Genomic DNA, 57,671 nt, shown 5'->3' with positions numbered 1-57,671 from the left:
TTCAGGCCGGCGAGATCTTCATGTCGATCCTGTCCAACGAGTCGCCGGTGTTCGAGCTGGACACCCTGCCGGGGCTCGCCGGCAGCTACGACGAGGCCTGGGAGCTGTGGCAGGCGAGCAAGCCGGTGATCGAGGAGCTGTTCGCCGAGCAGGGCATGAAGCCGCTGTACGCGGTGCCCTGGCCGTCACAGGGTATCTACACCGACTTCGAGTTGAATGACCCCGCCCAGTTCGAGGGGCTCAGGGTAAGAGCGCCCAACATCAATACCCAGCGCCTGACCGAGAACCTCGGCGGCCTGCCCACCGAGACCGAAGAATCGGACATCCCTACCGCCTTCTCCACCGGTCGGGTCGACGCCATGATCACCTCGGTGTCCACCGGCGAGTCGATGGCGGCCTGGGACTATGTCTCCCACTTCTCCGACGCCAACCTGTGGATTCCGAAGAACATCATCTTCGTCAATCAGAAGGCCTTCGATCGCCTGGATGAGGCGACCCAGCAAGCGCTGATGGAAGCGGCGACCGAGGCCGAAGAGCGCGGCTGGGAGGCCAGCAAGGCCGATATGGAAGGCAGCGCCCAGGCCCTGGAGGAAAACGGCATCACCATTGGCGAGCCCAACGAGGCAGTGGCCGGAGCCCTTTCCGAGGCCGGTGACAAGCTCTTCCAGGACTGGGAGAGCCGCGCCGATGACCGGGCCAAGGCGCTGATCGAGGACTACCGCGCCAATACCGAATAGCGCTCGGGACGAGCGGTGAGGGGTGTCCTCGCCGCTCGTTCGTTGTCCCGTTCACGGCCTGTCTTTCGCAACACGCCACGTCGCGGCGCCGTGCAAGAAAGGTGCGGTCAACGACTCACGGACAACGTATCGCTCCACTGACGCCAAGGATCGCCCATGAAGTTTCGCCTGATGCCGCTTTACCGCCTTGGTGGGCTAGGTGCGGCCGCCTCCATGGTCGCCATCTGCGGCCTGATCACCATCCAGGTGCTGTTTCGCCTGCTGGATGCCCTGCTGGTGCTGTTCGGCAGCGCGCGTCTTGGCCTCGAGATCACCGGGGTGTCGGAACTGGCGTCCTTCCTGCTGGTGGGCGCGACCTTTCTCGGCATGGCCTACACCTTCAGCCACCACGCCCACATCCGCATGTCGCTGGTGATCCAGCGCCTGCCGGCGGCGGTGCGCGCCTTCACCGAGCTGTTCTGCCTGGCGGTGGCTTCGGCGCTCAATGCGCTGTTGTGCGTATCGCTGTGGCAACTGATGCACGAGAGCCTCGAGTTCGACGACGTCTCCTCGGGACTGCTCGCCGTTCCGCTGTGGATTCCCCAGCTGGCGTTGCTGGTCGGCATGGCGCTGATGAGCCTGGCCCTGGCCGAAGCGCTGATCCACACCGCCAGACAGGCGCTGACGGCGCCACGCCGCTTCGAGGCCCCGGACGAGGAACCCAGCCATGACTGACTTGAGGATTCCTGTTCGCCTGCAGCGCCTGTCTCGCCAGGAGGGCTTGCCGAGATGCTGACGATCAGTCTTGTCACCCTGCTGGCGCTGGCGGTGCTGCTCGGCAGCGGCGTGTGGATCGCCTACGCCCTGCTCGGCACCGGCTTTATCGTGCTGACGCTGTTCTTCCCGCTGGAGCCCGGCCCGATCCTGGCCTCGGACTTCTGGGGCGCCAGCTACGGCTGGGACCTGACCGCGCTGCCGATGTTCGTGTGGATGGGCGAGATCCTGTTTCGCTCGGGGCTCGCCAACAACATGTTCCAGGCGCTGTCGCCCTGGCTCGGACGTATTCCCGGACGCCTGTTGCATTCCAACATCATCGGCAGCGGGCTGTTTGCCGCGGTCTGCGGCTCCTCGGCGGCGACTTGCGCCACCGTCGGCAAGATGACCCTGCCGGAGCTTGAAAAGCGCGGCTACGACAACGACCTGGCCATCGGTACCCTGGCCAGCGCCTCGACCTTGGGGCTGTTGATTCCCCCATCGATCATGATGATCGTCTACGGCGTGGTCACCGAACAGTCGATCTCGCGGCTGTTCATCGCCGGTGTCGGGCCGGGACTGATGCTGCTCGGTCTGTTCATGACCTACGTGATCGGCTGGTCGCTGCTGGTGGGCAATCGTCGTGGCGCGGTGGGCAAGCGCGACAGCGACATGCCGCTGCGCCAGAAGCTGTCGGGAAGCCTGCAACTGCTGCCGCTGCTGGCGCTGATCGGCGGCATCCTCGGCAGCATCTACGGCGGGCTTGCCTCGCCCACCGAGGCCGCCGCCTCGGGGGTCGTGCTGTCGATGCTGATCGCTCGAGCCAACGGCCACTTCAACAGCACTATCTTCAAAGACGCCCTGTTCGCCGCGGTGCGCACCTCCTGCATGATCGCCTTCATCATCGCCGGGGCCTCGTTTCTTTCCTCGGCCATGAGCTTCACCCAGCTGCCCATGGACCTGGCCGAGAAGATCGGCGCCATGGGTCTGTCACCGGCCTGGCTGCTGGTGGTGCTGACCCTGTTCTTGCTGGTGCTGGGCTGCTTTCTCGACGGTATCTCGCTGATCCTGCTGGTCACCTCGATCATCATGCCGGTGATCGAGACCGCCGGCTTCGATCTGATCTGGTTCGGCATCTACCTGGTCATCGTGGTCGAGATGTCGCAGATCACCCCGCCGGTGGGCTTCAACCTGTTCGTGATCCAGGGCCTGACCGGGCGCGACATCATGTCGATCACCCGCGCCACGCTACCGTTCTTCCTGCTGATGATTGTGGCCATCGTGCTGATGAGCCTGTTCCCGGGCATCGCCACCTATCTGCCCCAGGCGATGAGTGGCTGATAGACTAGTTGACAAGATGCTAGGCAGACAGGGGTACGCTACATGAACAGCAAAGTTGAAAAGTACGGCCTCCAGGCCGTGGAACGCCCGCGAATCAAGGCGACCAGAAAATTGGACCTCTCGGGTCCCGAGGGGCAGCAAATCGTCAAGTCGGAGACCAAGCTGGCGTTACGCACGCACAGAAATACCTTCCGGAAACTGGCCGACATGTAATGGAGATTATCCAGTTTCCATTTGAAAGAGTCATTGAGATCAACACCTTGATTCTGGCCACCGAGCCAGGGATGCAAGGTTCTGTGGATGTTGGAAAACTTCAGGGAGCACTGGGTCGTATTGACAATGCCATCGTCTACAGCGGGCTTGATGATGTGTTCGAAATTGCTGCCAAATACACTGCAAGTATCGCTGTCGCCCACGCGCTCCCCGACGCCAACAAGAGAACCGGCCTTGCCGTGGCATTGGAGTATCTTTCACTCAACGAATACGAACTTACGGCAGATAACGACCTTCTGGCGGACGCCGTCAGAGATCTGGTTCTCGGAAGCATCACCGAAACCGACTTCGCCGATGTCCTGTACGCCCAGTACGTGAAAGGGGCTCATGACTCTCCGTCTTGAGTGCAATAGCTCTCGTTTACCTCTTCTACGAAGATTTTCCAGACAATCGCTCCACCTCGCCACGCTACCGTTCTTCCTGCTGATGATCGTGGCCATCGTGCTGATGAGCCTGTTCCCGGGCATCGCCACCTATCTGCCACAGGCGATGAGCGGCTGAGGCCTACGACTGCCCTACCCATCAGGCCTGGTGGCGCTGCCTGAGCGTCTCGATCACCTCTCCCAGACGACGCCTGGCCTCGCCGTCTGGCTGCTCGGCGACCAGATCATCCAGCACCTGGACCACGTCGGCGTCACGGCGAGCCCGCGCCGCCTTGACAGTCTTGTCGCCCGCGTCGTTTGCCAGCAAGGCGCAGATCACCCGGTCCAGGGTGCCGAACAGAAAATCGATGCTGTAGCCAGCGAGAAAGCCCAGGGCGGCGCCGCTCAGCGCCACCTGTGCGCCCTGATCGGTGGGAATCTGGGAAACGAACAACACGATGGCGCCACCGGAGAGCGTGCCCAGCACGATGCGATTGACATGTTCACCGATCCGCGCGGGATCGAAGGTGCGACTGTACAGCCGGGTCGCGGTCACCCGCAGCACAAAGGCGAAGGCCCCGAGGGCACCATAAAGAAAGGGCTCGGTGTGGCGAAGTCCCTCGTAGATAAAGTCGAGCGCGGTATTCCAGTGGGTCCAGTCGAGCCCAGAGGACGGCCGGCCCGTATCGATGGCGTACATCAGCACGTTGGAGCCGATCACCGCCATCACCACCGCCCCGGTCCACCACCAAAGGCGAATCAAGTACTTGCCGGTGCGGCTGTCGCGCATTCGACCATCGCTGTCCGGGCGCGTCGCCGCCAGGGTACGTGGCGAGATACCTGGGTAGAGCCGAGACAGCCGCCGGTAGCAATCCACCACGCCGGCCAGTTCTTCGGTGGTCAACAGCTCCTTGCGATCGGTCTTTTCCTTGGCCACGAAGTAGGCGGTCAGGTCGATCTCCGGCGGGTAACCTTCGAACTCCTGGGCGTAGTCCAGCAGCGCCGTGGTGTCGTCGAGCAACTTGCGGATACGCTCTCCGCAGCCGTCTTCACTGCCGTTGCCGTTAACATTGTCACTATCGCTGCCGCCGTCGGCATCATCGTCCCTGCGATCGCGACGAGGCCCCTCCTGCTCTGAACTGCTCATCGACAGTGTCCTCCCTCGCTTGCCTGGGTGCGCTCGTCCACCACACAGATCAGGCCGTTGATGGTGTAGCTCTCGCCATCGGTATGAACGACGATGTGGCGATTCTCGACGTAGGCCCCCAGGTAGCTTCCACCTTCGCCCTGGCGCGTCTGGAACAGCAGCGGTGCCGGGCTGAGCTTGGCCAGGCGATCCAGCGGAGCCTGACGCGGCAGGCGATAGCGCAGGTTCACTCCGCCATCGCCGACGCTGAGCACAGCTACCTCGGGTCTCAGCGTCTGCACAAAGGTGTCGCTGGTGCTGGTGTCGGAACCGTGGTGATTCAGCTTGAGCACGTCGACGTTGCCCACCTGGGCGGCGACGAAGGCTTCCATGGGTACGCTGCGAGCGCCGCCACCGGTGAGGTCGCCGCCGGTGAAGTAGCGAAAGCGCCCGTGCTCGATGATCAGTGCCACGCTGCGGGCGTTTTCACGCCGTGGATGAAGTGACTGCTCACCGACCTCGCAGAAACCGATATCCCCGGCCAGGTGCCGGCCGCCGGCTGCGGCCACTTGGATACGGGTGTCGGCGCCCAGTCGCAGCTGGGGATGATCGGGACGACAGTCGGGGATAAGCTCGATCAGCCGCGCCCCCACGGCCCGGGCCGCCGCCAGGTACTCGCCGTACTGGGTGTCGCGGCCGGTGGGAGACAGCACCTCGGGCTTGATACCGGGTCGCTCCAGCACCGTCTCGACGGTGACGCCCGCCTCGATGAGTTCATCGAAGCCACCGATATGGTCGGCGTCATAGTGGCTGGCGAGAAAATAGTCGAGTCGATCGATCCCCAGTGCGATCAGGGCCGGCGCCACCACCCTGCGGCCATCACCGCGATTTCCCGCATCGATCAACAGACTCTGACCACTGCCGGTATCCACTACCAGGGTGGCGTCACCCATGCCCACGTCGAGGTGCAGGATGCGCAGGTCGGCGAGGGCCGGCGTCGTTGCCAGGCAACCCAGCAGCAGAGCGGCCCGGACCAGGGCACTCGGACGCCAAGCCGCCAGTAAACAAGCCGCCTGTAAACAAGACGCCGACACTCGCACGGCCCGCATCGCCAAGGCAGGTGCAGCTAAGCCCGGTACAACAAAGCCCGGTACAACAAAGCCCGACAGCAGACGATGGAACACCCGGCGACGGACCCCACCCCCGAGCAGTACGCGGCTCATCCTTCACGCCTCATGCAGCATAGGAAGTTACTACTTACTTACCCTAGACTGCACAGACGGCGCTGGCGAGCCGTATCCTCCACGCCGGAACCGGTTTCGGGGCCTGTTCCGGGGCCGGCACCGAGCCCGCGGCCAAGTCCCGCGCATCGCGACAGGTCAGTGCGCCAGGTCAGGGCGACGTGGCTGCCACCGTCGCCGCCTCGCCGGTCTGCACCTGCCACTGGGCGGCGTAGCGCCCGCCCCGGGCGATCAACTCGGCGTGGTCTCCACGCTCGACCACCTGCCCCCGCTCCATCACCACAATCTGGTCGGCGTGGACGATGGTCGAGAGCCGGTGGGCGATCATGATCACGGTACGCTCACCGCCGATACGCGATAGCGAGCGCTGGATCGCCGCCTCGGTCTCGTTGTCCACCGCACTGGTGGCCTCATCCAGCACCAGCACCGGGGGATCCTTGAGCAGCGCCCGGGCCAGCGACAGACGCTGACGCTGCCCGCCGGACAGGCGCACGCCGCGCTCACCGACACGGGTATCGAGGCCGTCCGGCAGACGCTCGATGAACTCCCAGGCTTCGGCGGTACGTGCCGCGGCGATGACCTCCTCGTCACTGGCCTCGGGACGAGCATAGGCGATGTTGTCACGCACGCTGCCCTCGAACAGGTAGACGTCCTGGCTGACCAGGCCGATGGCGTCGCGCAGCGCTCCCTGGCGAAGCTCCGCCACCGGGACGGCGTCGAGCTCGACCCGCCCCTGGTCGGGGTCGTGAAAGCGCAACAGCAGCTTGATCAGGGTCGACTTGCCGGAGCCGGTGGGCCCGACCAGCGCCAGGGTAGTGCCGGCGGGTACCGCCAGCTCCACAGCATCGATGCCGGCGCCGCTGCCCGGGTAGTGAAAGCTCACTTCTGAAAAGCGCACCTCGCCACGCACCGGCGTCTCGAGCTCACGGCGTCCATCGTCGCGCACCCGGATCGGGGTAGCGATCAGATCGAGGATGCGCCGGGTGCTGGCCATGGCACGCTCGAACAGGTCGATGACCTGGGCCAGTCCGGTCAGCGGCCATAGCAGCCGCTGGGTCAGGAACACCAGCACGCCGTAGGCGCCGACGTTGAGCTCACCGGACAGCGCCTGCATGCCGCCGACGATGAAGGTGGCCAGAAACCCGGTGAGGATCGCCATGCGGATCACCGGAATAAAGGCCGAACTGATACGAATGGCACGGCTGTTGGCGTCCACGTAGGCCTCGCTGTCGGCCTTCAGCCGAGCCGCCTCGCGGGCCTCTGCGGTAAAGCTCTTGATGGTGGCCATGCCCTGAATATTGTTGGACAGCCGGCTGGACAGCACCCCGACCTTCTCACGCACGTCGGCATAGAGGGGACCGGCCTTGCGCTGAAACACGAAGGCACCCCACAGGATCAGCGGCACCGGGGTAAAGGCCAAAAGCGCGATCAGCGGCGACAGCACGAAGAACACCGCCCCTACCGCCACCACGGTGACGGCGACCTGGATCAGTGAGTTGGCACCGCCGTCGAGGAAGCGCTCGAGCTGGTTGACGTCGTCGTTCATGGTGGCGACAAGCTCACCGGACGAGCGCGACTCGAAGAACCCCATGTCCAGGCGCTGCACGTGCTCGTAGGCGTCCTGACGCAGGTCGGCCTGCAGGCGCTGGGCAAGGTTGCGCCACAGGATCTGATAGAGGTACTCGAACAGCGACTCGCCGGCCCAGATAAAGAAGGTCAGCACCCCCAGCACGATGATCTGGGAGCTGGCCGAGACGAAGCCGAGCCCCGCCACGAAGCTCTGCTCCTGGTTGACCACCACGTCGATGGCCACCCCGATCAGGATCTCGGGGGCGATATCAAACAGCTTGTTGATCATCGAACACAGGGTGGCGGCGACGATCCGTCGACGATAACCGCGGGCGTAGCGCAACAGGCGCCCTAGTGCCTGCAGGCTGGATGAGCGGGACACGGCGTGAACTCCTTGTTGTCGCACCACAAGGGCGACGACCAATCCAGACGGCGCCCTGACCGGGGCACCAACGAAAAGCGCCGCGGCCCTGGGGGCCGCGGCGCGGGTCTTGCGCTAGCTCGGATGACGTCGAGACATCGACGTCAGGCCGGCTTCGCTCAGGCAGTGGCGGCCTGGTAGCGACGCTCGACTTCGTCCCAGTCCACCACGTTGAAGAAGGCGGCGATGTAGTCGGGACGCTTGTTCTGGTACTTCAGGTAGTAGGCGTGCTCCCACACGTCCAGACCCAGCACCGGAGTGTTGCCGTGCATCAACGGGCTGTCCTGGTTCAGGGTGTTTTCCACCACCAGGGCACCGTCCGGAGTGACGGAGAGCCAGGCCCAGCCAGAGCCGAAGCGGCCCAGCGCGGCCTTGGTGAAGGCATCCTTGAAGGCGTCAAAGCCGCCCAGTTCCTTCTCGATGGCCTCACCGACCTTGCCCTTGGGGTCGCCACCACCGTTCGGGGACATCACGGTCCAGAACAGCGAGTGGTTGGAGTGGCCGCCGCCGTTGTTGATGACCGGCTGGCGCTTGTCTTCCGGCAGACGCTCCAGGTTGGAGATCAGCTCGTCGACCGGCAGGTCCTCAAGACCGGTGCCTTCCAGGGCGCCGTTGAGGTTGGTGACGTAGGTGTTGTGGTGACGAGAATGGTGGATCTCCATGGTCAGCGCATCAATGGAGGGTTCCAGTGCGTCGTAGGCGTAGGGCAGTTCCGGCAGAGTATGTGCCATGGTGATACCTCCTTCCTTGTCGAAATTGGGCTGGGTTCAGGGGGGATAATCGTATCCCACTCACCAGCTTACGTCATCGTGGGCCTCATACTATAGGCAAGACGCGTTCTTCTCGCTAGCGTGCTCCACGCCAAACGCATTGCCCGCCTGGCGGTGTCGGCATCCCTGCCGTCGTTGAAGAGGCCCGATGTCGTGGACCACAGGGTGTCATCCTTTACGCCCCTTCTACAAGGGTTGATCAATAGTCTTTCAGCGCAACGCCTCCCTGACGTGCATCATTGACAATAACAAACAAATTGATAACCATTCCTATCCATTATCTTTCCTGCCCGGTCGCCCGGACCAGCCTGCCCGGACCAGCCAGCCCAAGCCACCCTGCCCCAGTCACCCAGCGGAGCCGTCTTCATGTTCGATCTTCAGTCCGCTTCCTTCGCGATCCCGGGCAAGACCCTGCTGTCGCCGACCAGCCTGAGCTTCGATGCCGGCCGGGTCCACGGACTGATCGGCCACAACGGCTCCGGCAAGTCGACCCTGCTCAAGCTGATGGCTCAGCAACAGCCGGCCAGCGAGGGGCGCATCCTGTTCAACGGCCAGCCGCTCGAGGCCTGGGGGCGCCGCGCCTTCGCCCGCGAAGTGGCCTATCTGCCGCAACACCTGCCCAGTGCCGAAAGCCTGACCTGTCGCGAGCTGATCGCCTTTGGTCGTTACCCCTGGAAGGGGCTGCTGGGTCGCTCGCGGCGCGACGATCACGAACACGTGGCGCGAGCCATGGCGCTGACCCACACCGAGGGCTTTGCCGATCGCCTGGTGGACACCCTGTCCGGCGGCGAACGTACCCGGGTGTGGCTGGCCATGTTGCTGGCCCAGGGCAGCCGCCTGCTGCTGCTCGACGAGCCGCTGGCGGCGCTGGATATCGCCCATCAGGTGGAAGTGATGACCCTGGTACGCAAGCTGTCGCGGGAGCTCGACCTGGGCGTGGTCATCGTGTTGCACGACATCAACATGGCCTCACGCTTCTGTGATCGCCTGGTCGCCCTGCACAGCGGTCGCGTCATCGCCGAAGGCGACCCGCAGACGCTGATGACCGGCGACCTGCTCGAGGACATCTACGGCGTGCCGATGCAGGTGATGCCCCATCCCTCCGGCGAACACGCGGTGGCGCTGGTGCAATGAGGTTGTCCTTGAATGTCCGCCGTGCTCTGACTGTCCGCCGTTCTATGGTGTCCCTGGCTTCCCTGCGCTTGCGTTCCGGCCTTTTTCGCTCGGGTGGCTACCATAGCTTGGTGTGGCTGGCGCTGTCGGCCTGGCTGCTGGCGTCTCCGGCCAGTGCCGCGCCGCGTATCGCCAGCCTGGACTGGACCCTGGCCGAGACGCTGATCGCACTTGACGCGCCACCGGTGGCGCTGGCCCAGGTCGACGACTACGAAAGCTGGGTGGGGCTCGAGGCGCCGCCAGGTGCCACCGACATCGGCCTGCGTACCCAGCCGAACCTGGAACTGCTGTCCGAACTCGACCCCGACGCCATCGTGATCTCGCCGATGTTCGCCAACCTGGCGCCGCGGCTTTCATCGATCGCCGAGGTCAAGCAGCTCGCCATGTACAGCGGCGAGGGCACCTTCTGGTCGCAGTCTCTGGCGCTGACCCGACAGCTCGGCGAACTGGTGGATCGCGAAAACGCCGCCGAGGCATTGATCGAGGAGACCGAGGCCTACATCGCGGACATCGCCGCTCGGCTGCCCGAGGACACCCGCCCGCTATTGCTGCTCCAGTTCATGGATGAGCGCCACGTGCGCCTGTTCGGTGAGCACAGCCTCTACCAGGCGGTGCTTAGGCGCATGGGCCTGACCAACGCCTGGCGAGGCGCCACCAATGCCTGGGGCTTCAGCCTGATCGGCATCGAACAGCTGGCCAATTATCCCGAGGCCCGCATCGTGGTGGTCGAACCCTATATCGCCGGGGTGCGCGAGGCGCTGGCCGACAGTGGCCTGTGGCGCCATCTGGGCAGCGTCCAGCGTGACGACGTCGTCACCCTGCCACCGGTGTGGAGCTTCGGCGCCCTGCCCTCGGCCAGGCGCTTTGCCACCCTGCTGGGCGACGCCCTCTCCAGCAACATGCCAGATACTCGCGCTCCCGATACTAGCCCCCCCGACACCAGCGCTCCCGGCACCAGCGCTTCCGATACCCACACTCTCGGCACCAGCGCTCGCGACACCAGCGAACGGGCCACCACACCGGATCAGGCACAAGGAAATACCGATGCTCGCCGCTGAATCCCGCGCCCGCCGTACCTCCGCGCTGGGCATCACCGGCCTGGTGCTGGCGCTGGCCTGCATGCTGGCCGCCTTCTACTCCCTGGCCGAGCTGGGCGGCCCACAGGCGGCGCTTGCTGCCCTGACCGATTCGGGGGCGCTCGGCGCCAATGAACCGCCAGACCCGGAGTCGCTGGTGCTGCACTACAGCTGGTGGCCGCGCCTGGTGATGTCGCTGAGCGCCGGCGGCGCCCTGGGGCTGGCCGGGGTGCTGATGCAGCAGGTGCTGCGCAACCCACTGGCCGCCCCCACCACCCTGGGGGTGGCCAGCGGCGCCAATCTGGCGCTGATGGTCGCCACCCTGATGGCGCCTGGCCTGCTGGTGCTGGGCCGCGAGTGGGTGGCGCTGGCCGGCGGTGGCCTGGCCATGGGACTGGTGTTCGCCCTCGGCTGGCGTCGTGGCCTGTCACCCGGCGTCGTGGTACTCGGCGGCCTGGTGGTCAATCTCTACTTCGGCGCCCTGGCGGTGGTGCTGTTGCTGTTCAACCAGGAGGCGCTCAAGGGCGTGCTGGTGTGGGGCGCCGGCTCGCTGGCCCAGAACGGCTGGGACGGCGTGCTCTACCTGTTGCCGCGTCTGGTGATCGCCGGCGCCCTGGCCATCTGGCTGCTGCGCCCGCTGGCGCTGCTGGAACTGGACGACGCCAGCGCACGCAGCCTCGGCGTCTCGCTCAAGTGGCTGCGCCTGGGCGGGCTGGGTCTCGCGGTCTTCATCACCGGCTGTGTGGTGGCAGTGGTCGGCATCATCGGCTTTATCGGCCTGGCGGCGCCCAATATCGCGCGCATGGCCGGCGCCCGGCGTCTGCCGGCGCGGCTGGGTTGGTCGATCGCGTTCGGCGCGCTGCTGCTGGCGATCACCGACCTGGTGCTCCAGGGCGGCGTCGACGCCCTGCCTACCCTGCTGCCCACCGGGGCGACCACCGCCGCCCTGGGTGCACCGCTGCTGCTGTGGCTGATCCCGCGCCTGCGCCTGACCGCCCGGCGTCCACCGCCCAACTCGAACCCGCAGGCCCTGCGTGCCGAGGCACCCGGGCGCCTGCTGCTGGTGCTCGCCGTGCTGCTGGCCCTGGCGGCCCTGGTCGGCATTCTGATCGGCCAGTCCAGCAGCGGCTGGTCGTCGAGCCTCGACGGCGACGTTCTCGACTGGCGCTGGCCGCGCATCTTCGCCGCCGCCGGCAGCGGCGCCCTGCTGGCCATCGCCGGCACCCTGATCCAGCGGGTCACCGCCAATCCCATGGCGAGCCCGGAACTGCTGGGCATCAGCGGTGGTGCGGCGATTGCGCTGATTCTCACCATCTTCCTGGTGCCAGCGCCGAGCAACCTGACGCTGGTGGGCGCCGGCACCGTCGGCGCGCTGGTCGTGCTCGGCGTGCTGGTGGCGCTCAATCGCGCCAGCGGCTTCCAGCCAGAGCGCCTGCTGCTCAGCGGCGTGGCGATCACTGCACTGTTCGACGCGGTGCGCTCGATCGTGCTGGCCGGCGGCGACCCTCGCGGTCAGCAGGTCATCGCCTGGCTGTCAGGGTCGACCTACTACGTCGACCCGGTCTCGGCGCTGGTGGTGCTGGGTATCGGGGCGCTGGCCGCCGTCGCCGCCCAGGCGCTGACTCGCTGGCTGGATATCCTGCCGCTGGGCGCTGCCACCGCCAAGGCGCTGGGGATCCACGTCGAGCGTGCCCGTCTGGGCCTGCTGGCGACGGTGGCGATACTGACCGCAGTGGCCACCCTGATCGTCGGTCCGTTGTCCTTCGTGGGCCTGCTGGCGCCTCATATGGCGCGTCTGATGGGGCTGTCCCGGGCTCGCGCGCACCTGGCCGGGGCGGCGCTGATCGGGGCGCTGCTGATGGTGCTGGCCGACTGGGTCGGCCGCCAGCTGCTGTTTCCCCAGGAGGTCCCGGCAGGCCTGGTCGCCTCGCTGATCGGCGGCAGCTACTTCATGTGGGGGCTGCGAAAGTTGTAAGCTAAAGGTGTCTTCGGTGACAAAACCGCTCCGCCAACGAGGGAATCCCGATGCACGACAGCCTGCCCCTGCTCCGTCCTTCCCTCGCCCGTCTGGCCCTCGGCGGTAGCTGCTACTGGTGCCTGGAGGCGGTCTATCAGTCGCTGCGCGGGGTCGAATCGGTCCACCAGGGCTGGGTCGCCGCCGACGGCGAGCACTCCGACTTTCATGAAGCCGTGGTGGTGGACTATGACCCCTCGCGACTGCCCCTCGATGTGCTGATCGAGATCCACCTTTACACCCACCGGGCCACCGCAGACCACCAGCGCCGCGACCGCTATCGCTCTGCGGTCTATGTGCTGACCGAGTCTCAGGCAGCTTCTGCTCGAGACACCCTGGCCCAGTTGCAGGATGACTTCGACGCGCCCCTGCTCACCCGAGTCTTGCCGCTGGTGGACTTTCGCGCCTCGAAGGAGGACTACCAGGACTACTTCTACAGCGACCCCTCGCGGCCCTTCTGCGAACGCTGGATCACCCCCAAGCTAAAACTGTTGCTCGAGCGCTTTAGCGACGTCGCCGACGACGAGCGCCTGGCCCGGGCCGGGGTGACGGCGGAGGGCAGCCAGAGCTAGAGAGATAAGAAGATAGATAGAGAGAGATATGGCTATAGAAAGACAGGAATAGCGATAGCACTCGCCCCCTTCTTGGCCCGCTGTTCTTCCACAGGCAACCTTCATACCAAGACGCCCGGCCGGGGAAACCGGTCGGGCGTCTCGATTCAGAGAGTTGGTCAGCGGGGCTGGAAGCCCGCCACTGGATCAGAAGCGGTACTTGATGCTGCCGACCACGCTGCGCTCCTCGCCGTAGTAGCACCAGTAGTCGCAGCCGGAGACATACTCCTCATCGGTCAGGTTGTTGACGTTGACCTGGGCGGTCCACTGGGGCGTGATGTCATAGCTGACCTTGGCGTCCCACAGGGTGTAGGAGTCCACCACAGTATCAGAGTTCTGCGGCGTATCGACTGTCTCGCCCACATAACGCACACCGCCCCCCAGGTTCAGACCGTGCAAGGCGCCGGGGACCGCGTAGTCCAACCACAACGAGGCCTGATTACGCGGGATCAGGCCAGCGCGCAGGTTGCGCTCCTCACGACTGATATCGACGCGTACGTCGGTATAGGTGTAGGCGGCGGTGACCTTGAGGTCGTCGGTGACATAGCCCACCCCCTCAATCTCGAAACCCTGGGACTCGCGCTCTCCCCCCTGTCGTTGACTGGAATCACCGCTGGTATAGAGGGTATCGCTTTCCTCGAGGTCGAACACCGCAGCAGTGATATAGCCATCCAGCCAGTCCGGGGCATACTTGACGCCGACTTCCCACTGCTCGCCCTCGCTGGGACGATAGGCGCGACCGTCCGGATCGGTGCCGATCTGCGGTGAAAAGGACTCGCTGTAGCTCAAGTAGGGCGAGATGCCGTAGTTGCCCAGGTACATCACGCCACCGGAGAAGGTGGTCTCGTCCTCGCTGCCGCCACCGTTGTCCTCGCCATCGATGCGGTTGGTCACGTCCACGCTGTCATGGCGCAGGCCGGCCAGGAAGATCCAGCGGTCATCTAGACGAAGCTGGTTCTGGGCGTAGAAGCCGAGCTGTTCCTTGCCTTCCTCGTGATCGGTTCCGTCTCTGGAACTCGGGGTAAAGTTGCCGTACTCCGGATCGAAGATGTCGAACGGCGAACCGAAGGCGAAGTCGTCGTAGTTGTCGTAGTCGATATCCAGATCCTGGTAGTCGACGCCGACCAGCAGGGTGTTCTCGGTGCGATCGCTGTACCAGCGGCCGATGGCGCGGGTATCCACCGTGACCGCGTCGAAGTCACCGTCGCGATAGGTCAGGCCGCGCTGGGCATTGCGGTCGTCCAGCAGGTAGGACACATAGACGTCACGCTCGAGCAGATCCAGATGGCTGTAGCGGAAGTTCTGCTCGATGTCCCAGGTATCGTTGAGACGGTGGGACAGTTCGTAGCCCAGCGCCCACTGCTCGTGTTCCTGGCGCTCGTAGTCCGGCTCTCCCAGGTTGTCCTCGGGGTCGAGCTTGCCGAAGGGGGTGTTGTCCACGGTGCCGTAGGGCAGCTTGAAGCCGTTGGTAGGCGTGCCGTGGTCCTTCAGGTAGCTGGCCAGAAAGGTGACGCTGGTATCCTGCGACAGATCGAGCTCCAGGCTCGGCGCCAGATAGACCCGCTGATTGTCGGTGTCCTCGATCTGGCCATCATTCTCGCGGAACAGTCCGACCATGCGATAGCGCACATCATCGCGCCCTGCCACAGGCCCCGAGACGTCGACGCCCACCTGCTCGTGGTCGTCGCTGCTGTATTGCAATTCGATCAGCCCCTGAGGCTCGTCGGTGGGACGCTTGCTGATGGCGTTAATGACACCCCCGGGAGGCGCCTCGCCATAGAGGATCGAGGCCGGCCCCTTGAGCAGTTCGACGCTCTCGAGGCCGAAGGTCTCGGTGCTCCACCAGAAGTAGCCGCCCTCACGAAACTGACGCAGGCCATCCTGGTACAGTGAGTCCTCGCCATTGAAGCCGCGAATATAGAACCACTCGGCCTTGTTGTCCTGGCCGAACGGCTGGGATACCACACCGCTGCGGTAGCGCAGCACCTCGTCGTACTTGTTGACCTGGCGGTTATCGAGTTCCTCGCGGGAGACCTGGGAGGTAGCCCGAGGCGTCTCGAGCACCGGGGTCTCGACCTTCAGCGCCGAGGTGCTCACCACCATGGTGTCGCTCGTCACCTCGGTGACCGCCTCCTCCTGGGCAAACGCCATCCCCGCCCCGGCAAGTGGGGCCAGCCCCAGCGCGAGGCGCACGGCGATGGCAAGCGGGCGACGGGAGACAGGGCTGCCCGGCAGGAAGTCGGTGAACAGTGGGCTGGCGGATGGACGGGGACTGGCGGGTTGCATGCGGTAGGCCTCGGAGCGCATCGAAGACGACAACGAACGACGTTGAACGTTCGTGAAACATCTTCGGCATGCTAATTGTTTTCATTTTTACACGCAATCAAGACCAGCTTTCATTTACAGAAATCCCGCCAAAGGCCGATGTCGATCAAGGGCTGCGAAACCACCTCGCGCCATCAGCGACACCAGAGCGACCCATTAACCACAGGCACACGAAAGCCCGAACAAGCCGTGCTCGGGTGCGAGGGAGCCAGGCAGGGGGGATGGATGAACCGCTGGATGGTGGCGAGAGCGCTCTACCGGCTGAGCGAATCGCCCTACAGCGGATCGAGCCGGGCCACGGCATCACGACTGGCGGCCTCGCGGCTGGACCCGGTGAGTTCGACAAGCTGCCCTGCGCGCATCTCGAACAACCGGTCGGCGTGCTGAAAGTAGTGGTCGTCGTGGCTGATGGCGAACACCGTCTTGCCCATGTCCTTGAGTCGCGGCAGCAGCTCACGATAGAACACCCGTCGGAACTGCGGGTCCTGGTCGGCGGCCCATTCGTCGAGCAGCAGGATATCTCGCTCCTCGGCCACCGCCATCAACAGTGCCAGCCGCTTGCGCTGCCCCTGGGACAGCTCCGGGTTGGTGACCCGCTGGCCGTCGAAGTGAAGCTTCTCGCGCATCGCCAGGTACTCGAGCCAGTCCTCGACCAGCGCGGGGTCGGCCTTGTCACCGCCGGGGCCTATCAGGGTGTCGAACTGGTGGAAGTCGGTGTAGACCGCGGAAAAGCGCTGGCGATAGGCGCCCATCTCAGCGGCCCCCACCTCCTGGTCGTCGATCAAGAGACGCCCCTGGTGGGGCCGGTAGAGACCGGTCAGCAGCTTCGCCAGGGTCGACTTGCCGCTGCCGTTGCCGCCGATCAGAAATACCAGTTCACCACGCCGCAGGGTCAGGTCCAGCGGCCCCACGGCGAAGCCCGGGCCTTTCGACGCTCGCCCTGCCCCGTCTTCTTCGTCGGAGGCTTTAGCGGGCTCGGGGTAGCGAAAGGCCACGCCTTCAAGGTGCAGTCGCTGCCAGCGCTCGCCCTCTGCCTCCTGCACGCCGAAGTCGCCCTTGGCCTCGGCCAGATCGAGTCCACGCAGTTTGTCGAAGGCCACCTGGGCGCTTAGCAGCGTCGGCAGTGCGCCCACCGCCGAGATCAGCGGGGTGCGCAGGAACAACAAGGTCAACGAGAAGGTCGCCGCCACCTCGGTGCTGGCCCAGCCAAGCCCATTGGCCAGATAGAAGACCACCCCGATGGCGCCGAGCATCATGATATTGGAGACATTGACCGCGCTCAGGTGATAGGTGTCGGCGCGGATGACATGGTGACGATAGCGGCGGGCATCATGGTCGTAGGTGTCCTCGAACAGGGCTCGCGCCCGGGCACGATTGAGCGCCAGTTCCTTGCGTCCATCGATGACCGCCTGATAGTCGCGATAGAGCGAATCTTCGGTCGCACGAACCTGGGCCAGATGGCGGTAGACCCGCCCTACCAGCCAGGCCCCTCCTGCCATGGTCAGCGTGACCCACAGCGCGGTGACCAACAGCAGCCCGGGGGACAGCCAGCCGAGATACAACGCCGAGCCCAGCGTCAGCACAATGCCCTGAACCAGCTCGGGCAGACGTACGAAAGCGATGGTGATATTGCGGATATCGCTGGACAGACTGGCCAGTAATTCGGCGCTGCCCAGGCGTTCGAGGCGCTCGATATCGGTGTCGAGGATCTGCTTGACCAGACGACCTCTCAGGCCATAGACAAAGTGATGACCCAGGGTGGTCAAGGCCAGCTGAGAGGCCAGAGTCACGGCCAGCAATGCCACGATCACCCCGAGAAACTGCGGCAGCACGCCGAGCGCATCTCCGGACACCTCGATCAAGCGGCGGTTGATAAAGGCGATGGCGCCGATACCCAGTCCGGCACTGGCTAGGCTCAGCAGCATGACGCCGATAAAGGGCCAGCGATAATGACGAAAGACGACGCTCAACAATTCCACGAAACAGGACCTCGAGGGGCGGGCCGGACGGCGCTTTCGCACCGCTTATACGGTGTCGATCGTCGCCCTGGCCATGATAATGCGGGCAAGGGGCCGGTATTGTCCCAGAGGCAACACACCATGGAAAGCCGCATGCGCACCTGACTTTTCAAACAGGGATCATCCCTGAAATAGCGCCAGGTCGGCTCTCTCGAGCACGTTTGAAACAAGCTCTATGGTGGCGTCATCGACGGGCAACAGCGCCTTGCATGTTTCTTTCACAAGACTGGCTTGAAATCTTGTACATAACCTCCACAATGATTCGTGCAACATCGCAAGTCGCAGCACAGGAACCCGCTGCGACCGATGACATCGCTGGAACCATCCGCGAGAAGGAGAAATGGAATGATCCGCAAGAATCTGCTGACTACCGCTATCGCAAGCACCGTCTTCGCCGGCACCATGGCCGTGGGCACCAACGCCTTCGCCGAGCAGAACACCGCTCAGAATAATGGCGCCGGTAACCAGCAGCAGGCTCAGGGCCTCTACTCCGCCGATGAGCTGATGGACGCCGACGTTTTCGCCAAGGGTTCGAGCGAGGATGAAGTGGGCGAAGTCGAGGACATCCTTCTCGACAACGACATGAAGGTCCGCGCCATCGTCGTCGAAGCGGGCGACCTGCTTGACCTCGGCGGCAACGAGTATGTGGTCGAAACCGGCAACTTCACCGTGCAGACTGCCAACGGCGACAGCCTCGACAACATCGAGTACAGCGTTCATCTGGACATGACTCAGGACGAGGTGTCCCAGCTGCCCGAATACACCGACACCTGGTGGAACCAGACCAAGTCCAGCGTTCAGCAGGCCTGGATGGACACCAAGGAAGGCGCCCAGAGCGCCTGGCAGACCACCAAGTCTGCTACCGCCAACGCTCTGACCAGCGCCGGCAACGCCATCGAAGGCGCGGGCGACAATGCCCAGGACGCCGCTCAGGACGCTACCAACTAAGAGCGATCCGAAGCTGACGGGCAGCACCCGTCAGTCAGCGAACACACCCGGCCTTCGCGCCGGGTGTGTTGCGTCTGGCTCCCCGAATTCGCTTCCCTAAAGGCCTGCATACCCGTTCGGCCCCGCCAACCAGGACCTGGCGCCGACTAAGCCCTTCTGACCAAGACCTGCCGACCAAGACCTGCCGACCAAGACCTGGCGACTAGGCCTCGCGCCAACTAGGCCCTTCTGACCAAGACCTGCCGACCAAGACCTGCCGACGATTAAGCTCTCCGACTAAGCCCGGCCAGCAATGGCTTGCCGGTCAGCGGGTCTTCCACCAGCGAGCAGTCCACGTCGTAGAGTTGCCTGACCAGTGCCGGCGTCACCACCTTTTCCGGCTCGCCCTCTGCCACCAGGCGCCCATCGCGCATGGCGACCAGGTGATCGGCGTAGCGGCAGGCGCTGGAAAGATCGTGGACCACCATGATCACCGTACGCCCTCGTTCCACCAGCCGATGCAGCAGTTCGAAGACCTCCAGCTGGTGGCCCAGATCCAGCGCCGAGGTGGGCTCGTCGAGCAGAATGATCGGTGTCTGCTGGGCGATGGTCATGGCGATCCAGGCGCGCTGGCGCTGACCGCCGGACAGGGTATCGAGGGCGCGTTCGGCCAGATCCTCAAGCCCCGCCGCGGCGGTGGCGCGCGCCACCACCGCCTGGTCCTCCTCGCTCCACTGGCGATACCAGGCCTGGTGGGGCTGGCGCCCGAAGCGAATCAGGTCGCTGACGCTCAGCCCCTCCGGGGCCGACGCTTCCTGGGGCAACAGAGCGATGCAGCGGGCCAGCTTGCGCGCCGCAAACCGCTTGAGGTCCTGGCCTTCGAGCCAGACGCGCCCGCTACTTGGTGCATGCAGGCGGGACAGCCCGGCCAGCAGCGTCGACTTGCCGCAGCCGTTGGGGCCGACGATGGCGGTGAGCTTGCCCCGCGGGATCGTCAGGTCGAGACCATCGATGACCTTGTGACGGCCGTGGCAGAGCACCAGATCCTCGACCACATAGGGATGCGGCACTGCGGTGTCCCGCAGCTGGCCCGAATCCGGGTGCGAAGCCACCTCAGCCCGGGGAATCCCATCGGATCGTGAAGACAGCGTCAGTGACATCAAGGTCCCCTTGCACAAGCGCCCCCGGCCGCCATTGGCCCGGGAGCGGGTCAATATGAATTCAGCGGCGAATCAGTATCCACAGAAGCCAGGGGCCACCGACCACGGCGGTGACGATGCCCACCGGCAGCTCCAGCGGCGCCAGCATCAATCGTCCTGCCAGGTCGGCCAGTACCATCACCGCCGCCCCGGCCAGGGCAGCACCGATCAACGGCACCTGACGGTTGCCGCACAGATGGCGCGCGATTTCCGGACCCAAAAGCCCCACCATGCCGACCGGCCCCGCCACCGATACCGCCAGCGCCGTCAACGCCACCGATACCACCAGTACCTGCAGCCTGCGACGCCTGAGCGGCGTCCCCAGACCGAGTGCCACGGCGTCGCTGAAACGCATCAGGCTAAGCGAGCGCGACAGCCACAGCGCCACCGGGGTGAGCAGCGCAAGACCGATGGCGAGAACGACGACGGCTCCGGCCGGCCGTGAGTTCAGGGAGCCCACGGTCCAGGGGTAGGCGGCGTTGGCCGCATCGATGGCGGCACGCGACAGTATCAGCTGGGTCACCGCGGCGAAGATCGCCCCGACGCCGATGCCGGCGACGATAAAGCGATAGCCCTTGGCACCGCCCTTCGCACCGCCCCCGGCGGCCAGACCGAAGGTCAGGGCCGCTGCGGTGGCCGCCCCGGTCAACGCCATGGCAGAAGGCGCCAGGCTCAAGCCCATCCCCACCACCGAGGCCACCGCAAAGGCGGTGGCGCCGTTGTCGATGCCGATGATGCCGGGCGTGGCCAGACGGTTGCGCGCCAGCGTCTGCATCAGGCACCCCGACAGCCCAAAGGCGGCACCGCTGGCAAGCGCCGCCAACAGCCGTGGCAGGCGTAGCTGTTCCACCACGAAGGTATCGAGCATCGCGCCCTGTCCATTGAAGACCGCCCAGATTTTACCCGGCGACAGCGGTTTCTCGCCGAAGCACAGATAGGCCAGGCTCGCCCCGACCAGCAAGACAGCGAGCAACAGGGCGCCAAAAAGCTGGCGTCGATCGACCAGCAGGCTGAACCGCCCACTGCGCAGCAGCCACATGCCGTCGGGGGTGGCGCTGGCATCGCGGCGGTCGTGACAGTCGCGATATTCATCCGGCGAGCGGGTGGCGGCGGCAGACAAGGAACGATCATCCAGCATGGTCACAGGCTCGGCAGACGGCGGGCGCGAACGACGCTGATCAGCACCGGCGCCCCGCATAGCGCGGTCAGCACCCCCAGCGGCATCTCCGAGGGCGCCACCAGGCGGCGCGAGATCACGTCGGCGGTCAGCACCAGCAGAGGCCCCAGCGGCAGGCACAGCCACAGGGTGCGACGCAGCTCCGGGCCGGCAATGGCACGGGCGATAAAGGGCACCACCAGGCCGACGAAGGCGATCGGCCCGGCGATAGCGGTAGCCCCGCCCACCAGCAGGGCGACGATCAGGATGGCCAATAGCCGCAGTCGCCCCGGATGGTGACCGAGACCGGCGCTGGCGCGCTCGCCCAGCGCCAGGCTGGCCAGCGGCCGCACCACCATCACCAGCACCAGCGCCGCCAGCGCCATGCTGGGCAGTACCGCCAGCAAGTCGTCGAGCCGCCGTCCCGACAGGCTACCCACCACCCAGAAACGAATCTCGTCGGCGGCGCGCCGGTCGGTGATCAGAATCAACGAGGTCATCGCGCCAAGCAGCCCCGAAAAGGCCGCCCCCGCCAGCACCAGGCGCACCGGATCGGCGCCGAGCCCACGGATGCGGCTGACCCCGAGCACGCACAGACAGCCGAACAAGGCCCCCAACTGGGCCACGCCGATGCGCAGCTCCAGCAGGCTGCCACCCAGCAGCAACATCAGCGCGACGGCAAAGGCGGCGCCGGCGCTGACGCCGAGCAGGCCCGGCTCGGCCAGGGGATTGCGAGTGATTGACTGCAGCAGGGTACCGGAGACGCCCAGCGCCACCCCGACCACCAGGCCGACCAGGGTCCGCGGCAGCCTCAGGTCCCACACCACGAAGCGTGCCTCCTCGTTGCCCAGGCCCAGCAGCGCCTGAAACGACAGCATCGGACCGATCTCCCCGGCACCCACGACAAGGCTCGCCATGATGGCGAGCCCAAGCAGAACGACAAGGCCGAACAGGATTCCTGCGGGTAAGCTGCGCTCTGCACTCACGGTGTCACGACGCCCTCCAGGGCCTGCTCGATGTCATCGAGCACCGCCTGGGCGGCGATGGGACCACTGGCACTGGTCCACAACTGGCCGTCCACCGCCACCACGCGGTCGTTGCCGACCACCGACAGGCGTTTGAAGGCGTCGCTCTGCATCGCCTGGTCCAGTGCCTCGGCCCCGTTGGCGTCCAGGGTCGCGACGAACAACCAGTCACCGTCGACCCGCGACAGCGCCTCCAGGCTCAGCGGGTCGCTGTGAGGCCGTCCCGCCGGCACCAGCTGATCGTCCTGGACGTCGAGGCCGACGGCGGCGAGCAAGCCGGTGGTGAAAAGCTCGGTGGACATCACCAGCGGCCCCTGGGGCATCCAGCGAATCAGGAAGGCGTTGTCCTGGGACGTCTCTGCCTCGAAGGTAGCGGCGAGCTCGGCGGCGCGCGCTTCGACCGTCTCGATGGCGCGATCGATCTCGCCTTCGTGGCCCAGCGCCCTGCCGAACAGCCGCGCCTCGTCCTTCCAGGCCTCGGGGGCGAAGCCCTCGGTCGCCGGTACCACGGTGGGGGCAAGCTGCGACAGCAGCGCGTAGGTATCCTCGGACAGTCGCGAGGAAGCCAGGATCAGGTCCGGCTCGAGCCCGACAACCGCCTCTACATTGACCTCGCCGGCGGTGCCCACGATCTGGATGTCGGGCACCTCATCCTTCAGGTAGTCGGCCACGTCCTCGGCGGCGCGGGTCGCCACCGCGCCAAGCGGCGTCACCCCGGCGGTCAGGGAGGTGTCCAGTGCCCCTTCGTAGAGCGTGACAACCCGCTCGGGCTGGCCCTGGATCTCGACCTCACCGAAGGCGGTGTCGAGGACGCGAGGTTCCTCCTGGGCGCTGGCCACCCCCAGGGTGACCAGGCTGAGTCCGAGTGCCAGGCCAATCCCCGGGCCTACTTTCTGGCCCAGCGCGACGGCGCCTCGGGCCAGGGGTGACATTCCACGCATGCTCATCTTCCTTGTCGGTTCCCCCGCAATGGGGCGGGGCATCACTATTGACGCTTATAGTAATCAATCTCGTTTGAGAATACCTGCCCTTCTCGTCCAAGCTCGCGCAACGATGCGTTCGATCATGGCGGACAGGCATTCTCTTTCTTTCCCTTGGCCCCTCAGGGATCAGAAATCGACGTTCAGCCCCAGCCACAGCCGGCGGCCATCCTCGACGTAGCCATACTCGTCGTAGTCGATGTCTTCATCGAACAGGTTGTAGATGCCGACGTTGACGCGGGCGGCGTCGGTCAACTGATAGCCGAGGCCGGTGTCGACGAAGGTGTAGTCCGGCGCGACGATTTCACTCTGGGACGGGCCGGTGGTGGGCTGACTCTCGTCGCCACGGTAGGTGACCCGGGTCCACTGGGACAGGCGATCGTTGATCTCCCAGTCGAGACTGGCCGAGAACTCGTGCTCCGGCAGCTGAGTCAGAGGCTCGCCCTCGTACTCGCCACTCTTCTGCTCGGAGTCGGTGTAGGTGTAGCTCGCCGACAGCTCGAGCGAGTCGCCAAGCGGCGTCGACAGCGACAGCTCCACCCCCTGGGTGACCGCTTCGTCGACGTTGACCCGATAGGTGGGGTTGCTGCCGAACTGGTTGGGGCCGTCGGTACAGACGTCGGCCGGGCACTCGATCCGCGTGATCTTGTCGTCGAAGTCGTTGTGGAACAGCGTGGCGCTGGCCGACAACCCGCCAGCCCCGTTATAGAGAAGGCCCAGCTCCTTGTTGAGCGAGGTCTCCGGCTCGAGATCCGGGTTGCCGTAAACGTCACCGCCGCGGCTGACCTGGCCCCAGCCCGGGGTGATTTCCCTGAGGTCCGGCGAGCGATAGCCGGTGGACACGCCACCCTTGAGGGTCCAGTCCTGGGTCATGTGCCACACGCTGTAAAGCCGTGGGCTGATCTCGGAGCCGTAGTTCTCGTCATGATCCATGCGCACGCCACCGGTCAGCGACCAGTCGTCGAGCAGCATCCATTCGTCCTCGGCGAACAGCGCCCATTGGCTGTTGCGGACATTGGTGAGATCCGAGATCTGGTTCGAGGTACGATCGTCCAGCTCCTCTTCCTCGAAGCTTGCGCCGACGGTGACGATATGGGCACCGAGCGGCACCACCAGGCTCGACTTGGCGTTGGTGTTGGTGATCTCCATCTCGCGGGTCTCGTTCTCGGACACCTCGCGCTGGACATAGGTCTCGCTGGTGCCGAAGGAGAAACGCCCGGTATGGGTCAGGGCGACGTACTCCTGGGTGTAGTCGTCGAAGCTGTCCTCACAGCCGCCACGACAACCGTCCGGATCGACGCTGTTGCCCACCAGCGCCTCGCGCTGCTGCTCGGTGCGACTGGCCTCCAGCGCCAGGTCGTGGTTGACGCTGGGTGTCAGCGACAACCTCGCGGTCAGGCTCTGGACCTGCTTGTCCTCGTAGCCATAGAGGATATTGTCTTCATCGCGCTGGGTCGCACGGCCGTAGAGGGTCAGCCCGGCCAGCCCCTCGACCAGCGGACCAGAGGTATAGAAGTTGGCCTGACGGCTGTCGCCGGACGCGCTGTCTTCCTGCAGCATGGTGTCGAGCTGCAGGTTGCCGTGCCACTCATCGGCCACCTTGCGGGTGATGACGTTGATCACCCCACCGATGGCATCGGAGCCGTAAAGAGTGGCCATGGGGCCACGCACCACCTCGATGCGCTCGATGGCCTGCAGTGGCGGCAGCCAGTCCTGCTCGAAGCCGGCGCTGCCGTTGGGGCGGGTCTCACGAGTACTGACACGGCGCCCGTCGATCAGCAGCAGGGTGTACTCCGCGGGCATGCCGCGCATGCTGATGTCGTAACCGTTGTCACCACCGCCGCCGCCGGTCACGATCACCCCGGGCACGTCACGTAGGGCGTCGGTGACGTCCTGGTAGTAGCGCTTTTCCAGATCCTCCCGGGTCACCACGCTGATCGAGGCCGGCGCATCGGCCACGCTCTGATCGAAGCCTGAGGCGGTGACCACCACGTCATCAAGCGCCATGTCTTCGGCGCCGAGCGCCGGCACTGCGCCACACAGGGCGATCCCCGACAGCCCCGCCGCCAGGCGGCGAATGTGAAGCGATAGAGGGTGCAGCGACAGAGGGTGAAGCGACAGGCAACCAGCAGACAGGCTGCGAGATGACAGAGGTTGAGCTGACAAGCGCTGAGGCAACATCTTCTTCATGACTCCGAAAAGGGGTGGCAAGCCACCCGGTGGCACGCGCAATGGCTGGCGTTTCAGGACCGCCGCCCTGGGTCGAGACGACCTGCGCATAACAATGAATGTGAATATTTATCATTTAGATTCTTCCATCAAAGTTGCACAATTGCTCGTGAACGTGACGTTGCAACTCTCGCAACCCCCTCCCGAAGCTGGCTTGCCTGCCTTGCCTGCCTTGCCTGCCTGATTCGCCCGCCCCTACTCGCCTTGCCCGCCTGCCCTCCCGGCTTGCGTCGCTCCACGCGCAGGACGTGCACGGCTGGCATGCGGTAGAGGCCATCAGCACAAGGGAGAATGATTTTCATCCGCACGATCCCGTGGCATACTGCGGTTCGTGTTGCCCCTCTTCCCGCTTGCGTGATGCCATGCCAGATCTCGACGAACTGCTTGCCTTCAACCGCGTCATGGAGACCGGAAGCCTGACCCAGAGCGCCATCCAGCTGGGTCTGGCGAAGTCGACCTTGAGCCGGCGAATCAGCCAGCTCGAGTCGCGGCTGGGCCAACCGCTGCTCAAGCGTCAGGCCAACCAGCTCCTGCCCACCGAGGCCGGACAGCGCTACTACGTGATCAGTCGGGAAATCCTGGAACTGGCCGAACAGGGTCAGCGCACCCTGGACAGCCTGCGCGAGGACGTCAGCGGCGAGCTTCATGTCGAAGCCCATCGCACCCTGACGCGAAGCTGGCTGGGCGGCGTGATGGAGACCTTTCTGGAACGTCATCCGGCGATACGCCTGACGCTGAGTACCGGCGAAACGGCGCCACGGGATCCCGACTTCCAGGGCATCTGCGTATGGCTTGGCGAGACCGACGAGGGCAACCTGCGCCAGGAGCGCCTCGGCGCGCTGGAGCGCGGCATCTACGCTCATCCGGACTATCTGGCGAAGCACGGTACCCCGGAGGCACCCGACGCCCTTGGCCATCACGCCTGGATCGACCTGATGGGCGACAGTCAGGGCGGCATCACCCTATCCCACCGTCACGGCGGCACGGTGCACTTCCAGCCACCGGCGTCACGCTTTCGCGTCGACCAGTCGATGCTGCATATCGACGCCATCGCCCGGGGTCGCGGGCTCGGCATCCTGCCGGTGTGGACCACCGAAGCCCGCGAACGCCATCACCCCGGCGAACTGGTGCGCTGCCTGGAAGACTGGTCGCTGGCACCGCTGCCGGTGACCCTGCTTTACGGTTTCGGCCATCAGCCGCGCAAGGTCAGCGCCCTGCTCGACCATCTGCGCGACGCCGTGCCGGACGCCTGGCGAGCCCTGGAGACCACCGCCCTGCCCCGCCGTCAGGTGGGGTGAGCCCCTCCCGCCTTGCTTGCATGTTTGCTACGCTTGGTCTCGGTTACACGATTCACAACCGCACGGTTGAATCCCGGGGAGGCCCAGCATGGCGCTCAAGGAAGTCGCGCTTGGCGGTATCTATTTCAGCCCACTGCTGGTCTACGCCCTGATCGGACTGCTGCTCGCCGCAGTACTACGCTTCGCCCTGCACCGCCTGTGCGGCACCTCTCGGCTGTGGTACGAGGCGTGGCTGGACACCTCTCTTTTCGTTCTGTGCACCGCCGGGGTCGCCTGGTGGGGTGCGCTTGCCAGCGGAGGCGCCTGAATGCGCAAGACCCTGCGCGTGCTGATCACCCTGGCGGTGGTCGCCGCCGCCGTGGCGACCGGACTGTGGCTGTGGCGCTACTATCTGTACAGCCCCTGGACCCGTGACGCCCGAGTCGGCGCCGACATCATCACCGTGGCCCCCGACGTGTCGGGCCGGGTGATCGCCTTTGCGGTCGACGACAACGACCACGTGGAAAAAGGCCAGGTGCTGTTTCGTATCGACGATGCTCGCTACCAGGCCGCCCTGGCCAAGGCCTCTGCCATCGTCGCCCAGCGTGAGGCCGAGCTTGCACTGAAGGAACACGAGGCGTCGCGGCGAGAGCAACTCAGCCGCCAGGCGATCAGCGCCGAGAATCGCGAAAGCGCCAATCGTGACCGCGATGTCGCCGCCGCCGCCCTCGACCAGGCCCGCAGTGACCTGACCAGCGCCCGCCTGGACCTGGAGCGCACCGAGGTCACCGCCCCGGCCTCGGGGCACCTGATCAACCTCCAGCTCACTCAGGGCAACTACGTCAATCGGGGCACCTCGGTCATGGCGCTGGTGGTGGAGGATTCCTACTACGTCACCGCCTACTTCGAGGAGACCAAGCGCCCTGCCCTGGCCGTGGGCGATCCGGCCAAGGTCATTCTGATGAGCGGCAACCTCGAGCTGGATGGCCACGTCGACAGCATTGGACGAGCCATCGCCAATGACAACGCCACCCCCAACGACCAGCTGCTGCCCCAGGTCGAGCCCACCTTCAGCTGGGTGCGCCTGGCCCAGCGCATTCCGGTACGCATCACCCTCGACGAGGTGCCGACGAACCTCGACCTGAGCGCCGGCATGACCGCCACGGTGCGGGTCCGGCCCGAGTCTCGCTAATGCCTTTTTCGGTATGGTGGCAGGCCTACCTGACGCCGCCGGCCAGTGCGGTCAAGTTCGCCATCAAGGCCACCCTGGCCATGGCCCTGGCGCTGTACATTGCTCTCTGGTGCGACCTCGATCGTCCCTACTGGGCGCTGATTTCCGCCGCCTTTCTGCAGATTCGCCCGATGAGCGGCATGGTGCTGGAGAAAGGCATCAGCCAGATCACCGGCACCGTCGTCGGCTGCCTCGCCGGCATCGCCATCATGTCGTTGTTCGTGCAGTCGCCGACACCGGCACTGATCTGTCTGACCGCCTGGATCATCCTGTGCGCCTACGCCGCCTCGGTGACCCGCAACAACGCTTCCTTCGGCTGCATCATGGCGGCCGTCACCGCCATGCTGATCGTGGTCATCACCGCCAGCGCCCCCACGGGTCTGTTCGCGGTGGCCGTGGCGCGCCTGTCGGAGCTGGCGCTGGGGGCCATCTGCGCCACCCTGGTCAGCGCCTTGCTGTGGCCGATTCAGGTCCGTGATCATCTCGCCGGCCTGGCCGATCAGGTGGTCAATCAGGCCTTCTTGCACGGCGCCCTGCGCCTGGACAACAGCGCCGATATCGCTGCCCTGCAAGCCACCCTGACCGCCAGTCTGCAACCCCTGACCCAGCTGGAAACCGATAGCCAGGCGGCACGCTACGAAGGCCCGGAAGGCATCGGCCGGCTACGCGCCAGCCATGTGCTGACGGTGCGCACCGCCCGCCTGCTGGCGATCCTCCACGCGCTCCAGCAACTGCTGCGCTCCCACGGCGGCGAGCTGCCAACGCCCACCAAACGCCTGATCGAGGACATGGCCAATGACCTGCGCCACAGCGCCGAGGGCAGCGGCGTGGCCCAGGCCCGCCAGCGGCTGCAGGCGCTCAGGCATCGGGCCCTTCAGTGCATGGCCGCCGACTCGGACGAGGGCATAGCTCCTGCCCCAGACCAGGCCCCAGACCAGGCCTCGGACCAGACCCCAGACCAGGCCCCAGACCAGGCCGCAGGCCAAACCACAGCCCGGTGCGGGCGCAGCGCCAGTGGGCCCATCACCAGCGACCCCGCTACGACACGCACTACCGAGTCACCAGAGGCGCTGCTGCAACGGCGCATCCATCTCGGCCTGCGCGAGGCCCTCGGCCACGCCCTGGTCATCCTCGATGCGCGGGAGGCGATCCACACCCCCGGCAAACGCCGCCTCAAGGCGCCGGCGCTGGCCTTTCACCGGGATCATCTGGAAGCTGCCCTCAACGGACTGCGAGCCGGACTGGTGTTCGCCCTGCTGGCCATCGTCTGGCGCTACACCGCCTGGGACAATGGTCAGATCGCGATGCTGGTCGGCACCCTGTTCTCGGCCTTCTTCGCGACCCGCGACAATCCGGCAGCGGTCGCCGCCACCTTCCTCAAGGGCATGCTGGCGGCGGTACCCAGCGCCTTGCTGTTCGGCCATGTACTGCTGGCCCAGGCCAACGACTTCGTCACCCTCGCGCTGGTGTTCATGCCGCCCTTGTTCCTGGGTCTGCTGGGCGCCGCCAACCCCCGCTTGATGGGCTATTGCCTGGCCTTCACCATCGGCAACATCCTGCTGACCATGCCCGGCAATGGCATGGACTTTTCCATCGACGACTTCCTCGGCCGCGCTATCGCCCTGCTGCTCGGGCTCTCCACAGTGGTGATGGCCTTTCGCCTGGCGCCAGGACTCCCCACCACCATTCGCAAGCACCGGCTGGTCAGCGCCACGGTGAACGACCTCCACGGGCTTCACCGGCGTAGCTTCCATGAAGCCGAGTCACGCTTCGGTGGTACCATGGCGGACCGCCTACTCAGGCTCGCCCAGCACGACGACAGCCTCCCGGAAGAACGCCGCTATCTATTTTCGCTGGGCCTGGTGGGGCTGGACCTCGGCTACGCCAGCCTCAATCTGCGGCGGCGCCTGGGCGGGCGCAGTGACGCGCTAGACCTCGCCCTTGACGACCTTGCCGCCGCCCTCGCCGACGACTACGGCGCCAGCGCCAGAGGCCACGCACCAGATAGAGCTCGTGAATACGGCAACCGGCTGCTGCAGACGCTTGAACAGCAGACGAATGACAGCGCCGAGTACCGGCTGATGGCGGGTCTGATCGAGCGCTTGACGATGTCGCTGGAGCGCCAGGCCGCTCGCTCTCGACAGGCCCGGCAAGCCGCGCCTGCCGTCGGCGTCGCTGGCCTGCAGCGTACTCCAGACCGACAGGGTGCCAAGGCCCCGGGTGTCGACCGATAAGGAGATAGATCCTCGCATGTTTGCCCAACTCTTCGCCGTGATGGCGCCGGTGATCACCGGCGCCGGTCTCGGATTCTTCTGGATCCGCCGCGGTTTCGACTATCCGGTGGCCTTCGTCACCAAACTGGTGTTCAACATCGGTACGCCTGCGTTGGTGATCGCCTCGCTGGCGGGTGCCGAGATCGACGCCTCGAGCTTCGGTCGCACCATGCTGGCGGCCGCCCTGGTGCTGTGCGCCATGGCCGCGCTGGCCTTCGTGCTGGCGCTGGTACTGCGCAAGGACTGGCGGGTGCTGCTGGCTCCCACCATGTACCCCAACACCGGCAACATGGGGCTACCGGTGATCCTCTACGCCTTCGGCGAGGCTGGCTTCGCCTTCGGCATCACGGTGATGGTGACGGTGTCACTGTTCCAGTTCACCTTGGGCACCATGCTGGCCAGTCGTGGCAATCCGCTGAAGTCGCTGGTCAAGACGCCCACGGTCTACGCCATCCTGATCTCCATCGCGCTGTTGTTCACCGACACCGAACTGCCGCTGTGGCTGCAGAACAGCGTCGATCTGATTTCAGGCTTCACCGTGCCGCTGATGCTGATCACCCTGGGGGTGTCGCTGGCCAGCATCCAGGTCAGAAGCCTGCGCTCGGGTGTCTGGTTCAGCCTTTTGCGCATCCCCCTGGCGGCGGGCGTGGCCTGGGGCATAGGCATCTGGCTTGACCTGCCCCCCATGGCACTGGCGATCCTGGTGCTGCAGATGAGCATGCCGGTAGCGGTGTTCAACTATCTGTTTGCCCAGAAGTCCCAGCGCGAGCCCGCCTATGTGGCGAGCCTGGTGTTCTGTTCCACACTGCTATCCTTGATCTATCTACCGGTGCTGCTGGCGCTGCTGCTGTAACACTTGTTGACCTTGGCAGGAAAAGCGTCTTCGCCGACCTGTCACGCCATCGCCGCTCGGCGTGCCCGGGACTGGGAAGCGGTCCGCCACCGGAAACCCATACTTGCCGTGCGGAGTCTCCATGTTGCGAAGCCTTTCCCTCGCCCTGCTGACGTTGTCATTGCCTGCAGGCGCCCAGGCGGCGTCGTTGCCCGAGCAGGTGCCGGGACTTCATCACCCGGTCGCGCTCGAGCTGATCACCGATGAGCTGGACACCCCCTGGTCGCTGGCCTTTCTGCCCGATGGGCGCATGCTGGTCGCCGAGCAGCCCGGGACCCTGGCGCTGGTGGATGACGGTGATGTCCAGAGACTCGACGGTCTGCCGCAGGTCTCACACCGCGGCCAGGGTGGGCTCTTTGACCTGGCGCTGCATCCGCAATTCGGCGACGGCAGCCACGACTGGCTCTACTTCAGCTGGGCGCAGCCCGGCAAGGACGGCGACTCGGACGACGCCACGGCGGTATCACGGGTCAGATTCGAGGACGACGCCCTGGGCGCGATAACGCCAATTTTTGTGCAGAATCGCTTTTCCACGCCAGGCCGCCATTATGGTGGCCGCCTGCTGTTCGACGACCAGGGCCTGCTGTGGCTGACCATCGGCGATCGCGGCGTCAGCAAGAGCCGCGCCCAAGACCCGGCAGACCACGCCGGCAGCCTGCTCAGGCTGACCGCAGACGGCGATCCCGCGCCGGACAATCCGGGCTTCGACGATGACGCGGCCCCCGAGGTCTACTCGATCGGCCACCGCAACCCTCAGGGCCTTGCCCAGGCTGCCGACGGCACCCTGTGGTCGACCGAGCACGGCCCGCGCACCGGCGACGAACTCAATCGTATTCTGCCCGGCGAGAACTACGGCTGGCCCGAGGTGACCCGCGGACGCGACTACGCCACCAACCTGCCGCTGGGCGTCGACAGTGCCCCGGGCATGCGCGATCCGGTGCATGTGTTCGAAGGACGCTTTGCGCCGTCCGGGCTCGCCGTGGTCAGCGGTGAAGAATTTCCCGCCTGGCAGGGCGATCTGCTGGCGGGCGGGCTTCGCGGCGAGCGACTGCTGCGCCTGCGCCTCGAGGGCGACAGCATCATCGAGCGCGAGGTGGTACTGGATGGCGAGGTCGGCCGCATCCGCGACGTGCGGCTCGGCCCCGACGGCGCCATCTACCTGCTGACCGACAGCGATCCCGGTCGTCTGATCCGGCTGACGCGGGTACGCTGAGCGGCGCCGATACTGACCGCGACAGGGACCGCGACAGGAAAATAACTCCCCTTGCCCATGCCGTTCCGGCATGGGCTTCTCCCCCACTTCTACCCAATACCGCACCCACCGGGGCTTTCTCGATTCAGTGAACGTGCGCCCATGCTGAATTTGAATGATCTTTCAAAGACCTTTAGGGTATTGCACCTTTCTGCGCCTCAACGGTGAAAGCTGGCATGCTGTTCAGCCGTGGGGATGCGGCAAGGAGTGCCGCCCCTGACGCAGCCGCGCCAGCGCTGGACGATGAACGCCGACGCCAGGATGCACGTGACGTCGACCTTCATCGTTCGACCGGCTGGACGTGTTTACGCAACCCAACAAGGCACCCCTACCCATGAGCGAGAACCGATCCGTCAAGATCAAGGTTCGCGGGCTGAGCAAGGTCTTCGGCGACCAGCCGAAGAAGGCACTCAAGCTACGCGATGAAGGGCTCAAGCGTCCTGAAATCCTGGACAAGACCGGCCAGACCCTGGGCCTGTCGAACATCGACTTCGACGTCCATGAAGGCGAACTGCTGGTGATCATGGGCCTCTCAGGCTCGGGCAAGTCGACCCTGATCCGCTGCCTCAACCGGCTGATCGAGCCCACCGAAGGCGAGATCATCATCGACGGCGAGGACATTCCGCAGCTCTCCGACAAGGCACTGCTGGAGTGCCGCCGCCGTCACTTCTCGATGGTCTTCCAGAACTTTGCCCTGTTCCCCCACCGTACCGTGCAGCAGAACGCGGAATTCGGGCTGGAGATTCGCGGCATCGACGCCGACACCCGCGCCAAGACCGCCCGTGACGCCCTGACCCAGGTCGGGCTTAACGGGTGGGAAGACGCCTACCCCAATCAGCTGTCCGGCGGCATGCAGCAGCGTGTTGGCCTGGCCCGGGCGCTGGCCAATGACTCCACCGTGCTGCTGATGGACGAGGCCTTCTCGGCGCTCGACCCGCTGATCCGCAAGGATATGCAGCAGGAGTTGCTGGAACTCCAGCACCGCATGAAGAAGACCACGGTGTTCATCACCCACGACCTGGACGAAGCGCTGAACATCGGTGACCGCATCGTCCTGCTCAAGGACGGTGAGGTGGTGCAGATCGGCACGCCGGAGGAGATCCTGACCAAGCCGGCCGACGACTATGTCGAGCGCTTCATCGAGGGCGTCGACATGTCCCGGGTGCTGACCGCCGAGAGCGCCATGCGCCCGGTGCGCGCGACCGCCCGCGAGGACGACGGCCCGCGTACCGCACTGCGCAAGATGAAAGAAAACGCCATGGACTCGATCTACGTCACCAGCCGCGATCGCAAGCTCAAGGGACTGGTCGAGGCCGACGCCGCCAACAGCGCCATCCAGAGCGGACAGGATCGACTGGATAGCGTGATGACCCAGGACTTCCGCACCGTGGGACCCGACGAGCCGCTGCACAATCTGTTCGCGCTATTCAACGAAAAGAGCTTCCCCATCGCCGTCATCGACGACGAGCGACGCCTGCTGGGCGTGGTGGTCAAGGGCGCGGTACTGGATGAACTGGCACAGGCAGGAGACCACTAATGGCGATCGAGATTCCTCGCATTCCCCTCGGTGACTGGATCGAGACCGGCCTGAGCTGGCTGACCACCGAATACTCTGCCGTCACCCGCGGCATCTCGCGGATTACCCAGACCGGTATCGACGGCCTCAATGACGCCCTGATGTGGCTGCCCGACTGGGCCCTGCTGCTGATCATCGCCGGCCTGTGCTGGAAGATGGCAAGCCCCAGGCTCGCCATCGGCGCGGTCTTGGGCCTTGGCCTGATCTGGAACCTCGATCTGTGGGACCCGATGATCGAGACCCTGACCCTGGTCGTCATCGCCACCCTGGTGGCGGTGGTCATCGCCTTGCCGGTGGGTATCGCCGCGGCGCTGTCCGATCGACTCTACCGCCTGATCATGCCGGTGCTGGACTTCATGCAGACCATGCCGGCCTTCGTCTACCTGATCCCGGCGATCCCGTTCTTCGGTATCGGCTCGGTGTCGGCGATCTTTGCCACCGTGATCTTCTCCATGCCGCCGGCCATTCGCTTCACCACCCTGGGCATCCGTCAGGTACCGGTGGAGCTGATCGAGGCCGCCGACGCCTACGGCGCCACCCGCGGCCAGAAGCTAGTCAAGGTGCAGCTGCCGCTGTCGCTGCCCACGGTAATGGCCGGCATCAACCAGACCATCATGCTGGCCCTGTCGATGGTGGTGATCGCCGCTATGATCGGCGCCGATGGCCTGGGCAGCGAGGTCTGGCGAGCCATCCAGCGACTGCGTCCGGGCGATGGCTTCGAGGCCGGCATCGCGGTGGTCATCCTGGCGATGCTGCTGGATCGCCTGACCCAGTCCCTGCGCAAGGAGCGCAAGCAGTAAACGCTCGACGCGGGCTCCCTCGGCCGGGGGAGCCTGCGGGGCGGCATTTGCAAGACACTGTCGCCTGCTTCACGCTAATACCTCTTATCGCAAGGAGAGTCGCACCATGTCACCCAAGGCAACTCGTTCTCTCGGTCTGGCCCTGGCCATCAGCGCCGCCGCCACCAGTGTTCACGCCCAGGACAAGGGTTCCGTGCACCTGGCCTACGTCGAGTGGTCGTCCACCGTGGCGTCCACCAACGTGGTTCGTGCTGTGCTCGAACAGGCCGGCTACGAGGTCGAGACCTCCGCACTGTCTGCCGCGGCCATGTGGCAGTCCGTCGCCAGCGGCGACGCCGACGCTCTGCTCGCCGGCTGGCTGCCGACCACCCACGAGGACTACTACGCGCGCCTCCAGGACCAGCTGGTCGATGCCGGCGTCAACCTCGACGGCACCAAGCTGGGCCTTGCGGTTCCGGCAGATTCCGAGGTCAACTCGATTGATGAGCTCAATGAACACGCCGACCAGTTCAATGGCGAGATCATCGGTATCGATCCCGGCGCCGGCCTGATGCGTCTGACCGAGGAAGTGGTCGACGCCTACGAGCTCGACCTGGACCTGCGCACCGGCAGCGGCGCCACCATGACCGCCGCACTGGGCAGCGCCATCGACCGTGGCGAGCCGATCGTGGTCACCACCTGGACCCCGCACTGGATGTTCGCCCGCTGGGACCTCAAGTACCTCGAGGACCCCCAGGGCGTCTACGGTGGTGCCGAACAGATCCACACCATCGTCCGTCAGGGCCTCGAAGAGGACATGCCGGAGGCCTACGCCATCCTCGAGAACTTCGAGTGGACCACGGAAATGATGGGTGAAGTCATGCTGATGAATCAGGAAGACGACACCGATCCCTACGAAAACGCCCAGAAGTGGGTCGAGGATAACCAGGACGTGGTCAAGGAGTGGCTCGGCGAGGCCTGAGTCCGATAGATGCCACGCCACCGTCATGATGCTGTGGCAATGGTCAGGGGTGCCCCGGGGCGCCCCTGCTGTCGTTGCGGCCAGCACCTGCGTCGCCCACGCGGTGCAAGCGGTCGCCGGCAGAACCTTGGGTCTCGGACGATCGTGGCAAGCTGACCCAGGCGTGCCCGGGCGGCCTTCGAACAGATGCCGTTGACGGCACAACTGGCAAGCTGGCTCAGGCAGGCCACACTTCAGGCAGGCTGGACCATACGGTATCGATGACAGGCGAGCCAGCCGCGACCCCGCTCCGAGTCGATGGCGTGACGCCACAGTTACCATTTTTAAACGCAAGGGAGATCGCACGTGGAAAAAGACCCCAACCACAAGCCTTCATCTGCCGATACCGGTAGTGAAGGAGTACCGGCCCCGGAGGGGCCAGCCAACCTGATCGATACGGACTACGTTATCGGTCAGGACAATATCGTCACCAAGTCCTTCGGCGTGGACGTGGACCTGCACGGCAAGGTGTTCACCGTCTCGTCGCTGCTGATCCTGGTCTTCGTGATCCTGACCCTGGCCTTTCAGGGCGGCGCCGAGCCGTTCTTCAATGGCATCCGTGGCTGGCTGACCAGCAACCTGTCCTGGGTCTTTCTGCTCGGCGGCAACGTATTCGTGCTGCTGGCACTGGTACTGATCTTCACCCCGCTGGGCAAGGTCCGCATCGGTGGTGCCGAGGCCACGCCCGACTACAGCTACATGGGCTGGTTCGCCATGCTGTTCGCCGCCGGCATGGGCATCGGTCTGATGTTCTATGGCGTGTCCGAGCCGATGACCCACTTCTCCACCGCGCTCGGGGGCACTTCGGTCGGCGAAAACGGCATACGTACCGACTGGGCTCCGCTGGGCGCCGCCGCCGGTGACGAACAGGCCGCGGTCGATCTCGGCATGGCGGCAACCATCTTCCACTGGGGTCTGCACCCCTGGGCGGCCTACGCCATCGTCGGCCTGTCACTGGCCATCTTCGCCTTCAACAAGGGTCTGCCGCTGACCATGCGCTCGGTGTTCTACCCGATCCTGGGCGAGCGCGTATGGGGCTGGCCGGGCCACCTGATCGACATCCTGGCGGTCTTTGCCACCCTGTTCGGTCTGGCCACCTCGCTGGGGCTTGGTGCCTCTCAGGCTGCCGCCGGCCTGAACGAGCTGTTCGGTACGCCGAATACCGACACCACCATGGTGCTGCTGATCGCCGGCATTACCGCTGTCGCCCTGTGTTCCATCATGCTTGGCGTCGAGAAGGGTGTGCAGCGCCTGTCCCAGGTGAACATGGTGCTGGCCTTCCTGCTGCTGGCGTTCGTGATCCTGGTGGGCCCGACTCTGGCCATCGCCACCGGCTTCTTCACCAACCTGGGTCACTACCTGGCCGAGCTGCCGGCGCTGTCCAACCCCTTCGGTCGCGAGGACGCCAACTTCGTCCAGGGCTGGACCGCCTTCTACTGGGCCTGGTGGATCTCCTGGTCTCCGTTCGTCGGCATGTTCATCGCCCGGGTCAGCCGTGGCCGCACCGTGCGTGAGTTCCTCACCGCCGTGCTGCTGGTCCCGACCCTGGTATCGGTGCTGTGGATGACCTCCTTCGGCGGTACCGCCATCGAGCAGTACATCACCGACGGCTTCCAGGGCGTCCAGGACGCCGCACTCGAGCTCAAGCTGTTCGCCATGCTCGGCGAGCTGCCGCTGGCCTCGATCACTTCCTTCATCGGCATCGTGCTGGTCATCGTGTTCTTCGTGACCTCTTCGGACTCCGGTTCGCTGGTCATCGACTCGATCACCGCCGGCGGCAAGGTCGACGCACCCAAGCCGCAGCGCGTGTTCTGGGCCATCATCGAAGGCGCCATCGCCATCGCCCTGCTGCTGGGCGGCGGTCTTACCGCCCTGCAGGCGGCGGCGGTCTCGACCGGGCTGCCGTTCACCCTGGTGCTGCTGGTGGCCTGCTACGCCATCATCAAGGGCCTGATGAGCGAGCCCAAGGCGGTCTAGGCCAGCCTTACGCAGACAGCAAGCGCATGAAAAAAGCGGCAGCCCTCGGGCTGCCGCTTTTCTTTTGGAGAGATGGCTGACGCCTCGACGGGCAGCTCAACTCCCATATTCAGCTCCACAACATGCCGATGGGCGTCTCCGGGCCGTAGTTGCCGGCTACTTGCGCCTGCAGCAACTCCGCCGTGGCGATGGCGTCGGTCAGGGCGTGGTGGCCATGATAATGCGGTAGCCCGTAGCGCAGCCGACTGTCGTGCAGGCGGATCGACCTGGGTGGTCGGCCCATCCAGCGACGAAAGCGCGCCATGGTCGACTGACGGTGGATGCGCGCCTCCAGCGACATGGTGTCGATCACCGGGAAGCTCAGTGACTCCTTCCAGGCCGCTCGTACCGCGGCGTCCAGAAAGGACCTCTCGATATGGCGAAAGTGCACCACCAGCAGGTGGCCGGCCATGGCGCGGAAGACATCGGCGAGCACCTCCTCGATCCGCGGAGCCCCCTGGATATCGGCGTGGGTGATGTGATGAAAGGTCACCGACTCGGCGTTCAGGGTGCGATGGGGACGCACCACCCAGTAGCGCCGCTCGGCGAGCCGAATACGCGACAGCGAAAAGGGCACCAGGCCAATCGAGACGATCTCGTCACGCCTGGGATCGAGCCCGGTGGTCTCCAGGTCCAGTGCCATCAGCGGCGCCTCCTGAATCGGCAGGATCGGCGACAGGTCGGCCCCGGCGAAGAAGTCCACCAGCGCCTGCTGGCGGCTCTTCTGACGTCGGGCGACCAGGTAGTCGTGCCAATCCGGCGCCGAGCGAGTCTTGGGGCGAAGCAACGGCATGGCGGCTACCTGCTGGTAAGGGGATAACGGAACTTGAGGAACTTCTGGGCGTTGCTGAGCGCCTGGAAGGCATCCTTGAGATTGTGTCGCTCCTCGCTGGAGACGTTTTCCGGCTCGATATTGTTGTCGGGCTCGTGCTCGTGCTCCAGATCGATGACCTGGTGACGAATCCGCGACATGGACAGAAACTCGAGCGCGTAGCGCAGCTTGTCACTGACCCCGGGCGCCAGCAACTGGGTGCGATCGATATCGTCCAGGCGGTCAAAGCTGTTCTGGGCGCGGGAACCGCAGGCCAGGGCATGGATACGGATCAGGTCCACCATCGGCGCCGTGCCGCGACGCTTCAGATTGATCGAGTTGTTGTGCTTGCCGTCCTTCTCCATCACGAAGGTGCGGAAGATGCCCAGCGGCGGCGTCCGATTCAGCGCATTACGCGCCATGGCGGAAAGAAAGCGCTTGTGCTTCGACGCCTTGGTGGCGACCAGGTCCTGCAACTCCTCCACCAGCGGATTGTCACCGTGGACCGTGTCCAGATCGAAGAAGATCGAGCTGTGCAGCAGCCCTTCCGGTGACGGCCGCTCGATCCATTCGGTGAAGTAGCCCTTCCACACCGACAGCGGCTGGCGCCACTTCGGATTGGTGGCCATCACGTCCCCCTTGCAGTAGGTATAACCACAGGCGGCCAGGCCATCGCTGACCCGCTTGGCCATGGTCGCGAAGTACTCGTCGTGCAACGCTGGATCGAAGTCATCGGACAGTACCAGAGCATTGTCCTGGTCGGTGACGATGCTCTGCTCGTTGCGCGCCATCGAGCCCAGCGCCATGAAGCAGTACGGCACCGGTGGCGGCCCGAGCTCCTCTTCCGCCATCTCCAGAAGCCGTCGGGTGAAGCTGCGCCCGATGGTCGACAGCGCCTTGCCCACCATCTGCGAGTCGGCACCGTCGTGAACCATGCGCACAAAGGCGGCCTGGACGTCCGGCGCCAGCTTGGCCAGACACTCCACCGACGGTTGATGGAAGATGTTGCTGACCAGATAAAGGCTGCTCTGGGTCTCGTAGCGAATGATGTCGGAGAGGTGCACGATGCCCACCGGAGAACGACGGTGCATCACCGGCAGGTGGTGGATATTGTTGCGCAGCATGCACAGCATCGCCTCCTGCACCGACTCGTCGGACTGCACCGCGATCAGGCGGCGGCCGGCGACCTCGCCCACCGGAGTATCCGGCGACAGTCCCTCGGCCACGACCTTGGTGCGAAAGTCGCTGTCGGTCAGGATCCCGGTGACCTGCCAGTAGCCACCTTCACTATCCTTGAAGGTGTAGCGCGGGTTGTTCTCGGGCTTGTCCAGCACCAGCACCGCCGAGGCCTGGGACTCGCTGATCTGGCGCGCCGCCTCCTGCACAGTGGCCCGCGCCTCGACCATGACGGGATAGCGAGTCAGCAGCTTGCGGATCCGCGTCACCATCATGTCGTTGTTCTTGCGCTGACTTTCCACCGCCGTCTCGAGCCGTGGGCGATCCACCTCGACGAACTCGGCGAACTGCTCGTCGGCTTCGCACAGCTGATGAAACATCGCCTCGGGGATGAAGTAGATCAGGCTGTCTTCCAGCGCCTTGGCCGGGAAGCGCACACGACTGTGGCGCAGCAGGCTGAAGTGGCCAAAGATGTCGCCCTCCCCCAGCAGGTTGTAGAGCTCTCCGTTGCGCCGGGTGACCTCCACCGCGCCGCTGCGGATGTAGCAGAACTCCTGATGCACGGCATCAAGCTCGAGAATGGTCGAGCCGGCCTTGAAGTAGCTGACCTGCACCTGTCCGGCGACCTCGTCCAGCAACTCCTCCGACAGCCCGTCAAAGGGCGCAAAGCGCCCCATATGCTGGCTGATTTCCAACAGTTCCGCTTCCATGGTGTCCTCCGCGCGGTCGCCGTGGCTGGCAGCAGGACGCTCCCTGGTCCCCCACCCTCTGACTATCGGAAGCATGGAGCCGAGGCCAGCGGCTGTAAAGCATTAGCAGTATCTTGATCGGCCTCTCGCCAAACGCCGCAGAAGCCATCGAGCGTGGCCCGGAGAGCCAGGCATTGCTGACACTGCGACCTGATGACCGATCCATCCTTCGTTGATCACGACTTCACACCCGACCGGCCGCTCGAATCCTCGCCCTGTGCAAACATCTTCAGCACTGCAAACAACAACGCCCGCCGACCTCGAGGGCGGCGGGCGTCGATCTAGGCGGCCAGTCTCTTTGACTGGCGAGTGTGGCGGTCAGCTCACGACTGCGCCATCTCCTGTACGCGCTTCATCATGTCCGGGTTCTGCTGGATAGCCTGACCGATAGCGTTGAAGGTCTCGACCTCGAGCCCGCTCTGCTGGACGGCTTCGACCATCTTCTGGTTGGCCTCGGTGCGCACATCCTGCTGGGCCTGCTGGCCTTCGGCTTCCTGCAACTGCTGGGTGTAGTCCTGGGAAATCGCGGCGATCTCCTTGGAAGCGTCGGCGAATTTCTCGAGCTGGGCATCAGAGAAATTCTGCGCCTGAGCGGCAGCCTCGACGTCAGCGTTGCCTGACGCCTGCGCGTTTGCTTCCTGGGCATGGGCGGTGGCGCTCATCAGACCAGCAGAAAGCAGGGCGGCGGTGATCAGGGCGGTGAATCGTTGCATGAAGTCCTCCAGGAGGTGGTTGAGAATTCGTCAATCGCTCGCACAGTGTGACGACGCAGTTGCATGAGGGTTCCCCACAATCGTGTTACGAAATGCAAGCCATTTTCGCCTCCGCGTCGCCGGTCGGCGACAACCGCCAGAGGCCACGGCAGGCCATGGGGATAAGCGTCATGATACGCCACGCAATTCTTCGGCGAAGCACCGAAAAAGGCGTGTTGCCTGCCACTGCTGAACATCTTGCAAAAACGCCTCCGGCCGAGTCGGCCGGAGGCGTTGTCATGACACCGCCCGACTAGCCGTAGGCCAGGTTGGGCAGCCAGGTGACCAGTGCCGGGAACATGATCACCAGCAGCAGGCCCAGCGCTTGCAGCGCAAGGAAGGGAAAGGACGAGCGGAAGATCTGGCCCATGGTGATATGCGGCGGACACACCCCCTTGATGTAGAACAGCGCATAGCCGAACGGCGGGCTGAGGAAGGACATCTGCATATTGACCAGGTAGATCACCCCGAACCACAGCGAGACGTCGGCGGGGTCCACCCCGGGCAGGCCAAATACCCCGGTGAAGTCCAGCCCCTTGATCAGCGGTACGAAGATCGGCACCGCCAGGAGCAGGATACCGACCCAGTCCAGGAACATCCCCAGCGCCACCAGCAGCACCATCATCAGCGCCAGCACCGCGTAGGGGCCAAGCCCTGCCCCGGCGATCAGCTCCTGCACGAAGGTCTGGCCGCCCTGCAGGATGTAGAAGCCGACGAAGATGCTGGCACCGAAGATGATCCACATGACCATGGCGGTCGCCACCAGGGTGGTCATGCAGGCGGCGTGCAGGTTGGGCCAGGTCAGCCGCTTGTGCATCGCCGCCACCACCAGCGCACCGAAGGTGCCGATACCCGCCGCCTCCACCGGGGTCGCCACCCCGGTGAAGATGATGCCGAGCACCAGCAACACCAGGGCGATAGGCGCCAGCATATTGCGCAGCAGGCGCAGCTTCTCGGCGGTGGAGACCCGGTCTTCCTCCGGCATCGGCGGCGCCACCTTGACGTTCAGGGTGCCCCTTAGCCAGCAGTAGAAGGCGTACATGCCGGCCAGCAACAGGCCGGGAATCAGCGAGCCCAGGTAGAGCTCGCCCACCGACTGCTGGGCGATGACGCCGTAGATGATGGCCAGGATGGACGGCGGGATGAGGATACCCAGGGTGCCCCCGGCCATGATCGATCCCAGCGCGATCTCAGGCTGGTAGTTGCGCTTGAGCATGGCCGGCAGCGCGATCAGGCCCATGGTCACCACCGCCGCGCCGATCACCCCGACCATGGCGGCCAGCAGCGTCGAAGCGATGATGGTGGCGATCGCCAGGCCCGCCTTGAGACCGCCCATCCACTTGTAGACCACATCGAACAGCTCTTCGATGATGCCGGCCTTCTCCAGTACCGAGGCCATGAAGATGAACAGTGGAATGGCCGAGAGCTGGTAGTTGGTCATCATCGGGAAGATGCGCGAAGGCATCAGGTTCAGCATGTGCTGATCGCCCACCAGGTAGAGGAACACCACCCCCAGACCGCCGGTAACGAAGGCCAGCGGTAGCCCCGCTACCAGCACCACCATCAGGGTGCCGAACATCAACAGGGTCAGCGCTCCGATACCTACCGTGGACAGCGAGTTCTCAAGGCTGAGCGCCAGGCTCTCGTAGTCGGTCAGGGCGATATTGACGATTTCGTGGATGGTGTAGGCGCCGAGGATCACCGCCAGCACCACCAGAATGCTGGCAAACACCGTCGAGCCTTCATGGTGCTCGCGGTGGTGACGATAGGCCTGGAGGTCCTTGATCAACTGCGCGATCCCCTGCAACAGCAGCAGCAAGGCACCGAAGAACAGCATGAACTTGACCGGGAAGTACTGCACTGCCCATTCGGTGAAGGACACCTCGTTGGCGTAGCTGTCACCGAACCACCAGACGTCGCTGACCGACTGCGAGAAGAAACGCCAGCCGGTGGTCAACAGCGCCAGGGTGAAGATGAAGAAGAAGATCGAGGTGACCAGGTCCAGCGCGGCCTTGTTGAGCGGCGCCGCCCGCTGGTAGAGGATATCGACGCGCACATGCCCGCCCTCGCGCAGCGCGAAGGCACCCGCCAGCAGGTACTGCATACCGAACATCAGGGTCATCGACTCGTGAGCCCAGTTGGTCGGCGAGTTGAAGGCGTAGCGCAGCACCACCTCGTAGGTGAACACGAAGGGCGCGATCAGCGACCAGTAGGCCACGTAGCGCCCGGCAAAGCCGGAAATGCGGTCGATGCCGCGGGTCACCACATTGCCAGGCGCTGCGTAGGCCTGTTCGCTCGTCGCGACGGGGGTCTCGGCAGTATCGCCACCGCTCACCTCGCCACCCCGGCGGAAGCTTCGATCCACCAGCAGCATCACGATCAGCGGCAGTCCTGCCAGCACCGCCCAGTAGAGCCAGTGCGGCAGAACGAAATCAATCTGTAGATTCATTGACGCTCCTCCGCTGGTCGCCTGGCGTTTCGCCAGGCGACCACGGAATATTCATCGACGTCGACCGGGTCGCCCCGGTCGACACGTGCAGGCCTAGGCGTTGAGCTCGAAGTCCTTGATGTCCTCTTCGGTGATCAGTGCCACCGACGGATCGAGCATGGTGTTGAGGTGGGCACGGAACAGCTTGGCCGCGTCCGGATCCTTGTTGGCCCATTCGAACCACAGCGGGATCGCGGCGTCGCGGAAGCGGTCGGCGTCGTCCTCGGACAGGTGGATGATCTCGACGCCCTTCTCGCGGTACTTGGGCCAGGCCTCGGCGTTGGCCTTCTGGATGGCGGCGTAGTGCTCGCGGGAGTAGGCCGCGACCAGGTCATGCATCAGGTCCTTGGTCTGGTCGGACATGCGCTCGTAGACCCGGCGATTGACCGCGATATCCATCAGGTCGACCGCCTGGTGCAGACAGGGAGTCGAGGGCGGGCCCATGATGATGTAGTCGGTCACCTGCCAGAAGCCCAGCTCGAAGTTGACCGCCGCACCGGTGTAGTCGGCGGCGTCGATGGTGCCCTTCTCCAGCGCCGGATAGACCTCGGAGCCCGGCAGCAGCGTGGTGCGCGCACCGATCTTGGCGAAGGTCTCGGCGACGATGCCGCCGGGCATGCGGATCTTCACCCCTTCGAAGTCATCGAAGCTTCTCAGCGGTACCTTGGAGTGGATCAGGTTGAGGTCGTGGTGGACGTAGCCCAGAAGCTCCTGACCCTGCTTGCGGTAGAGGTCCTTGGCGATGCCGAAACCGCCGTAGGCACCGAACATCATGTCCCACTGGTGGGGTACCGACAGGCCCATGGGATAGGCGGTGAGAAAGACCCCGGCGGGCATCTTGCCCGGCCAGTAGACGGTGAACCAGTTCTGGCCGTCGAGCACGCCGTTGCGCACCGCGTCGGCTACCTCGAAGGCACCGGCCACGGCTCCGGCCGGGAACGGCTCGATGGTGACCTCGCCGCTGGTGGCCTCGGCGACGCCGGCGGCCCACTCCTCGAAGATGCGGTAGCCGGTGGTGCCGGGCTGCCAGGATGACTGCATGCGGATGCGGATGCCCTGCTGAGCCTGGACGTTGCCGACCCAGGGTGCCGCCACCGCGGCGGCGGAACCAACCGCAGCAGCCTTCAGAAAGCGGCGGCGGTCCGGGGTCGCGATGCGTTCGGACAGGGAGGCCGTTGGCGAGGCCGTATCAAGGTCTTGCTGGGGCTTGTCTAGCCGGGACATGGCATAACTCCTGGTGGATCGGTGCGGTCTCGATCTGCCGCACCCGGTGTGTTGTTGTTGTCGATCCATGGCATCGTCATGAGCGCTCGAGGCACTTTCGCAGCAAGCGAGGCCCGCCTGTTGCAAACGATTTGCGCCGCTGCGCTCTTGAGCCGGGCGTTGCCCGTGCGCGTCCTTGCGAGGACCTCCTCGGGGCATGAACGGGACATCGCTTCGATGCAAGCGAGGCGTCCCCCTCCCGGGGCGTCATCGAAAAGAAAGCTAGCGAAAAGGCCCCAGGCGGCCAACGGCCCCATTCAACGCAACCTGTCTGCATTATTGGTCTGACCAGCGGCCATTTCGCCTATAAACTGCGCAAAAACAAGCATCGGCGTGGTCAGACCAATCTCACTTTCCCTCCACGACCTACGACCAAAGCACGAGAGCAACGCTTGGCAATCCCCTCCTTGAGGGAGGCGGGATAGGGCATCATGATTGGGCGCTCGCCCTGCCGATGACATGAACCACAAGGAAGTCCCCGCGATGCCACCCTCAGAGATCACCGCCCAGCCCCCGCTTGCCGCATCGTGTGTCGGGTGGCCGCTTACCGCACCTTTTGTCGGGTGCCCGCTTACCGCACCTTGTGCGAGGTGCCCGTGAGCCGCCCCGCCCTGCCGTCCTGGCTGTTGCCGGCCATGCCGCTGGTGTTCGTGGTGCTGTGGAGCACCGGCTTCATCGGTGCCAAATTCGGCCTGCCCTACGCCGAGCCCTTCACCTTCCTGAGCATTCGCTTCGCCGCCACCCTGGCGCTGCTGGTCCCCATCGTCTGGCTGACCCGCTCGGCCTGGCCCTCGAGTCCCCGTCTGTGGGGGCATGTGGCGGTGTCCGGCTGTCTGGTTCACGGCGGCTATCTGGGCGGCGTGTTCTACGCCATCAGCCTGGGCATGCCGGCGGGACTGGCGTCCCTGCTGGTGGGGTTGCAACCCTTGCTGACCGCTGCGCTGGCGGGCCCCCTGCTGGGCGAGCGGCTGTCTGCGCTGCAGTGGATGGGACTGGCCCTGGGGCTGGCCGGGGTCAGCCTGGTGCTGGGAGGCAAGATGGACCTGTCGGCGCTGTCCTTCGAAGGGTTTGGCTGGCCGGCGCTGGCCTGCACCCTGGTGGCGCTGGTGGGGATTTCGCTAGGGACGCTGTACCAGAAGCGCTATTGCAGCGGCATGCCGCTGCTCGGCGGCACCGTGGTGCAGTACCTCGGGGCGCTGGCCTTGCTTGGCGCCGGCAGCCTGCTGCTGGAAACCCGCGAGGTGGAGTGGTCGCTGACCTTTGTGCTGACGCTGGGCTGGCTGGTGCTGGTGCTGTCCATCGCCGCCATCATGCTGCTGATGATGCTGATCAAGCGTGGCGAGGCGTCCCGCGTCGCCAGCCTGTTCTACCTGGTGCCGCCGGTCACCGCGGTGGAGGCCTGGTGGCTGTTCGATGAAGGGCTGCCGCCGATATCCCTGATCGGCATGGCGCTGGCCATTGCCGGCGTCGCCCTGACCGTGCGGGCCAAGAAGCCCCGGGCGTCCTGAACGGCCGCTTAAGGCGCTACACTTTCACCTTGCGAAAGCGGGCATTGATGACGCAGTAGGTACCGTAGTTCATCAGTCCACCGGCCACGGCGGCGAGCAGCCAGGGGCCGAAGGGCTGGGCGGCCAGGGTATCCAGGGTGCCGCCAAGCCCTTCGGCCTTGGCGGGATCGACCTGCCAGGCGGCCACCAGCAGAAAACTGCCGATCAGCGCGAACACCAGCCCCCTAGCGGCCAGACCCCAGCGGCTGAGGCCCGAGGCCAGATCACGCTGGCGTTGGCTCATGTCCTGCTGACGCCAGCGATTGAGATAGCTGCGCGCCAGCGCGCGCCACGACTGACGTAGCCCCACGCCGATAAAGATCGCCCCCAGGATCGCCACCAACCAGACGCCGCCGGGGTGCGACATCAGCATGGCGGTGCGCTCCTCTGCGCCGCCGGTGGTCTCCTGGGGATCGTCGAGCAGCTCGACACCATACCAGCCGAGACTTGCGTAGATACCACCGCTGATGACCAGCGCCAGGCGGGTACCCAGGGCCTTCCAGCTACGCCCGCGGTGCTCGACATCGAACAGCCCCTGCAAGCCCCGCCAGGCGGCGTAGGCATAGAGCCCCAGCACCAGGGCCCCCAGCATCAGGGTGCCGAAGGGCTGGCGAGCTAGGTGCGCCAGCGCCTCCTTGGTGCCGACGTTGTCGCCGCCAAGGCCCGCAGCGCCGAGTGCCGCCAGCACGCCGATCAGCAGGTACACCAGCCCCTTGGCGGTATAGCCCAGGCGGGCGATGATGACGATCAGTCGGCGCCGGTGGCGCAGCAGGCACTGCAGCGAGGGCATGGGGGCTCCTGTCGGGATTAGGGTCCCCCATCCTCCCCAAAAATGCCTGATTCGGCAAAGCCTATCGTGCCGAATCCTCAGCCGACAGACGCGTCAGGGCGAACCCGGCGATGGCCGTGTCCTGGACACCGGTACCGGTCAGGTCGCATACCGTGATGGTGGCGTCCGACAGCCGCAGACGCTCGCCGCGGGCAATGACCGCACCCAGTTCGTGGACCTTGAAGGGCACCTCGCGACCGGCAAGGGCCTTGAGCTCGCCGTTGGACTCGCTCTGGGGCCGGGTATCGCAGACGAAGGCGTCCGCGCGGGTCAGCACGCTCTCGGCCAGTTCACGCTTGTCGGGACTGTCGGAGCCCATGGCGGTGACGTGGACGCCCTCCGGCAGGTCCGCCGCCTCGAGGATCGGCGTCTGCGACGGCGTCGTGGTGACGATGATGTCGGCCGCTCGGCAGGCCTCGCGCACGCTGTCGTGGACGGTGACCTCGAGACCCGCAGCGCGCATGCGGGTAGCGTATTCCTCGGCGGCCTCCGACCTTCGCGCCCAGACGTCGATGGCGGTGATGTCGCGCACCAGCCGCAGCGCCTCGACCTGCTTGACCGCCTGCTCGCCGGCCCCCAGCACCGCGACCCGGCGGCTGTTCTCCCGCGACAGGTGCTTGGCGGCGATGGCGCCGGCCAGGGCGGTACGTACCATGGTCAGGTAGCCCTCGTCGAACAGCACCGCATCGACGAGCCCGGTGCGCGCGGAGAACACCATCATCAGCCCGTTGAGGCTTGGCAGCCCCAGCTTGGGGTTGTCGAAGAAGCCGGGGCTGACCTTGATGGCGAAGCGCTCGTTGCCACGAATATGGGCGGTCTTGACGTCGACCTCGCCGTTGGCCTCCTCGATGGCCATGGACAGGATCGGCGGTTGCACCACCTCGCCACGCCCCAGGGCGGCGAAACCGGCTTCCACCGCCGCCAGCGCGTCCTGGTCGATGGCGACCGCCTGGCTGATCTGCTCACGCTTGTAGAGTTGCATCCTTGGCTCCTGATCGGGTTGTTGCTGGGCTTGTCTGTCGGTTGGTGGCCTTGACGGTCTATCGCTGGCCTTGACTGGCGCAATCCGCCGCCAGGCGGCGCGCCTGATCGAGGGTATCCAGTGACACCCCGTTGCCGGAAAGCACCAGCACGACCCGCTCCCCCTTGACCTCGAGGTGGCCCTCGGCCAGTGCCGCCAGTCCCACGGCGGCGGCGCCTTCGACCAGCAATTTCTCGCTTTCGAGCATGTCCACCATGGCCTGGGCGATGGCGCCTTCCGACACCTGACAGTGGTCGTCCATCACCGCTTCGACCAGCGCCAGGGTGCAGCGGTTGTCGAGGCCGATGCCGCCGCCCAGCGAGTCGCCCAGGCTCTCGACCTCTTCCACCGCCACCGGCTTGCCGGCCTTGAGGCTCTCGCACATGGCCGCCCCCGCCGACAGACTGACCCCGCTGATTCTGGCCTGGGGTCGAACGCCCTTCAGCGCGGCGCCGATGCCGCCGAGCAGACCACCGCCGGACAGCCCGACGATGACCCGATCGACCCGCGGCAGGTCCTCGAGGATCTCGATGCCGATGGTGCCCTGCCCCGCCGCGATCAGCGGATCATCGAAGGGGGGAATCAGCGTCATGCCCTCTTCCTGCACCAGCCTTGCCACCTCCTCGAAGGCCTCGTCCTGGCTGGCGCCGACGCGACGCACCTCGGCACCGAGCGCCTCGATGGCAGCGACCTTGTTGGCCGGCACCAGCCGCGACAGGCAGATCACCGCCGGCACCCCCAGGCTGGAGGCGGCGTAGGCCACGGCGCGGCCATGATTGCCGGTGGACGCGGTGGTGACGCCCTGGGCCAGGGCCTCGCGTCCATGGCGCTCGATCAGTGCGGCGATCATGTTGGTGGCACCGCGCAGCTTGAAGGCGCCGGTGGGCTGCAGCGTCTCGAGCTTGAGATAGACCTCGGCGTCGAAGCGTTCGGACAGGGCCCGCGACAGCACCAGTGGCGTGCGCGTTACCTGACCGGCGATGCGTCCCCGGGCCTTGAATATCTCGTCCAGGGTCACGCCGTGACTCGGGCAAGGGGGTGAATCCACCTTCATGACCTTCTCCTTGAACTCATATCGTGAAGACCGGTTGCCAATGCCGGGAGGGCAGGCCCTGTCGGCGGTTCGGCGCTCGCCTACCTGTTCCGCGCTCGCCTATCTGTTCCGCGCTCGCCTACCTGAATGAAAACCGACAGGGGCCGCCTCCTTCAAGGAAGCGGCCCCTTTTGCACCTGCCAAGGTGCGGGCGTCAGGCCAGACACCGGCCTGGGCTTGGACCAACCATCGGACCAGGCATCAGGCCAATCATCGGACCAGGCATCAGGCCGTCTGCAGTACGCCTTCCTTGACCAGCTCGTCGGTGACCTTGTTCACCGCACGCTCGGCGCGGGCAACGATCTCGTCGACCTCGTCACGGGTGGTGACCAGCGGCGGCGCGAAGCCGAGGATGTCCCCCTGGGGCATCGCCCGGGCGATCAGGTTCTGCTCCAGCGCAGCGGCGGCGATGCGTGCACCGACCTTGTGGCTGGGATCGAAGGGACGGCGAGTCTCCGGGTCCACGGCGAATTCCAGCGCCGCCAGCATGCCGACGCCGCGGGTCTCGCCGACGATCGGGTGATCGCCGAAGGCGGCCTGCATGCGGCTCTGCAGATAGGCGCCGGTATCACGGGCGTTGCCGGTCAGGTCCTCGCGCTCGATGATCGCCAGGTTGGCAAGGGCAGCGGCGCAGCCCAGGGCGTGACCGGAGTAGGTCCAGCCGTGGCCGATCGGGCCAAGCTCGCTGGTGCCCTGCTCCAGCACCTGCCACACGCGATCGCCGACGATCACTCCGGACAGCGGCTGGTAGGCGCTGGTCAGGCCCTTGGCGATGGTGATCAGGTCGGGCTTGATGCCGTAGGCATGGCTGCCGAAGTCGGCGCCGATACGGCCGAAACCACACACCACCTCGTCGGCGATCAGCAGGATGTCGTACTTGTTCAGTACCGCCTGGATCGCCTCCCAGTAGCCTTCCGGCGGCGGCACGATACCACCGGTGCCGAGCACCGGCTCACCGATGAAGGCCGCCACGGTGTCCGGGCCCTCGGCCAGGATCATCTCTTCGAGCTTGGCCGCACAGTGGGCGGAGAACTCGCGCTCGCTCATGTTTTCCTGCTCGGCGCTGCGCTGGTAGTAGTGCGGTGCTTCGGTGTGCAGGATGCCGGCCATGGGCAGGTCGAACTGGTCGTGGAAGGCCTTGAGCCCGGTCAGCGAGCCGGTGGCGAGACCGGAACCGTGATAGCCGCGCTGACGCGAGATGACCTTCTTCTTCTGCGGACGGCCAAGCACGTTGTTGTAGTAGCGCACCAGCTTGAGCTGGGTCTCGTTGGCATCGCTGCCGCCGAGGCCGTAGTAGACCTTGGACATGCCGGGGCCGGCGAGCTTGAGGATCTGCTCGGACAGGGCGATCTGCGGCTCGTTGGAGTGACCCACGTAGGTGTGGTAGTAGGACATCTCCAGCGCCTGCTGGTAGATGGCCTCGGCCACCTCGGTACGGCCGTAGCCGATGTTGACGCAGTACAGCCCGGCAAAACCGTCGATGAACTCGCGACCGTCCTTGTCGACGATGTTGATGCCCTTGCCGCCGGTGATCACGCGACCCGGTGCGTCGCCATGGGCGAAGTCACGCAGGTGGGTGGAGGCGTGGAAGGTTACCTTGCGGTCGCGGTCGATCAGGTCCTGATGGGTGCTCATCTCGTTTCCTTTTTTTCCTTGGACCGCCCTCGCCGGGAGGGCGGCGTCATCTGTTCATCGAAAGGTGGCCGGCCCGCTGTCAGGCCGGCGATCACTGCCGCTCAGGGCATCAGCTGCCGGAGACGGAGCCCAGGGCGCCGAGGCAGTAGTACTTGGTTTCCAGATACTCGTCGATGCCGGTCGCGCCGCCTTCGCGGCCAAGGCCGGACTGCTTGACGCCGCCGAAGGGCACCGGCGGGCCGGTCATCTTCACCGAGTTGACCGATACCATGCCGAACTCCAGCGCCCGCAACAGCTTCCAGATGCGGCGGATATCGTGGGTGTAGACGTAGGCGGCAAGACCATACTCGGTGTCGTTGGCCAGGGCGATCACCTCGTCGTCATCGCGATAGGCGGTGACACCGGCCACCGGCGCGAAGCACTCCTGACGCCACACCTGCATGTCCTGGGTCACCCCGGTCAGCAGCACCGGCATGAAGAAGTTCTCGCCCGGCGCCTGGGACTGGTCCCCGGCCACCAGGGTGGCACCCTTCGACAGGGCGTCATCCACCGTGGCGCGGGCATTTTCCACCGCCCGGCGGTGAATCAGCGGGCCGAGATCGACTTCACTTTCCATGCCGTTGCCCACGGTCAGCGCGGCCATGCGCTCGGTGAAATGCTCGATAAAGGCGTCGTGGATCGACTCGTGGACCAGGATGCGGTTGGCCGCCAGGCAGTCCTGACCGGCGGTCTGGAACTTGGCCGCCACCGCGGCCAGGGCCGCTTCCTTGGGGTCCATGTCGGGGCCGATGATAAAGGGCGCATTGCCGCCAAGCTCCATGGACACACGCTTGACCGTGGGCGCCGACTGTTCGAGCAGCAGGCGGCCGACCCGGGTCGAGCCGGTGAAGGATACCGCCTTGACGCGATCCTCGGCACACAAAAGCGAGGACACCTGGGCGGCGTCGCCCAGCACCACATTGAAGATGCCCGCCGGAATACCGGCACGCTCGGCCAGCTCCGCCAGCGCCAGCGCCGAGAACGGGGTCTCGTTGGCCGGCTTGACGATCACCGGACAGCCAGCGGCCATGGCGGCGGCGGCCTTGCGGGTGATCATCGCCAGCGGGAAGTTCCACGGCGTGATCAGAAGCGCAATGCCCACCGGCTCCTTGATGGTGCCCAGCGCCGCATTGGGGATGTGGCTGGGGATGGTCTCGCCGTAGGTACGCTTGCCTTCCTCGGCGAACCAGCGCACGAAGCTGGCGCCGTACTCGACCTCGCCACGGGCGTCGGGCATCGGCTTGCCCTGCTCCAGCGTCATGATGGTGGCCAGATCCTCGCGATGGGCCTGCAGCAGGTCGTACCAGGCCAGCAGCCGCTCGCAACGCTCGTCGGCGCGCAGCGCCCGCCACTGGGCAAAGGCCTCGTCGGCGACGTCGACACTGGCGCGGATCTGCTCGGGCTCGAGCAGCGGGATATGGCCGATCACCTCGCCATTGGCGGGGTTGATCACCGCTTCCTCGCGGCCTTCGTCACCGTGGGTCCACTTGCCGCCGATGTAGGCGTACTGACGGAACAGGCGCGGATCGCTGAGTTTCATGACACTACCTCCCCAAGTGTGTCCCGCCGCAAGGTCAGGGGGTGCGGAACACGAAAACGACGTCATGGCCAGCGCCATGTACTGCCGTCATGGTAAGGGAGAAGCCAGGGTCGGACTTTTTGAAGCGCCCGTCTGTCGATGGCGTTTTTTTTGTCCAGAACCGTGAAAACGCGGTTTTTTCTGCAACGCCTGTTTTAGCAAAAACCTGCAAGCCGACAAGAACTTCCGGGCCTGTGCCGATGGCGCTCAGAGCGCCCCGTTGGCCAGCTCGTCGATATCGACTCCCTCGCGAGGAGCCTTGACCGTCTTGGTGACGATATAGGTGAAGTAACGCTCGATGCCGACATCCGAGGTCAGCCAGTCGTCGATCAAGCGCTGGTAGGCGTCGATGGTCTCGGACTCGACCTTGATCAGATAGTCGACTCCGCCGCCCACCGCCACGCACTCGGTGACCGCGTCGGTGGCATGCACCAGCGACTCGAAACGCTGGAAGCTTTCGGCATTGTGGGCCTTGAGTTCGATCTGAACCCACACCGGGGTACGCCGGACCAGGGCGCTTGCGTTGATCCGGGCGCAGTAGCCTTCGATGATGCCGGCCTTCTCGAGGCGGCGGACGCGCTCCCAGCAGGGGCTCACCGACAGGTTGATGGCCTCGGCCAGGCGGGACTTGGTGATGCGGCCGTCGCGGGACAGGATGGAGAGGATCTTGAGGTCGTAGCGGTCGAGTTTCATGGCCGGGCTTGTGTGGTTGAACGGGACCGCCCCGCGAGAGGCTCTCGGCGGGGCGCTGATGACGAGAAACGGCGGGCGGGCTCGGGCAAGACGGTATCCCGAGCCCTGGCCCGTTCAGTCGCCCAGGGTCTCGACCACCTCGGCGATGACGGCGATGGTGTCGCCCATGTTCACCTGGGCGGGGAAGCGTCGAGCCGCCAGGATACCATCACGCTCGGCACGGTACTCGATCGGCTCGGCGCCGCTGCGGGTCATGTCGTAGACCCGGGCGATCACGTCGCCCTTGGCAATACTGTCGCCGAGGGCGTGGGTCAACTCCAGAAGCCCGGTGTGCTCGCTTTGCACATAGCAGCTGGCATCCGGCATATCGAGATAGACCTGGGTCTCGGGCATGGCCACCTCGCCGTCCTTGAGCCCGAAATGGATCAGCACATTGTCGATGCCGCGCTCGGTGATGGCCAGGCTCTCCGGCGTGGAGGTGCCGCCGCCCCCGAGTTCGGTGGCGATGAAGATCTTGCCCTGGTTCTCCACCACGGTATCGAACAGCGCCGCGGCGTCCAGCTCGAACATCATCATCGCATAGGGCGCGCCGAAGGCCTTGGCCCCTTCCAGCGCCTGACGCTGCTGTTCGGGGTTGTCGAGCACGTGGGAGGCACCGAAGGGAATGATGTCCAGGGTGCGGCCGCCGGAGTGCAGGTCCAGCACCACGTCGGCCATGGGCACCATCTCCCGGGTGAAGTAGTCGGCGATCTTCTCGGTCACGCTGCCGTCCGGGTCACCGGGGAAGCTGCGGTTCAGGTTGCCACCGTCCATCGGCGAGGTGCGACGGCCGACCTGGGCCGCCGGGGTGTTCATCATCGGTACGATGATCACCCGTCCCTTGACGTCTTCGGCCTTGAGCGAGGTCGAGAGCTTTTGCAGCGCGGTGATGCCCTCGTACTCGTCGCCGTGATTGCCACCGGTCAGCAGGGCGGTGGGGCCTTCGCCGTTGGCGATCACGGTCACCGGGATCATCACCGCGCCCCAGGCGGACTCGTCGTTGGAAATGGGCAGTTTCAGAAAGCCGTGCTGCACACCCTGGGCGTCGAAGTCGACGGTGGCGGAGATGGGGCTCTTGCGCTTGCTCATGGTGACTCCAGAAACAGGGACAACGGTCAGATTGGATTGTAGTGGTGATGGGCGACGTCGGTCGCCGAGGGCCGATCACAGAAGGCTAGGGCTTGTCTGAAAAGTGCCTGCGCTCGGTAATACGGCGTTAAAAATCGGATCAAAATGCTCATTTACACCCCGTAAACTGCGCTTTCTCACCGATTTTTGCCTTGTCTAACCTTCGCTCGTCGACTTTTCGGACAGCGCCTAATCAACAGGGCCGATCACACCGGGCCGATCACAGAGGGCTAGTCAACAGAGCCTGATCGACAAGCCCTGCTCAGCCGCCCCCGGCCTACTTGACGAACAGCTGTCGCGGAAACTCCGCCAGCGGCTCGGCGCCATTTTCGGTGATCAGGATGCTCTCGGTGATCTCGAGCCCCCAGTCGTCCATCCACATCCCGGGCATGAAGTGGAAGGTCATGCCCGGTTGCAGGATGGTCTCGTCAGACGGACGCAGACTCATGGTGCGCTCGCCCCAGTCCGGCGGGTAGCTGATGCCGATGGGATAACCACAGCGCGCACCGCCTCGGTCGAAGCCGTACTTGTCCATGGCCGCGCCGAGCGCCAGGGCGATGTCCGCGGTCCGGTTGCCCGGCTTGGCCACGGCCAGGCCTTTCTCGATGCCTTCGAGCAGTGCCGACTCGCCACGCACGAAGTCCCGCGGCGGCTTGCCGAGAAACACCGTGCGCGACAACGGGCAGTGGTAGCGCTTGTAGCAGCCGGCGATCTCGAAGAAGGTGCCCTCGCCTTCGCGAAACGGCGTGTCGTCCCAGGTCAGGTGGGGGGCAGCCGCGTCGCTGCCGGTGGGCAGCAGCGGCACGATGGCGGGATAGTCGCCACCGTAGACGCGCCCTTCGCTGTCGGTCCAGCCCTCGATGCCGACCCGATAGATCTCGGAGACCAGCTTGGACTTGGCAAGGCCCGGTTCGATCATCTCGAGGATGCGCGAGTGCATGCCCTCGACGATACGCGCGGCGATGCGCATGTACTCGATTTCACGCGGTGACTTGATCGCCCGACACCAGTTGACCAGCGCGTTGGCATCCTGGAAGCGCGCGTGGGGCATCTCCTTGATCAGGCTCTGGTAGGCCTTGGCGGAGAAGTAGTAGTTGTCCATCTCCATGCCCACGACCCCTTCGCACCAGCCGCGATCCGGCATGATCGACTGTGCCAGATACTCCATCGGATGCATCTCGGGATTCTGGACATAGTAGTCGGGGTAGTAGGTGATATTGTCAGGGTCCATCCAGCAGGTACGCAGGGCACCATTGCTGTCCTGACGTCGTCCGTACCACACGGGCTCGCCTTCGAGCCCCACCAGTACGCACTGATGGACATAGAATGACCAGCCGTCATAGCCAGTCAGCCAGGCCATATTGGAGGGATCGCTGACAATCAGCACATCGATGCCTCGCATGGCCATCTCGGCACGCACCTTTTGCAGGCGCTGAGCGTATTCCTCACGAGTGAACGGCAGGGATACCTGAATCATGAAACCACTCGCCACACAGTGTCATCACCGAAAAACCGGACTCATTGGAGTCCGGCGCGCCCTTGAAGCGACATTGCATCCCCTGTAGCGTGCTGACAGGTCACAATTGTCATGAGAAGCTCTTAACAGCGTCATGACAATGACTGATCAATGCCGTCTTGCTGATACTAGCACTACGAATAAGCTACCGGTCAAAGGCTTTATTGGATCATGACAATTGACCTGCTGCCATATCTGGATGATAGCCAACCCAAGTATCTTGCGATTGCGCGGGCACTTTCTCGCGCGATCCGTTCCGGTGAGCTTACGCCAGGCACCCGACTGCCGCCCCATCGACAGTTGGCGGAGCACATAGGCGTCAGCGTCCAGACGGTGTCACGAGCCTATTCACAGGCAGAAAAGATGGGCCTGGTGCAGGCCAGGGTCGGCAGCGGCACCTGGATCAACGCTCTCGATGACAACCGCGAATCCGCCTACCTGAGGGCCGGCGAGCCGCGAACCGAACAGGCGGTGATCGACCTGTCGATCGCCCATCCGGTCTGTCCCCCAAGCCATGACCAGCACTTTCGCGATGCCCTGAGAACGCTGGCCGACAGCGCACATCCCGACGTCTTCACGGCCTGCCGGCCGATCGCCGGCCTGCCCCATCAGCGCGAACGCGCCAGCTGGTGGCTGAACGAGCGCCTGGGCATGCCCGGTGAAGCGGACGACCGCATCCTGACCAACGGTGGCGCCCACGGCATCATGCTGGCGATTTCCAGCGTGGTACAGCACGGCGACCTGGTCCTGACCGAGGCACTGACCGACCATGGCCTGATCGCCCTGTCTCGTACCCTGGGCTTCCAGCTGCGTGGCGTCACCATCGATAGCCAGGGCATCGTACCCGACGCCCTCGACGCCGCCTGTCATCGCTTCAAACCGCGCGCCGTGTGCCTGACCTCGTGCCAGCTCAATCCCACCGGGGCCACCCTGGACGAGACGCGCCGCGACGAGATCGCCGCCATTCTGGAGCGCCACGGGGTGTGGCTGATCGAGGATGACGTCCACACCCTGCTCGAGCCCGAGCCGCTGATGCCGATCAGCGCGCGCATCCCTTCCCATGCGTTCCATGTCACCAGTCTGACCAAGGCCACCCTGCCCGGGCTTCGCGCCGGCTATCTGACGGTGCCTCGCAGTCAGCTGCACCACACCCTGCCCCGCCTGCGGGCGACCTCCTGGATGGCCACACCGCTGTGCTTCGAGGTCGCCAATCTATGGCTGGAGGACGGCACCATCGAGCGCATGGCTCAGCAGCAACGCGAACTGCTGGCAGAGCGCCAGCAGCTCGCCGCACGCATACTGCACAGCCATGGCAGGGCCTCCCGCCCCACCAGCCTGCACGTCTGGCTGTCGCTGCCGGGTAGCTGGCGGGCCGAGGAACTCCAGCAGCTGGCCGAACAGGAAGGGGTGGCCATCACCACCGCGACCCCCTTCATGGTCGAACAGAGTCCGGCGCCACGCCGAGTGCGCCTGAGCCTCGGCGCGGAGCCCGAGATCGAACGTCTCGAGGACGGCCTCAAGCGCCTTGCCAGCCTGCTGGATGACGCTCCGCCGCCCATGATGCAGATTGTCTACTGAACCCCATTCATTCGACCGGAGCGGAATTGTCATGAAGGTGATCGTACACACCGACCAGGCCGGCCAGTGGCAGCAGGCGCTAAGCGAGCGGCTGCCCCAGGCCACCATCTGGA

At 65.2% G+C, this 57,671-nt stretch carries 48 protein-coding genes (2 of these 48 running past the window's edge); 24 read left to right on the top strand and 24 right to left on the bottom strand.

Annotated features, from left to right (window positions below; translation table 11 throughout):
* The 6 genes from C6W88_RS11315 to C6W88_RS21505 all read left to right on the top strand — a co-directional run.
* Nucleotides 1-737 carry the 3' portion of a TRAP transporter substrate-binding protein gene (locus C6W88_RS11315; protein WP_108132498.1) on the top strand. The gene continues 256 nt to the left of window position 1, outside the view, so only the last 737 of its 993 coding nucleotides appear in the window; its start codon lies off the left edge, out of view; the stop codon is at nucleotides 735-737.
* Between the two features lie 156 nt (nucleotides 738-893).
* Nucleotides 894-1,451 carry a TRAP transporter small permease gene (locus C6W88_RS11310; RefSeq protein ID WP_108132497.1) on the top strand — a complete coding sequence of 186 codons (558 nt, stop codon included), beginning with the start codon at nucleotides 894-896 and terminating at the stop codon, nucleotides 1,449-1,451.
* A 54-nt stretch (nucleotides 1,452-1,505) separates the two neighbouring features.
* Nucleotides 1,506-2,810: a TRAP transporter large permease gene (locus C6W88_RS11305; RefSeq protein WP_045992316.1), complete on the top strand. Its 1,305-nt coding sequence runs from the start codon at nucleotides 1,506-1,508 to the stop codon at nucleotides 2,808-2,810.
* Between the two features lie 42 nt (nucleotides 2,811-2,852).
* Nucleotides 2,853-3,023 (top strand): acetyltransferase, encoded by a 171-nt coding sequence (locus tag C6W88_RS11300; protein WP_108132496.1) that lies wholly within the window; start codon nucleotides 2,853-2,855, stop codon nucleotides 3,021-3,023.
* Nucleotides 3,023-3,427: a type II toxin-antitoxin system death-on-curing family toxin gene (locus C6W88_RS11295; RefSeq protein ID WP_108132495.1), complete on the top strand. Its 405-nt coding sequence runs from the start codon at nucleotides 3,023-3,025 to the stop codon at nucleotides 3,425-3,427. Before C6W88_RS11300 ends, C6W88_RS11295 begins: the two co-directional genes overlap by 1 nt.
* A complete protein-coding gene (locus C6W88_RS21505) occupies nucleotides 3,411-3,584 on the top strand; it encodes a hypothetical protein (RefSeq protein ID WP_156088603.1) in 174 nt (57 codons plus the stop codon). Before C6W88_RS11295 ends, C6W88_RS21505 begins: the two co-directional genes overlap by 17 nt.
* Nucleotides 3,585-3,605: 21 nt before the next feature.
* Here the strand turns inward: C6W88_RS21505 and C6W88_RS11290 are convergent, their stop codons facing one another.
* From C6W88_RS11290 to C6W88_RS11275, 4 genes are all read right to left on the bottom strand, one after another.
* The gene (locus C6W88_RS11290; protein ID WP_108132494.1) at nucleotides 3,606-4,592 is read right to left on the bottom strand and encodes a hypothetical protein; all 987 of its coding nucleotides are present in this window, start codon (nucleotides 4,590-4,592) and stop codon (nucleotides 3,606-3,608) included.
* Complete coding sequence (locus C6W88_RS11285) at nucleotides 4,589-5,794, bottom strand: ComEC/Rec2 family competence protein (RefSeq protein ID WP_108132493.1); 1,206 nt, start codon at nucleotides 5,792-5,794, stop codon at nucleotides 4,589-4,591. Before C6W88_RS11285 ends, C6W88_RS11290 begins: the two co-directional genes overlap by 4 nt.
* Nucleotides 5,795-5,963: 169 nt before the next feature.
* Nucleotides 5,964-7,763: an ABC transporter ATP-binding protein gene (locus C6W88_RS11280; RefSeq protein WP_108132492.1), complete on the bottom strand. Its 1,800-nt coding sequence runs from the start codon at nucleotides 7,761-7,763 to the stop codon at nucleotides 5,964-5,966.
* Between the two features lie 158 nt (nucleotides 7,764-7,921).
* Nucleotides 7,922-8,533: a superoxide dismutase gene (locus C6W88_RS11275; RefSeq protein ID WP_045992322.1), complete on the bottom strand. Its 612-nt coding sequence runs from the start codon at nucleotides 8,531-8,533 to the stop codon at nucleotides 7,922-7,924.
* A gap of 405 nt (nucleotides 8,534-8,938) precedes the next feature.
* Between C6W88_RS11275 and C6W88_RS11270 the strand changes: the two genes are divergently transcribed.
* The 4 genes from C6W88_RS11270 (at nucleotide 8,939) to C6W88_RS11255 (ending at nucleotide 13,407) form a co-directional block, all read left to right on the top strand.
* Nucleotides 8,939-9,706: an ATP-binding cassette domain-containing protein gene (locus C6W88_RS11270; RefSeq protein WP_045992323.1), complete on the top strand. Its 768-nt coding sequence runs from the start codon at nucleotides 8,939-8,941 to the stop codon at nucleotides 9,704-9,706.
* Nucleotides 9,707-9,816: 110 nt separating this feature from the next.
* Nucleotides 9,817-10,803: an ABC transporter substrate-binding protein gene (locus C6W88_RS11265; RefSeq protein ID WP_231498627.1), complete on the top strand. Its 987-nt coding sequence runs from the start codon at nucleotides 9,817-9,819 to the stop codon at nucleotides 10,801-10,803.
* The gene (fhuB, locus tag C6W88_RS11260; protein ID WP_108132490.1) at nucleotides 10,790-12,796 is read left to right on the top strand and encodes a Fe(3+)-hydroxamate ABC transporter permease FhuB; all 2,007 of its coding nucleotides are present in this window, start codon (nucleotides 10,790-10,792) and stop codon (nucleotides 12,794-12,796) included. The genes C6W88_RS11265 and fhuB overlap by 14 nt, the downstream gene beginning before the upstream one ends.
* 50 nt (nucleotides 12,797-12,846) lie before the next feature.
* Nucleotides 12,847-13,407, top strand: a complete 561-nt coding sequence (locus tag C6W88_RS11255; protein ID WP_108132489.1) for a peptide-methionine (S)-S-oxide reductase — start codon at nucleotides 12,847-12,849, stop codon at nucleotides 13,405-13,407.
* 186 nt (nucleotides 13,408-13,593) lie between these two features.
* Here the strand turns inward: C6W88_RS11255 and C6W88_RS11250 are convergent, their stop codons facing one another.
* Entirely contained in the window at nucleotides 13,594-15,732 is a 2,139-nt protein-coding gene (locus C6W88_RS11250; RefSeq protein WP_308812417.1) for a TonB-dependent siderophore receptor, read from the bottom strand.
* A 314-nt stretch (nucleotides 15,733-16,046) separates the two neighbouring features.
* Nucleotides 16,047-17,750, bottom strand: a complete 1,704-nt coding sequence (locus C6W88_RS11245) for a multidrug ABC transporter permease/ATP-binding protein (protein WP_108132488.1) — start codon at nucleotides 17,748-17,750, stop codon at nucleotides 16,047-16,049.
* Between the two features lie 384 nt (nucleotides 17,751-18,134).
* On the opposite strand from C6W88_RS11245, the gene C6W88_RS11240 reads away from it, so the two are divergent.
* Entirely contained in the window at nucleotides 18,135-18,737 is a 603-nt protein-coding gene (locus tag C6W88_RS11240; protein WP_108132487.1) for a hypothetical protein, read from the top strand.
* A 263-nt stretch (nucleotides 18,738-19,000) separates the two neighbouring features.
* On the opposite strand, the gene C6W88_RS11235 is transcribed toward C6W88_RS11240, so the two are convergent.
* From C6W88_RS11235 to C6W88_RS11215, 5 genes are all read right to left on the bottom strand, one after another.
* Nucleotides 19,001-19,876 carry an ABC transporter ATP-binding protein gene (locus C6W88_RS11235; RefSeq protein WP_108132486.1) on the bottom strand — a complete coding sequence of 292 codons (876 nt, stop codon included), beginning with the start codon at nucleotides 19,874-19,876 and terminating at the stop codon, nucleotides 19,001-19,003.
* A 61-nt stretch (nucleotides 19,877-19,937) separates the two neighbouring features.
* The gene (locus tag C6W88_RS11230; protein ID WP_108132485.1) at nucleotides 19,938-21,053 is read right to left on the bottom strand and encodes a FecCD family ABC transporter permease; all 1,116 of its coding nucleotides are present in this window, start codon (nucleotides 21,051-21,053) and stop codon (nucleotides 19,938-19,940) included.
* A gap of 2 nt (nucleotides 21,054-21,055) precedes the next feature.
* Complete coding sequence (locus tag C6W88_RS11225) at nucleotides 21,056-22,024, bottom strand: FecCD family ABC transporter permease (protein WP_258183919.1); 969 nt, start codon at nucleotides 22,022-22,024, stop codon at nucleotides 21,056-21,058.
* Nucleotides 22,025-22,053: 29 nt separating this feature from the next.
* Nucleotides 22,054-23,037 (bottom strand): ABC transporter substrate-binding protein, encoded by a 984-nt coding sequence (locus C6W88_RS11220; RefSeq protein ID WP_231498613.1) that lies wholly within the window; start codon nucleotides 23,035-23,037, stop codon nucleotides 22,054-22,056.
* Nucleotides 23,038-23,205: 168 nt separating this feature from the next.
* The gene (locus tag C6W88_RS11215) at nucleotides 23,206-25,083 is read right to left on the bottom strand and encodes a ligand-gated channel protein (protein ID WP_108132562.1); all 1,878 of its coding nucleotides are present in this window, start codon (nucleotides 25,081-25,083) and stop codon (nucleotides 23,206-23,208) included.
* A gap of 584 nt (nucleotides 25,084-25,667) precedes the next feature.
* Between C6W88_RS11215 and C6W88_RS11210 the strand changes: the two genes are divergently transcribed.
* The 10 genes from C6W88_RS11210 to C6W88_RS11165 all read left to right on the top strand — a co-directional run bounded on the left by C6W88_RS11210 (nucleotide 25,668) and on the right by C6W88_RS11165 (nucleotide 37,583).
* On the top strand, nucleotides 25,668-26,603 hold the full coding sequence (locus tag C6W88_RS11210) for a LysR family transcriptional regulator (RefSeq protein WP_045992011.1): 936 nt from the start codon (nucleotides 25,668-25,670) through the stop codon (nucleotides 26,601-26,603).
* 88 nt (nucleotides 26,604-26,691) lie between these two features.
* Nucleotides 26,692-26,910, top strand: a complete 219-nt coding sequence (locus C6W88_RS11205) for a DUF1656 domain-containing protein (protein ID WP_108132484.1) — start codon at nucleotides 26,692-26,694, stop codon at nucleotides 26,908-26,910.
* A complete protein-coding gene (locus C6W88_RS11200; protein ID WP_108132483.1) occupies nucleotides 26,911-27,774 on the top strand; it encodes an efflux RND transporter periplasmic adaptor subunit in 864 nt (287 codons plus the stop codon).
* Nucleotides 27,774-30,047 (top strand): FUSC family protein, encoded by a 2,274-nt coding sequence (locus tag C6W88_RS11195; RefSeq protein WP_108132482.1) that lies wholly within the window; start codon nucleotides 27,774-27,776, stop codon nucleotides 30,045-30,047. Before C6W88_RS11200 ends, C6W88_RS11195 begins: the two co-directional genes overlap by 1 nt.
* Nucleotides 30,048-30,063: 16 nt before the next feature.
* The gene (locus C6W88_RS11190) at nucleotides 30,064-30,939 is read left to right on the top strand and encodes an AEC family transporter (protein ID WP_045992015.1); all 876 of its coding nucleotides are present in this window, start codon (nucleotides 30,064-30,066) and stop codon (nucleotides 30,937-30,939) included.
* 121 nt (nucleotides 30,940-31,060) lie between these two features.
* Nucleotides 31,061-32,191, top strand: coding sequence for a PQQ-dependent sugar dehydrogenase (locus C6W88_RS11185; RefSeq protein ID WP_108132481.1), 1,131 nt, complete (start codon nucleotides 31,061-31,063; stop codon nucleotides 32,189-32,191).
* 373 nt (nucleotides 32,192-32,564) lie between these two features.
* Nucleotides 32,565-33,767, top strand: coding sequence for a quaternary amine ABC transporter ATP-binding protein (locus C6W88_RS11180; RefSeq protein ID WP_045992017.1), 1,203 nt, complete (start codon nucleotides 32,565-32,567; stop codon nucleotides 33,765-33,767).
* A gap of 5 nt (nucleotides 33,768-33,772) precedes the next feature.
* Nucleotides 33,773-34,606: an ABC transporter permease gene (locus tag C6W88_RS11175; protein ID WP_045992040.1), complete on the top strand. Its 834-nt coding sequence runs from the start codon at nucleotides 33,773-33,775 to the stop codon at nucleotides 34,604-34,606.
* 106 nt (nucleotides 34,607-34,712) lie between these two features.
* The gene (locus tag C6W88_RS11170) at nucleotides 34,713-35,567 is read left to right on the top strand and encodes a glycine betaine ABC transporter substrate-binding protein (protein ID WP_045992018.1); all 855 of its coding nucleotides are present in this window, start codon (nucleotides 34,713-34,715) and stop codon (nucleotides 35,565-35,567) included.
* A gap of 345 nt (nucleotides 35,568-35,912) precedes the next feature.
* Nucleotides 35,913-37,583, top strand: coding sequence for a BCCT family transporter (locus C6W88_RS11165; RefSeq protein WP_108132480.1), 1,671 nt, complete (start codon nucleotides 35,913-35,915; stop codon nucleotides 37,581-37,583).
* A 109-nt stretch (nucleotides 37,584-37,692) separates the two neighbouring features.
* Here C6W88_RS11165 and C6W88_RS11160 read toward each other — a convergent pair whose 3' ends face one another.
* From C6W88_RS11160 to dctP, 5 genes are all read right to left on the bottom strand, one after another.
* The gene (locus tag C6W88_RS11160) at nucleotides 37,693-38,415 is read right to left on the bottom strand and encodes a 3'-5' exonuclease (protein ID WP_045992020.1); all 723 of its coding nucleotides are present in this window, start codon (nucleotides 38,413-38,415) and stop codon (nucleotides 37,693-37,695) included.
* Between the two features lie 5 nt (nucleotides 38,416-38,420).
* The gene (locus tag C6W88_RS11155; RefSeq protein WP_108132479.1) at nucleotides 38,421-40,319 is read right to left on the bottom strand and encodes a DUF294 nucleotidyltransferase-like domain-containing protein; all 1,899 of its coding nucleotides are present in this window, start codon (nucleotides 40,317-40,319) and stop codon (nucleotides 38,421-38,423) included.
* A gap of 362 nt (nucleotides 40,320-40,681) precedes the next feature.
* Nucleotides 40,682-41,071: a DUF4168 domain-containing protein gene (locus C6W88_RS11150; protein ID WP_108132478.1), complete on the bottom strand. Its 390-nt coding sequence runs from the start codon at nucleotides 41,069-41,071 to the stop codon at nucleotides 40,682-40,684.
* 292 nt (nucleotides 41,072-41,363) lie between these two features.
* On the bottom strand, nucleotides 41,364-43,559 hold the full coding sequence (locus C6W88_RS11145; protein WP_108132477.1) for a TRAP transporter large permease subunit: 2,196 nt from the start codon (nucleotides 43,557-43,559) through the stop codon (nucleotides 41,364-41,366).
* Between the two features lie 93 nt (nucleotides 43,560-43,652).
* Nucleotides 43,653-44,822, bottom strand: coding sequence for a TRAP transporter substrate-binding protein DctP (gene dctP / locus C6W88_RS11140; protein WP_083970293.1), 1,170 nt, complete (start codon nucleotides 44,820-44,822; stop codon nucleotides 43,653-43,655).
* A 674-nt stretch (nucleotides 44,823-45,496) separates the two neighbouring features.
* Here dctP and C6W88_RS11135 point away from each other — a divergent pair.
* Nucleotides 45,497-46,369 (top strand): DMT family transporter, encoded by an 873-nt coding sequence (locus tag C6W88_RS11135; RefSeq protein ID WP_108132561.1) that lies wholly within the window; start codon nucleotides 45,497-45,499, stop codon nucleotides 46,367-46,369.
* A 16-nt stretch (nucleotides 46,370-46,385) separates the two neighbouring features.
* Here the strand turns inward: C6W88_RS11135 and C6W88_RS11130 are convergent, their stop codons facing one another.
* The 8 genes from C6W88_RS11130 to doeA form a co-directional block, all read right to left on the bottom strand.
* Nucleotides 46,386-47,198: a DUF1206 domain-containing protein gene (locus C6W88_RS11130; protein WP_108132476.1), complete on the bottom strand. Its 813-nt coding sequence runs from the start codon at nucleotides 47,196-47,198 to the stop codon at nucleotides 46,386-46,388.
* 61 nt (nucleotides 47,199-47,259) lie between these two features.
* Nucleotides 47,260-48,219 carry a cyclodeaminase gene (locus C6W88_RS11125; RefSeq protein ID WP_108132475.1) on the bottom strand — a complete coding sequence of 320 codons (960 nt, stop codon included), beginning with the start codon at nucleotides 48,217-48,219 and terminating at the stop codon, nucleotides 47,260-47,262.
* 58 nt (nucleotides 48,220-48,277) lie between these two features.
* Nucleotides 48,278-49,312: a hydroxyectoine utilization dehydratase EutB gene (eutB, locus tag C6W88_RS11120; RefSeq protein ID WP_108132474.1), complete on the bottom strand. Its 1,035-nt coding sequence runs from the start codon at nucleotides 49,310-49,312 to the stop codon at nucleotides 48,278-48,280.
* 264 nt (nucleotides 49,313-49,576) lie between these two features.
* A complete protein-coding gene (locus tag C6W88_RS11115) occupies nucleotides 49,577-50,986 on the bottom strand; it encodes an aminotransferase (protein ID WP_045992026.1) in 1,410 nt (469 codons plus the stop codon).
* 109 nt (nucleotides 50,987-51,095) lie between these two features.
* Nucleotides 51,096-52,565 (bottom strand): NAD-dependent succinate-semialdehyde dehydrogenase, encoded by a 1,470-nt coding sequence (locus tag C6W88_RS11110; protein ID WP_045992027.1) that lies wholly within the window; start codon nucleotides 52,563-52,565, stop codon nucleotides 51,096-51,098.
* A gap of 246 nt (nucleotides 52,566-52,811) precedes the next feature.
* The gene (locus tag C6W88_RS11105; RefSeq protein ID WP_045992028.1) at nucleotides 52,812-53,297 is read right to left on the bottom strand and encodes an Lrp/AsnC family transcriptional regulator; all 486 of its coding nucleotides are present in this window, start codon (nucleotides 53,295-53,297) and stop codon (nucleotides 52,812-52,814) included.
* 114 nt (nucleotides 53,298-53,411) lie between these two features.
* On the bottom strand, nucleotides 53,412-54,425 hold the full coding sequence (gene doeB / locus C6W88_RS11100) for a N(2)-acetyl-L-2,4-diaminobutanoate deacetylase DoeB (RefSeq protein WP_108132473.1): 1,014 nt from the start codon (nucleotides 54,423-54,425) through the stop codon (nucleotides 53,412-53,414).
* Nucleotides 54,426-54,741: 316 nt separating this feature from the next.
* Nucleotides 54,742-55,941 (bottom strand): ectoine hydrolase DoeA, encoded by a 1,200-nt coding sequence (doeA, locus tag C6W88_RS11095; protein WP_108132472.1) that lies wholly within the window; start codon nucleotides 55,939-55,941, stop codon nucleotides 54,742-54,744.
* A gap of 210 nt (nucleotides 55,942-56,151) precedes the next feature.
* Here doeA and ehuR point away from each other — a divergent pair, with 210 nt between their 5' ends.
* Complete coding sequence (ehuR, locus tag C6W88_RS11090) at nucleotides 56,152-57,558, top strand: MocR-like ectoine utilization transcription factor EhuR (protein WP_108132471.1); 1,407 nt, start codon at nucleotides 56,152-56,154, stop codon at nucleotides 57,556-57,558.
* Nucleotides 57,559-57,589: 31 nt separating this feature from the next.
* Nucleotides 57,590-57,671: the start of a 2-hydroxyacid dehydrogenase gene (locus C6W88_RS11085; protein WP_045992032.1), read on the top strand. Its footprint extends 863 nt past the window's final position; the window shows 82 of its 945 coding nt (coding positions 1-82); it begins with the start codon at nucleotides 57,590-57,592; the stop codon falls past the right edge of the window.

This window comes from Halomonas litopenaei (assembly GCF_003045775.1).
Classification (GTDB): domain Bacteria; phylum Pseudomonadota; class Gammaproteobacteria; order Pseudomonadales; family Halomonadaceae; genus Halomonas; species Halomonas litopenaei.
The sequence above is the reverse complement of the archived record's forward strand: the minus strand, read 5'-3'. Positions and strand labels throughout refer to the sequence as shown.

What these genes read in the sequence shown, in the direction of transcription:
- C6W88_RS11305 (WP_045992316.1), top strand. Translation starts at nt 1,506, where the DNA reads ATGCTGACGATCAGTCTTGTCACCCTGCTGGCGCTGGCGGTGCTGCTC.
- C6W88_RS11230 (WP_108132485.1), bottom strand. Translation starts at nt 21,053, where the DNA reads ATGCTGGATGATCGTTCCTTGTCTGCCGCCGCCACCCGCTCGCCGGAT.
- eutB (WP_108132474.1), bottom strand. Translation starts at nt 49,312, where the DNA reads ATGAAGGTGGATTCACCCCCTTGCCCGAGTCACGGCGTGACCCTGGAC.
- C6W88_RS11135 (WP_108132561.1), top strand. Translation starts at nt 45,497, where the DNA reads ATGCCGCTGGTGTTCGTGGTGCTGTGGAGCACCGGCTTCATCGGTGCC.
- C6W88_RS11205 (WP_108132484.1), top strand. Translation starts at nt 26,692, where the DNA reads ATGGCGCTCAAGGAAGTCGCGCTTGGCGGTATCTATTTCAGCCCACTG.
- C6W88_RS11195 (WP_108132482.1), top strand. Translation starts at nt 27,774, where the DNA reads ATGCCTTTTTCGGTATGGTGGCAGGCCTACCTGACGCCGCCGGCCAGT.
- C6W88_RS11155 (WP_108132479.1), bottom strand. Translation starts at nt 40,319, where the DNA reads ATGGAAGCGGAACTGTTGGAAATCAGCCAGCATATGGGGCGCTTTGCG.
- C6W88_RS11210 (WP_045992011.1), top strand. Translation starts at nt 25,668, where the DNA reads ATGCCAGATCTCGACGAACTGCTTGCCTTCAACCGCGTCATGGAGACC.
- C6W88_RS11290 (WP_108132494.1), bottom strand. Translation starts at nt 4,592, where the DNA reads ATGAGCAGTTCAGAGCAGGAGGGGCCTCGTCGCGATCGCAGGGACGAT.
- doeA (WP_108132472.1), bottom strand. Translation starts at nt 55,941, where the DNA reads ATGATTCAGGTATCCCTGCCGTTCACTCGTGAGGAATACGCTCAGCGC.
- C6W88_RS11170 (WP_045992018.1), top strand. Translation starts at nt 34,713, where the DNA reads ATGTCACCCAAGGCAACTCGTTCTCTCGGTCTGGCCCTGGCCATCAGC.
- C6W88_RS11150 (WP_108132478.1), bottom strand. Translation starts at nt 41,071, where the DNA reads ATGCAACGATTCACCGCCCTGATCACCGCCGCCCTGCTTTCTGCTGGT.
- C6W88_RS11130 (WP_108132476.1), bottom strand. Translation starts at nt 47,198, where the DNA reads ATGCCCTCGCTGCAGTGCCTGCTGCGCCACCGGCGCCGACTGATCGTC.
- C6W88_RS11300 (WP_108132496.1), top strand. Translation starts at nt 2,853, where the DNA reads ATGAACAGCAAAGTTGAAAAGTACGGCCTCCAGGCCGTGGAACGCCCG.
- C6W88_RS11190 (WP_045992015.1), top strand. Translation starts at nt 30,064, where the DNA reads ATGTTTGCCCAACTCTTCGCCGTGATGGCGCCGGTGATCACCGGCGCC.
- C6W88_RS11235 (WP_108132486.1), bottom strand. Translation starts at nt 19,876, where the DNA reads ATGTCACTGACGCTGTCTTCACGATCCGATGGGATTCCCCGGGCTGAG.
- dctP (WP_083970293.1), bottom strand. Translation starts at nt 44,822, where the DNA reads ATGTCCCGGCTAGACAAGCCCCAGCAAGACCTTGATACGGCCTCGCCA.
- C6W88_RS11160 (WP_045992020.1), bottom strand. Translation starts at nt 38,415, where the DNA reads ATGCCGTTGCTTCGCCCCAAGACTCGCTCGGCGCCGGATTGGCACGAC.
- doeB (WP_108132473.1), bottom strand. Translation starts at nt 54,425, where the DNA reads ATGAGCAAGCGCAAGAGCCCCATCTCCGCCACCGTCGACTTCGACGCC.
- C6W88_RS11185 (WP_108132481.1), top strand. Translation starts at nt 31,061, where the DNA reads ATGTTGCGAAGCCTTTCCCTCGCCCTGCTGACGTTGTCATTGCCTGCA.
- C6W88_RS11215 (WP_108132562.1), bottom strand. Translation starts at nt 25,083, where the DNA reads ATGGCGCTTGATGACGTGGTGGTCACCGCCTCAGGCTTCGATCAGAGC.
- C6W88_RS11285 (WP_108132493.1), bottom strand. Translation starts at nt 5,794, where the DNA reads ATGAGCCGCGTACTGCTCGGGGGTGGGGTCCGTCGCCGGGTGTTCCAT.
- fhuB (WP_108132490.1), top strand. Translation starts at nt 10,790, where the DNA reads ATGCTCGCCGCTGAATCCCGCGCCCGCCGTACCTCCGCGCTGGGCATC.
- C6W88_RS11115 (WP_045992026.1), bottom strand. Translation starts at nt 50,986, where the DNA reads ATGAGCACCCATCAGGACCTGATCGACCGCGACCGCAAGGTAACCTTC.
- C6W88_RS11310 (WP_108132497.1), top strand. Translation starts at nt 894, where the DNA reads ATGAAGTTTCGCCTGATGCCGCTTTACCGCCTTGGTGGGCTAGGTGCG.
- C6W88_RS11250 (WP_308812417.1), bottom strand. Translation starts at nt 15,732, where the DNA reads ATGCAACCCGCCAGTCCCCGTCCATCCGCCAGCCCACTGTTCACCGAC.
- C6W88_RS11145 (WP_108132477.1), bottom strand. Translation starts at nt 43,559, where the DNA reads ATGAATCTACAGATTGATTTCGTTCTGCCGCACTGGCTCTACTGGGCG.
- C6W88_RS11255 (WP_108132489.1), top strand. Translation starts at nt 12,847, where the DNA reads ATGCACGACAGCCTGCCCCTGCTCCGTCCTTCCCTCGCCCGTCTGGCC.
- C6W88_RS11240 (WP_108132487.1), top strand. Translation starts at nt 18,135, where the DNA reads ATGATCCGCAAGAATCTGCTGACTACCGCTATCGCAAGCACCGTCTTC.
- C6W88_RS11125 (WP_108132475.1), bottom strand. Translation starts at nt 48,219, where the DNA reads ATGCAACTCTACAAGCGTGAGCAGATCAGCCAGGCGGTCGCCATCGAC.
- C6W88_RS11200 (WP_108132483.1), top strand. Translation starts at nt 26,911, where the DNA reads ATGCGCAAGACCCTGCGCGTGCTGATCACCCTGGCGGTGGTCGCCGCC.
- C6W88_RS11275 (WP_045992322.1), bottom strand. Translation starts at nt 8,533, where the DNA reads ATGGCACATACTCTGCCGGAACTGCCCTACGCCTACGACGCACTGGAA.
- C6W88_RS11295 (WP_108132495.1), top strand. Translation starts at nt 3,023, where the DNA reads ATGGAGATTATCCAGTTTCCATTTGAAAGAGTCATTGAGATCAACACC.
- C6W88_RS21505 (WP_156088603.1), top strand. Translation starts at nt 3,411, where the DNA reads ATGACTCTCCGTCTTGAGTGCAATAGCTCTCGTTTACCTCTTCTACGA.
- C6W88_RS11105 (WP_045992028.1), bottom strand. Translation starts at nt 53,297, where the DNA reads ATGAAACTCGACCGCTACGACCTCAAGATCCTCTCCATCCTGTCCCGC.
- C6W88_RS11220 (WP_231498613.1), bottom strand. Translation starts at nt 23,037, where the DNA reads ATGCGTGGAATGTCACCCCTGGCCCGAGGCGCCGTCGCGCTGGGCCAG.
- C6W88_RS11180 (WP_045992017.1), top strand. Translation starts at nt 32,565, where the DNA reads ATGAGCGAGAACCGATCCGTCAAGATCAAGGTTCGCGGGCTGAGCAAG.
- C6W88_RS11110 (WP_045992027.1), bottom strand. Translation starts at nt 52,565, where the DNA reads ATGAAACTCAGCGATCCGCGCCTGTTCCGTCAGTACGCCTACATCGGC.
- C6W88_RS11270 (WP_045992323.1), top strand. Translation starts at nt 8,939, where the DNA reads ATGTTCGATCTTCAGTCCGCTTCCTTCGCGATCCCGGGCAAGACCCTG.
- ehuR (WP_108132471.1), top strand. Translation starts at nt 56,152, where the DNA reads ATGACAATTGACCTGCTGCCATATCTGGATGATAGCCAACCCAAGTAT.